This is a genomic window from Mycobacterium sp. SA01 (genome assembly GCF_041287105.1).
GTDB lineage: Bacteria > Actinomycetota > Actinomycetes > Mycobacteriales > Mycobacteriaceae > Mycobacterium.
This window is the reverse complement of record NZ_JBGGNO010000018.1, coordinates 513,692-570,071: the sequence shown is the minus strand read 5'-3', so window position 1 is coordinate 570,071 and position 56,380 is coordinate 513,692. Positions and strand designations below refer to the sequence as shown.

General features: G+C 67.0%; 51 protein-coding genes, 2 tRNA genes and 2 pseudogenes (2 of these 55 cut by a window edge). 39 read left to right on the top strand and 16 right to left on the bottom strand.

Annotated features, from left to right (window positions below; genetic code table 11):
- From gatA to gatB, 3 genes are all read left to right on the top strand, one after another.
- Window positions 1–313: the end of an Asp-tRNA(Asn)/Glu-tRNA(Gln) amidotransferase subunit GatA gene (gene gatA, locus AB4879_RS15730; protein ID WP_370508288.1), read on the top strand. The gene continues 1,172 nt to the left of window position 1, outside the view; 313 of the gene's 1,485 nt are visible here — the last part of the coding sequence; the start codon falls outside the window, past its left edge; its stop codon occupies window positions 311–313.
- 18 nt (window positions 314–331) lie between these two features.
- Entirely contained in the window at window positions 332–1,363 is a 1,032-nt protein-coding gene (locus tag AB4879_RS15725) for an ATP-dependent 6-phosphofructokinase (protein WP_036339260.1), read from the top strand.
- 101 nt (window positions 1,364–1,464) lie between these two features.
- Window positions 1,465–2,976, top strand: a complete 1,512-nt coding sequence (gene gatB / locus AB4879_RS15720) for an Asp-tRNA(Asn)/Glu-tRNA(Gln) amidotransferase subunit GatB (protein ID WP_102806940.1) — start codon at window positions 1,465–1,467, stop codon at window positions 2,974–2,976.
- Here gatB and AB4879_RS15715 read toward each other — a convergent pair whose 3' ends face one another.
- A complete protein-coding gene (locus AB4879_RS15715; RefSeq protein ID WP_370508341.1) occupies window positions 2,977–3,546 on the bottom strand; it encodes an HAD family hydrolase in 570 nt (189 codons plus the stop codon).
- Window positions 3,547–3,767: 221 nt separating this feature from the next.
- On the opposite strand from AB4879_RS15715, the gene AB4879_RS15710 reads away from it, so the two are divergent.
- Entirely contained in the window at window positions 3,768–4,418 is a 651-nt protein-coding gene (locus AB4879_RS15710) for a response regulator transcription factor (RefSeq protein ID WP_115321020.1), read from the top strand.
- Window positions 4,415–5,623: a GAF domain-containing protein gene (locus tag AB4879_RS15705; RefSeq protein ID WP_370508287.1), complete on the top strand. Its 1,209-nt coding sequence runs from the start codon at window positions 4,415–4,417 to the stop codon at window positions 5,621–5,623. Before AB4879_RS15710 ends, AB4879_RS15705 begins: the two co-directional genes overlap by 4 nt.
- A 2-nt stretch (window positions 5,624–5,625) precedes the next feature.
- On the opposite strand, the gene AB4879_RS15700 is transcribed toward AB4879_RS15705, so the two are convergent.
- The gene (locus tag AB4879_RS15700) at window positions 5,626–6,684 is read right to left on the bottom strand and encodes an AraC family transcriptional regulator (protein WP_370508286.1); all 1,059 of its coding nucleotides are present in this window, start codon (window positions 6,682–6,684) and stop codon (window positions 5,626–5,628) included.
- Between the two features lie 201 nt (window positions 6,685–6,885).
- Between AB4879_RS15700 and AB4879_RS15695 the strand changes: the two genes are divergently transcribed.
- From AB4879_RS15695 to AB4879_RS15655, 9 genes are all read left to right on the top strand, one after another.
- Window positions 6,886–7,422, top strand: coding sequence for a DUF1641 domain-containing protein (locus tag AB4879_RS15695; RefSeq protein WP_370508285.1), 537 nt, complete (start codon window positions 6,886–6,888; stop codon window positions 7,420–7,422).
- A gap of 84 nt (window positions 7,423–7,506) precedes the next feature.
- The gene (locus AB4879_RS15690) at window positions 7,507–8,478 is read left to right on the top strand and encodes a hydrogenase (protein ID WP_036339240.1); all 972 of its coding nucleotides are present in this window, start codon (window positions 7,507–7,509) and stop codon (window positions 8,476–8,478) included.
- A 54-nt stretch (window positions 8,479–8,532) separates the two neighbouring features.
- Entirely contained in the window at window positions 8,533–10,140 is a 1,608-nt protein-coding gene (locus tag AB4879_RS15685; protein WP_370508284.1) for a nickel-dependent hydrogenase large subunit, read from the top strand.
- A gap of 104 nt (window positions 10,141–10,244) precedes the next feature.
- Window positions 10,245–11,006 (top strand): hydrogenase maturation protease, encoded by a 762-nt coding sequence (locus tag AB4879_RS15680; RefSeq protein ID WP_370508283.1) that lies wholly within the window; start codon window positions 10,245–10,247, stop codon window positions 11,004–11,006.
- Between the two features lie 5 nt (window positions 11,007–11,011).
- Window positions 11,012–11,257, top strand: coding sequence for a hypothetical protein (locus AB4879_RS15675; protein ID WP_370508281.1), 246 nt, complete (start codon window positions 11,012–11,014; stop codon window positions 11,255–11,257).
- A gap of 106 nt (window positions 11,258–11,363) precedes the next feature.
- Window positions 11,364–12,536 (top strand): hypothetical protein, encoded by a 1,173-nt coding sequence (locus AB4879_RS15670; RefSeq protein WP_370508340.1) that lies wholly within the window; start codon window positions 11,364–11,366, stop codon window positions 12,534–12,536.
- A complete protein-coding gene (locus tag AB4879_RS15665) occupies window positions 12,520–13,410 on the top strand; it encodes a NifU family protein (RefSeq protein ID WP_370508280.1) in 891 nt (296 codons plus the stop codon). The genes AB4879_RS15670 and AB4879_RS15665 overlap by 17 nt, the downstream gene beginning before the upstream one ends.
- The gene (locus tag AB4879_RS15660) at window positions 13,407–14,618 is read left to right on the top strand and encodes an NHL repeat-containing protein (protein WP_370508278.1); all 1,212 of its coding nucleotides are present in this window, start codon (window positions 13,407–13,409) and stop codon (window positions 14,616–14,618) included. The genes AB4879_RS15665 and AB4879_RS15660 overlap by 4 nt, the downstream gene beginning before the upstream one ends.
- Window positions 14,615–15,451: a hypothetical protein gene (locus tag AB4879_RS15655; protein ID WP_370508276.1), complete on the top strand. Its 837-nt coding sequence runs from the start codon at window positions 14,615–14,617 to the stop codon at window positions 15,449–15,451. Before AB4879_RS15660 ends, AB4879_RS15655 begins: the two co-directional genes overlap by 4 nt.
- A 12-nt stretch (window positions 15,452–15,463) precedes the next feature.
- On the opposite strand, the gene hypB is transcribed toward AB4879_RS15655, so the two are convergent.
- The gene (hypB, locus tag AB4879_RS15650; protein ID WP_370508275.1) at window positions 15,464–16,249 is read right to left on the bottom strand and encodes a hydrogenase nickel incorporation protein HypB; all 786 of its coding nucleotides are present in this window, start codon (window positions 16,247–16,249) and stop codon (window positions 15,464–15,466) included.
- A gap of 24 nt (window positions 16,250–16,273) precedes the next feature.
- On the bottom strand, window positions 16,274–16,609 hold the full coding sequence (locus tag AB4879_RS15645; RefSeq protein WP_370508274.1) for a hydrogenase maturation nickel metallochaperone HypA: 336 nt from the start codon (window positions 16,607–16,609) through the stop codon (window positions 16,274–16,276).
- Between the two features lie 258 nt (window positions 16,610–16,867).
- Here AB4879_RS15645 and hypF point away from each other — a divergent pair, with 258 nt between their 5' ends.
- From hypF to hypE, 4 genes are read left to right on the top strand one after another with little or no spacing between them, the layout of a single operon-like run.
- Entirely contained in the window at window positions 16,868–19,198 is a 2,331-nt protein-coding gene (gene hypF / locus AB4879_RS15640; protein ID WP_370508273.1) for a carbamoyltransferase HypF, read from the top strand.
- Window positions 19,171–19,446: a HypC/HybG/HupF family hydrogenase formation chaperone gene (locus AB4879_RS15635; protein ID WP_036339226.1), complete on the top strand. Its 276-nt coding sequence runs from the start codon at window positions 19,171–19,173 to the stop codon at window positions 19,444–19,446. Before hypF ends, AB4879_RS15635 begins: the two co-directional genes overlap by 28 nt.
- Window positions 19,443–20,543, top strand: coding sequence for a hydrogenase formation protein HypD (gene hypD, locus AB4879_RS15630; RefSeq protein WP_370508272.1), 1,101 nt, complete (start codon window positions 19,443–19,445; stop codon window positions 20,541–20,543). The genes AB4879_RS15635 and hypD overlap by 4 nt, the downstream gene beginning before the upstream one ends.
- Complete coding sequence (hypE, locus tag AB4879_RS15625) at window positions 20,536–21,606, top strand: hydrogenase expression/formation protein HypE (protein WP_370508271.1); 1,071 nt, start codon at window positions 20,536–20,538, stop codon at window positions 21,604–21,606. The genes hypD and hypE overlap by 8 nt, the downstream gene beginning before the upstream one ends.
- Before the next feature lie 51 nt (window positions 21,607–21,657).
- Here hypE and AB4879_RS15620 read toward each other — a convergent pair whose 3' ends face one another.
- A complete protein-coding gene (locus AB4879_RS15620) occupies window positions 21,658–22,644 on the bottom strand; it encodes an SDR family NAD(P)-dependent oxidoreductase (protein ID WP_370508270.1) in 987 nt (328 codons plus the stop codon).
- 183 nt (window positions 22,645–22,827) lie between these two features.
- Here AB4879_RS15620 and AB4879_RS15615 point away from each other — a divergent pair, with 183 nt between their 5' ends.
- The 5 genes from AB4879_RS15615 (at window position 22,828) to AB4879_RS15595 (ending at window position 28,895) form a co-directional block, all read left to right on the top strand.
- Window positions 22,828–24,483 carry a nitric oxide reductase activation protein NorD gene (locus AB4879_RS15615; protein ID WP_370508339.1) on the top strand — a complete coding sequence of 552 codons (1,656 nt, stop codon included), beginning with the start codon at window positions 22,828–22,830 and terminating at the stop codon, window positions 24,481–24,483.
- A gap of 63 nt (window positions 24,484–24,546) precedes the next feature.
- Entirely contained in the window at window positions 24,547–25,389 is an 843-nt protein-coding gene (locus tag AB4879_RS15610; RefSeq protein WP_370508269.1) for a CbbQ/NirQ/NorQ/GpvN family protein, read from the top strand.
- Window positions 25,390–25,402: 13 nt separating this feature from the next.
- A complete protein-coding gene (locus AB4879_RS15605; protein ID WP_370508268.1) occupies window positions 25,403–26,521 on the top strand; it encodes an ABC transporter substrate-binding protein in 1,119 nt (372 codons plus the stop codon).
- 4 nt (window positions 26,522–26,525) lie between these two features.
- Window positions 26,526–27,653 (top strand): spirocyclase AveC family protein, encoded by a 1,128-nt coding sequence (locus tag AB4879_RS15600; protein WP_370508267.1) that lies wholly within the window; start codon window positions 26,526–26,528, stop codon window positions 27,651–27,653.
- 27 nt (window positions 27,654–27,680) lie between these two features.
- Complete coding sequence (locus tag AB4879_RS15595) at window positions 27,681–28,895, top strand: cytochrome P450 (RefSeq protein WP_102806920.1); 1,215 nt, start codon at window positions 27,681–27,683, stop codon at window positions 28,893–28,895.
- Window positions 28,896–28,974: 79 nt separating this feature from the next.
- Here the strand turns inward: AB4879_RS15595 and AB4879_RS15590 are convergent, their stop codons facing one another.
- Together AB4879_RS15590 and AB4879_RS15585 are read right to left on the bottom strand one after the other, a co-directional pair.
- Entirely contained in the window at window positions 28,975–30,264 is a 1,290-nt protein-coding gene (locus AB4879_RS15590) for a TetR/AcrR family transcriptional regulator (RefSeq protein ID WP_370508266.1), read from the bottom strand.
- Between the two features lie 126 nt (window positions 30,265–30,390).
- Window positions 30,391–31,521 carry a sorbosone dehydrogenase family protein gene (locus AB4879_RS15585; protein WP_370508265.1) on the bottom strand — a complete coding sequence of 377 codons (1,131 nt, stop codon included), beginning with the start codon at window positions 31,519–31,521 and terminating at the stop codon, window positions 30,391–30,393.
- A gap of 136 nt (window positions 31,522–31,657) precedes the next feature.
- Between AB4879_RS15585 and AB4879_RS15580 the strand changes: the two genes are divergently transcribed.
- Window positions 31,658–32,491, top strand: coding sequence for a DoxX family protein (locus tag AB4879_RS15580; RefSeq protein WP_233209260.1), 834 nt, complete (start codon window positions 31,658–31,660; stop codon window positions 32,489–32,491).
- A 17-nt stretch (window positions 32,492–32,508) separates the two neighbouring features.
- Here AB4879_RS15580 and AB4879_RS15575 read toward each other — a convergent pair whose 3' ends face one another.
- Window positions 32,509–32,931, bottom strand: coding sequence for a PH domain-containing protein (locus AB4879_RS15575; RefSeq protein WP_370508264.1), 423 nt, complete (start codon window positions 32,929–32,931; stop codon window positions 32,509–32,511).
- A 250-nt stretch (window positions 32,932–33,181) separates the two neighbouring features.
- Here AB4879_RS15575 and AB4879_RS15570 point away from each other — a divergent pair, with 250 nt between their 5' ends.
- From AB4879_RS15570 to ilvC, 3 genes are read left to right on the top strand one after another with little or no spacing between them, the layout of a single operon-like run.
- Window positions 33,182–35,041, top strand: coding sequence for an acetolactate synthase large subunit (locus AB4879_RS15570; RefSeq protein WP_370508263.1), 1,860 nt, complete (start codon window positions 33,182–33,184; stop codon window positions 35,039–35,041).
- On the top strand, window positions 35,041–35,553 hold the full coding sequence (ilvN, locus tag AB4879_RS15565; protein WP_036339188.1) for an acetolactate synthase small subunit: 513 nt from the start codon (window positions 35,041–35,043) through the stop codon (window positions 35,551–35,553). Before AB4879_RS15570 ends, ilvN begins: the two co-directional genes overlap by 1 nt.
- Window positions 35,554–35,604: 51 nt before the next feature.
- A complete protein-coding gene (gene ilvC, locus AB4879_RS15560; RefSeq protein ID WP_174714175.1) occupies window positions 35,605–36,606 on the top strand; it encodes a ketol-acid reductoisomerase in 1,002 nt (333 codons plus the stop codon).
- Between the two features lie 60 nt (window positions 36,607–36,666).
- Here the strand turns inward: ilvC and AB4879_RS15555 are convergent, their stop codons facing one another.
- Both AB4879_RS15555 and AB4879_RS15550 read right to left on the bottom strand, forming a co-directional pair.
- Entirely contained in the window at window positions 36,667–37,233 is a 567-nt protein-coding gene (locus tag AB4879_RS15555) for an emopamil-binding family protein (protein WP_370508262.1), read from the bottom strand.
- An 82-nt stretch (window positions 37,234–37,315) separates the two neighbouring features.
- Window positions 37,316–38,743 carry a phytoene desaturase family protein gene (locus AB4879_RS15550; protein ID WP_370508261.1) on the bottom strand — a complete coding sequence of 476 codons (1,428 nt, stop codon included), beginning with the start codon at window positions 38,741–38,743 and terminating at the stop codon, window positions 37,316–37,318.
- A gap of 65 nt (window positions 38,744–38,808) precedes the next feature.
- Here AB4879_RS15550 and serA point away from each other — a divergent pair, with 65 nt between their 5' ends.
- Both serA and AB4879_RS15540 read left to right on the top strand, forming a co-directional pair.
- Entirely contained in the window at window positions 38,809–40,395 is a 1,587-nt protein-coding gene (gene serA, locus AB4879_RS15545; RefSeq protein ID WP_102806913.1) for a phosphoglycerate dehydrogenase, read from the top strand.
- Window positions 40,392–41,402 (top strand): 3-isopropylmalate dehydrogenase, encoded by a 1,011-nt coding sequence (locus tag AB4879_RS15540; RefSeq protein ID WP_370508260.1) that lies wholly within the window; start codon window positions 40,392–40,394, stop codon window positions 41,400–41,402. Before serA ends, AB4879_RS15540 begins: the two co-directional genes overlap by 4 nt.
- On the opposite strand, the gene AB4879_RS15535 is transcribed toward AB4879_RS15540, so the two are convergent.
- Window positions 41,399–42,586, bottom strand: a complete 1,188-nt coding sequence (locus AB4879_RS15535; protein ID WP_370508259.1) for an MFS transporter — start codon at window positions 42,584–42,586, stop codon at window positions 41,399–41,401. The genes AB4879_RS15540 and AB4879_RS15535 overlap by 4 nt on opposite strands.
- Before the next feature lie 105 nt (window positions 42,587–42,691).
- Between AB4879_RS15535 and AB4879_RS15530 the strand changes: the two genes are divergently transcribed.
- From AB4879_RS15530 to AB4879_RS15515, 4 genes are all read left to right on the top strand, one after another.
- The gene (locus AB4879_RS15530; RefSeq protein WP_370508258.1) at window positions 42,692–43,468 is read left to right on the top strand and encodes a fumarylacetoacetate hydrolase family protein; all 777 of its coding nucleotides are present in this window, start codon (window positions 42,692–42,694) and stop codon (window positions 43,466–43,468) included.
- Complete coding sequence (gltX, locus tag AB4879_RS15525) at window positions 43,468–44,958, top strand: glutamate--tRNA ligase (RefSeq protein ID WP_370508257.1); 1,491 nt, start codon at window positions 43,468–43,470, stop codon at window positions 44,956–44,958. The genes AB4879_RS15530 and gltX overlap by 1 nt, the downstream gene beginning before the upstream one ends.
- 103 nt (window positions 44,959–45,061) lie before the next feature.
- Window positions 45,062–45,133 (top strand) — tRNA-Gln (locus AB4879_RS15520).
- A 75-nt stretch (window positions 45,134–45,208) separates the two neighbouring features.
- Window positions 45,209–45,284 (top strand) — tRNA-Glu (locus AB4879_RS15515).
- A gap of 48 nt (window positions 45,285–45,332) precedes the next feature.
- Here the strand turns inward: AB4879_RS15515 and AB4879_RS15510 are convergent.
- Together AB4879_RS15510 and AB4879_RS15505 are read right to left on the bottom strand one after the other, a co-directional pair.
- Window positions 45,333–45,830 (bottom strand): PPOX class F420-dependent oxidoreductase, encoded by a 498-nt coding sequence (locus AB4879_RS15510; RefSeq protein WP_036339164.1) that lies wholly within the window; start codon window positions 45,828–45,830, stop codon window positions 45,333–45,335.
- A 42-nt stretch (window positions 45,831–45,872) separates the two neighbouring features.
- Window positions 45,873–46,574 carry an IclR family transcriptional regulator gene (locus AB4879_RS15505; RefSeq protein ID WP_102806908.1) on the bottom strand — a complete coding sequence of 234 codons (702 nt, stop codon included), beginning with the start codon at window positions 46,572–46,574 and terminating at the stop codon, window positions 45,873–45,875.
- A gap of 75 nt (window positions 46,575–46,649) precedes the next feature.
- On the opposite strand from AB4879_RS15505, the gene leuC reads away from it, so the two are divergent.
- The 3 genes and pseudogenes from leuC to AB4879_RS15490 form a co-directional block, all read left to right on the top strand.
- Window positions 46,650–48,083: a 3-isopropylmalate dehydratase large subunit gene (gene leuC, locus AB4879_RS15500; protein ID WP_370508256.1), complete on the top strand. Its 1,434-nt coding sequence runs from the start codon at window positions 46,650–46,652 to the stop codon at window positions 48,081–48,083.
- Window positions 48,084–48,102: 19 nt separating this feature from the next.
- Window positions 48,103–48,699 carry a 3-isopropylmalate dehydratase small subunit gene (gene leuD, locus AB4879_RS15495; protein ID WP_370508255.1) on the top strand — a complete coding sequence of 199 codons (597 nt, stop codon included), beginning with the start codon at window positions 48,103–48,105 and terminating at the stop codon, window positions 48,697–48,699.
- Window positions 48,700–48,898: 199 nt separating this feature from the next.
- Window positions 48,899–49,375 (top strand): annotated as a pseudogene (locus tag AB4879_RS15490) (HU family DNA-binding protein); the annotation flags it as partial.
- Window positions 49,376–49,454: 79 nt separating this feature from the next.
- On the opposite strand, the gene AB4879_RS15485 reads toward AB4879_RS15490, so the two are convergent.
- The 3 genes and pseudogenes from AB4879_RS15485 to cofC all read right to left on the bottom strand — a co-directional run bounded on the left by AB4879_RS15485 (window position 49,455) and on the right by cofC (window position 53,368).
- The gene (locus AB4879_RS15485) at window positions 49,455–50,420 is read right to left on the bottom strand and encodes a bifunctional NUDIX hydrolase/histidine phosphatase family protein (protein ID WP_036339150.1); all 966 of its coding nucleotides are present in this window, start codon (window positions 50,418–50,420) and stop codon (window positions 49,455–49,457) included.
- Window positions 50,421–50,490: 70 nt separating this feature from the next.
- Window positions 50,491–52,669 (bottom strand): annotated as a pseudogene (locus AB4879_RS15480) (RNA degradosome polyphosphate kinase).
- Window positions 52,670–52,729: 60 nt separating this feature from the next.
- The gene (gene cofC, locus AB4879_RS15475; RefSeq protein ID WP_370508254.1) at window positions 52,730–53,368 is read right to left on the bottom strand and encodes a 2-phospho-L-lactate guanylyltransferase; all 639 of its coding nucleotides are present in this window, start codon (window positions 53,366–53,368) and stop codon (window positions 52,730–52,732) included.
- A 75-nt stretch (window positions 53,369–53,443) separates the two neighbouring features.
- On the opposite strand from cofC, the gene AB4879_RS15470 reads away from it, so the two are divergent.
- The 3 genes in view from AB4879_RS15470 to AB4879_RS15460 are tightly spaced (at most 58 nt apart) and all read left to right on the top strand, a layout consistent with a single transcriptional unit that may run on beyond the window.
- Window positions 53,444–54,454 carry an NAD(P)H-dependent glycerol-3-phosphate dehydrogenase gene (locus AB4879_RS15470; protein ID WP_199189847.1) on the top strand — a complete coding sequence of 337 codons (1,011 nt, stop codon included), beginning with the start codon at window positions 53,444–53,446 and terminating at the stop codon, window positions 54,452–54,454.
- On the top strand, window positions 54,451–55,560 hold the full coding sequence (locus AB4879_RS15465) for a cystathionine gamma-lyase (RefSeq protein WP_036339138.1): 1,110 nt from the start codon (window positions 54,451–54,453) through the stop codon (window positions 55,558–55,560). The genes AB4879_RS15470 and AB4879_RS15465 overlap by 4 nt, the downstream gene beginning before the upstream one ends.
- A gap of 58 nt (window positions 55,561–55,618) precedes the next feature.
- Window positions 55,619–56,380, top strand: partial view of a D-alanine--D-alanine ligase family protein gene (locus AB4879_RS15460; RefSeq protein ID WP_370508253.1) — the 5' portion only. 342 nt of this gene lie beyond the right edge of the window; 762 of the gene's 1,104 nt are visible here — the first part of the coding sequence; its start codon is at window positions 55,619–55,621; its stop codon lies off the right edge, out of view.

The following is a 56,380-nucleotide window of genomic DNA, read 5'->3' as shown; positions in this document are numbered from 1 at the left end:
CACCCTGATCGCCGGTGACCTCGACGCCGCCTACGAGAAGGTGGACGTGCTGGTGTCCCCGGCCACCCCGACCACCGCGTTCAAGCTGGGGGAGAAGGTCGACGATCCGCTGGCGATGTATCTGTTCGACCTGTGCACGCTGCCGTTGAACCTGGCCGGGCACTGCGGAATGTCGGTGCCGTCGGGGCTGTCGACCGACGACAATCTGCCGGTCGGCCTGCAGATCATGGCGCCGGCGCTGGCCGACGACCGGCTGTACCGCATAGGTGCGGCCTATGAGTCTGCCCGCGGTTCGCTGCCAACAGCGATCTGACGGGGCAGGATAGGTCCCATGCGTATCGGAGTGCTGACCGGTGGGGGTGACTGTCCGGGCCTGAATGCGGTGATCCGGGCTGTGGTGCGGACCTGCGACGCCCGCTACGGGTCTTCGGTGGTCGGGTTTCTGGACGGCTGGCGGGGCCTGCTCGAGGACCGCCGGATCCAGCTGCACAACGACGACCGCAACAACCGGTTGCTGGCCAAGGGCGGCACCATGCTGGGCACCGCCCGCACAAATCCCGACAAGCTGCGTGCCGGTCTGGACGACATCAAGCAGACGTTGGAGGACAACGGGATCGACGTGCTGATCCCGATCGGCGGCGAGGGAACCCTGACCGCCGCGCACTGGCTGTCCGAGGAGGGTGTGCCCGTCGTCGGTGTGCCCAAGACCATCGACAACGACATCGACTGCACCGACGTCACATTCGGCCACGACACCGCGCTGCAGATCGCCACCGAGGCGATCGACCGGCTGCACAGCACCGCGGAGTCGCATCAGCGGGTGATGCTGGTCGAGGTGATGGGCCGGCACGCGGGCTGGATCGCGCTGAACGCCGGGCTGTCCTCGGGTGCGCACATGACGCTGATCCCCGAGCAGCCCTTCGACGTCGAAGAAGTGTGCCGGCTGGTCAAGAAACGCTTCCAGCGCGGGGAGTCCAGCTTCATCATCGTGGTGGCCGAAGGGGCCAAGCCGGCCGAGGGGTCGATGCAGCTGCGCCAGGGCGGCACCGACGAATTCGGGCATGAACGCTTCACCGGGGTGGCTCAGCAACTGGCCATGGAGGTGGAGAAGCGGATCAAGAAGGAAGTCCGGGTCACCGTGCTCGGGCACGTGCAGCGCGGCGGCACCCCGACCGCCTATGACCGGGTGCTGGCCACCCGGTTCGGCGTCAACGCCGCCGACGCAGCGCATGCCGGTGAGTACGGGATGATGGTGTCGCTGCGCGGGCAGGACATCGGCCGGGTGCCGTTGGCGGACGCGGTGCGCCAACTCAAGTTGGTGCCGCAGAGCCGCTACGACGACGCGGCCGCCTTCTTCGGCTGAGCGCTCCATCCGCGAGCAGACAGAAACTCGGCCTTTTTCGGCTTCCGAAGCCCGAGTTTGTGTCTGCTCGGCGGGGAAAAGCGACCCACTAGGATCGACTCATGACTGCTGCTGCGCAGGCTGACCTGCTCGACTACGACGACGTCATCGCCCGCTTCGACCCGGTGCTCGGGCTCGAGGTGCACGTCGAGCTGTCGACGGCCACCAAGATGTTCTGCCCCTGCGCGACGACCTTCGGCGCCGAGCCCAACACCCAGGTGTGCCCGGTCTGCTTGGGTATGCCGGGCGCGTTGCCGGTCCTCAACGAGGCGGCCGTCGAATCGGCCATCCGGATCGGCCTCGCGCTGAACTGCTCGATTGCCCCCTGGTCGCGCTTCGCGCGGAAGAACTACTTCTATCCCGACCAGCCGAAGAACTATCAGATCTCGCAGTACGACGAGCCGATCGCCTTCGACGGTTACCTCGACGTCCCGCTCGACGACGGCAGCACCTTCCGCGTCGCCATCGAGCGGGCGCACATGGAAGAGGACACCGGCAAGCTCACCCACGTCGGCGGCGACACCGGCCGCATCCACGGTGCCACCACCTCGCTGCTGGACGTCAACCGCGCCGGGGTTCCGTTGATAGAGATCGTCACCAAGCCGATCGAGGGCACCGGCGAGCGGGCACCCGAGGTGGCTCGCGCCTACGTGACGGCGTTGCGGGACCTGCTGCGTGGGCTGGGTGTCTCCGATGTGCGGATGGATCAGGGCTCGCTGCGCTGCGACGCCAACGTGTCGCTGCGCCCGATCGGACAGCAGGAGTTCGGCACCCGCACCGAGACCAAGAACGTCAACTCCCTCAAGAGCGTCGAGGTGGCGGTCCGCTACGAGATGCGTCGCCAGGCAGCGATTCTCGTCGAGGGCGGCAAGATCCATCAGGAGACCCGGCACTTCGACGAGGGCGGCTTCACCTCACCGGGCCGCGACAAGGAGACCGCCGAGGACTACCGGTACTTCCCGGAGCCCGATCTGGAGCCGGTGGCCCCGAGCGAGGAACTGGTGGCTCGGCTGCGTGCCACGATCCCGGAGCTTCCGTGGTTGTCGCGCAAGCGAATTCAGGACGACTGGGGCATTTCCGACGAGGTGATGCGCGACCTGGTGAACGCGGGCGCGATCGAGTTGGTCGCCGCGACGGTCGAGGCGGGCGCCGGCAGTGAGCAGGCTCGGGCCTGGTGGGGAAACTTCTTGGTGCAGAAAGCCAACGAATCCGGCGTTGAGCTGGCAGCACTGCCGATCACGCCGGCTCAGGTGGCGAAGGTTGTCGCGCTGGTCGACGAGGGCAAGCTGTCGAACAAGCTGGCACGCCAGGTCATCGAAGGTGTGCTCGCGGGTGAGGGTGAGCCCGAGCAGGTGATGACCGACCGGGGTTTGGCGCTGGTCCGCGACGACTCGCTGATTCAGACCGCTATCAATGAAGCGCTGGCCGCCAATCCCGATATCGCCGAGAAGATCCGCGGCGGCAAGGTGCAGGCGGCGGGTGCGATTGTCGGCGCGGTGATGAAAGCCACCAAGGGGCAGGCCGACGCGGCGCGAGTACGCGAATTGGTCATGGCCGCGTGCGGCCAGAGCTAGCTAGGCGCTGAGTCGGCTGCGGTTGATCCACCACTGCTCGTGCAGTCGCCGACATCGGCCGGCTGAGAGCGGTTCGTCACCGTCGTAGCGGTCCAAGACGGCGGCCGCCCCGGCGAAGTCCCGGTTGCGGATGCCCAGGGTGGTGACGACGATCGTCGCGAGACCCGCCGAACGCGCGGTGTGGAACCCGGCGGGGGAATGCTCGACGGCCATCGCGGACTCGGGACCGACCCCGAGTTCGCACAGCGCCCGGTGATACACCTCGGGGTCGGGCTTGGGTCGGATGACGTCGTCGCCGGTGATCAGCACCTCGACCACACCGTCGCCGATGAGTTCGCGGACCAGTGGTTCGACCCAGTCGCGGGGACCTGCCGACGTGACGCCGACCCGGATATCGCCGCAGTGCAGGCTCCAGATCAGCTCACGGAACATGTGCGCATCGCGTTCGGTGGCCGCCCGCGGCGCGTCGAAGTCGAAAATGACCGCTTCGAGTTCGGGGGCGTCGTCATGCGCGCACCGCGCCCGATCCCACCAGAAGGATCGATTCCGGCTGATCGTGTCCAAAAGCATCGTGGCCACGGGGGAAGTATCGCGCGCAGCGTGAGGCGCAGCATCCCCCGTTCAGGGGAGAGGCGGGTGAGCCCCTCACCCGCCTCACGGTGGTGACACAGCTGACCTGTACGGCGAATTTCCAGCGAAATCACCTGTGGCAGTGCGTCTTCTGGGTAGTTGACAGGTGTCGAGTGGCATTGCGGTCCGGCAGGCGTGGTTGCGGCACTACGGTGTTGTCCATGACGGTGCGGGTGGTGCTGGTCGACGACCACGAAATGGTCATCGAGGGCCTCAAGGCGATGCTCGCGCCGTTCGGTGACCGAGTCGAGGTGGTGGGCGAAGCGGTGGGGGCCGAGAAGGCCATGGCCGTCATCTTCGACCTCCAACCCGACATCGTGTTGTGCGACGTACGGATGCAGGGTGCCAGCGGTCTGGACCTGTGCCGGGAGATCCGCAAGCGCGATCCCCAGCGCAAAGTCATCCTGCTCTCGGTCTACGACGACGAGCAGTACCTGTTCCAGGCCATGCGTGTCGGCGCATCGGGCTACCTACTCAAGGGCATCAGCAGCGACGAGCTGGTACGCCAGCTGGAAGGTGTGCACGCAGGCTCGACGGCGATCGACGCCGGGCTGGCAGCGCGGGCGGCCGAGACTGCCGCGCGGCTGCAGAGTGACCAATTCTGGCCCGGCGCCCGGCACGGCCTCACCCAGCGCGAGAGCGAGATCCTGTCGCTGGTGGTGACCGGGCTGTCGAATCGGGGAATCGCGGGCAAGCTGGTGATCGGTGAGGAGACCGTCAAGACCCACCTCAGTTCCATCTATCGCAAGCTGGGAGTCAGTGACCGCACCAGCGCCGCGGCAACGGCCTTGCGGGAAGGCATTTTTCGATGAGCAGTCGCTCCGGCGGCGTCAGCCCGCACGCCGTGCACGGGCTGGTCGACGCCGACCGGGAAGTCGCTCTGCTGCTCGACATCATCGCCGCGACCTCAAGCGGGCCCGAGGTGGAACCGATGGCCGCAGCGGTGGCTCGGATGATCACCGCGGCAACGGCATCCGACGTCTGCTTCGTCCACGTCCTGGACGACACCGATCAATCGCTGACGCTGGCCGGCGCCACACCGCCGTTCGACGAGCAGGTCGGCCGTATCCGGATGCCGCTGGGGTCGGGCGTTTCGGGGTGGGTAGCCAGCCATCGCGAACCCGTGGTGATCGTCAGCGACAAGGAAGCCGATCCGCGTTACGTCCCGATCGCGGCGTTGCGCGGCAAGGACTTTGCCTCAATGGCGTCGGTGCCGATGGAAACCGAGCCCGGCGGTCTGGTGGGGGTGCTCAACGTGCACACCATCGAGCGGCGCGATTTCACCCCGCGCGACATCGAGCTGCTCCTCGTCATCGGCCGGCTGATCGCCGGTGCCCTGCACCAGGCCCGGCTGCACCGGCAGCTGTCGGCACGTGAACGCGCGCACGAGAATTTCGCCGAACAGGTGATCGCCGCTCAGGAAAGCGAACGCCGCAGGCTGGCCGGTGACATTCACGACGGCATCTCGCAGCGTCTGGTCGGGCTGACCTACCGGCTGGATGCGGCGGCCCGGGCCGTCGACGACCTGGATCAACCGGCGGCCGCCGAGCAGCTGGAAAAGGCAAGGGATCTGGTCGATCTCACGCTGGCCGAAGCCCGGTCGGCGATCGGCGGGCTGCGGCCGCCGGTCCTCGACGACCTCGGTCTGTTGGGCGGCCTGGCCAGCCTTGCCACCTCGATCCCCGAGGTCGACCTGGAACTGCACCTGGCCGACGAGCGGTTGCCCGAGCACATCGAGGTTGCGCTGTATCGCATTGCACAGGAGTGCTTTCAGAACGTCGTCAAGCATTCTCGTGCGTTGGTCGCCACCGTGACGTTCACCGTGCGGGACGGGGTCGCCAGGCTCGAGGTGGTCGACAACGGGGTCGGATTCGAGACCGGACCGCTCTCGTCGTCGGGTGGGTACGGCATGCTCTCGATGGCTGAACGTGCCGAGCTGGTCGGCGGCACCCTGACCGTCAGGTCGCGCCCCGGGGCGGGGACCACCGTCACGGTGAGCATCCCCGTCGAGGGCTGAACTCAGCGGCGAAGCGTGCCCGAAGGGGCTTCACCCCAACGCTTTCGGTATTCGACGGCGAAACTGCCGAGGTGGTTGAAGCCCCACCGCTCGGCCACCTGCGTCACTGTCACGCCGTCGGCGGGGATGGCGTCGGTCAGTTCCTCGTGCACCCGTTCCAGGCGGCGCTCCCGCACGTAGGTCATCGGCGTCATCCCCAGCTCCTCGCGGAACCCCTGCTGAATCGACCGGACGCTCATGTGCACGGCCTTGGCCACCGACTCCATGGTGATCCGCTCGGCGAGGTGGTCCTCGATATAGCTCATGGCGTTCTGCACGACGGCGCGGCGCTGGTCGGGCTGGGCCGGCGCCAAGAACTCCGCGTGATAGTTCGACGGTTGCAGATGCAACAGGCTGCTGATCACGAAGTCCTCCACCGCGCCGATGCCCTGGCCGCGCTGGATGAGTGATCCCTCGTGGAAGACCTCGGTGTGAATCAGCTGCACGGCGGCGTGCCAGCGCATGGCGGCCTCGGTGGCCATGTCGAACTCCGGGTCGAACACCAGCGGGCGGTCCAGTGCCCGGCCCAGCAATCGGGTCAGATGGGCGTCCAGTGCCCGCTCCTCGATCCGGATGATCAACTGTGGGGAGTCGTGGTCGAACGCCATCCGCAGCGACGCCCCCGGGCTGCTCACCACGGAGCGGATGGTGTTGGCCTCGAAGGAGTGGCCGCGGTGTTCGGCCATCGCCCGGCCGTTCATCGGCATGTGAACCGCGTAGTGCGGTCCGACCATCGGAATCTCGACAGCCGCTGCGACGTGCAGGTCGAGGTAGAGCAGGCTGACGTTGCGCAGCCGGACGCCGTGCATGGTCGCCGCGAAGCCGGTCGCGTCGCCTGCGACGGTGAGTCGAAGGGGCCCCAGGGTTTTGGCGATCAGCCTGGAGGCGGTTTTGACGTCCTCGGTATAGAAGATCTCGTTGTCGGCCAGCGCCGGGGGGACGCCGCGGGAGCGCACCTTGCGCCGGACCGGATTGCTGGTGCGCCGTACGTCGATGTAGCCGAGCCTGGTGAGCCGGGACATCAGCGCCTACCCGGGTGAACTCGCTGCGGAAGACCGGCCGCCGCTAGTGTCCGTCGCAATCGATCCGCCAGCCTCTCAAACATCGGTCGCGCTTGAGCGCGGGTAACTGTTCGTAATTCTGACAGTCATTGCGCGAAAGCGATAGGCAGCCAAGCTCCGGACGGCTACCTTCGGTTCAGGCCATACTGCCGGGAGGTGCGCATGACAGCTAACGGGCAGGCGGTTTCCGTCACCCCAGCGGACACCCTCCGCGATCGACTCGACGACCCCCATGTCGCGGCCGCACTCAACACCCTGCTCGACCACGCCGACGTGCTGGCCGTCCTGCTCAGCGGCCTCGACGGCTTGCTCAGCCGTGGCGACACCATCACCGACTCGGTGTCCGCCGCGGTCGTCGAGCTTCGGGGCGCCTCGTCGGCGGCGGTGGTGCCCGGCGCTGACGCGCTCAAGGGTGTCGACCTGCAGAGCCTCGCCACCAGTCTGGCCTCGTTGTCGGGCTCCGTCGTCACCGCCGCGCCCGCGCTGAACACCGTGCTGTCCTCGGGCCTCACCAAGCCGGAGACCGCCGCGGTGCTGGCCTCCATCGGCGACGCCCTCGGCGACGGCAAGGCCGGTGCGGCGAATCCACCCAAGGGCATCTACGGACTGTGGAAGGCCACCAAAGACCCTGACTTCGCGCGCGGTCTCGGCTTCCTCGTCGCCGTCGCCACATCCTTCGGCCGCCGGGTGAACCGGTAGTGCCCGCCCGTATGTCGCTCATGCGGTTGACCTTTGGTCGTCAATTCCGACCTGGCCCAAGGTCGCTCTCTGAGAGGAGTTCGAATGGCTTCTGTTCTGTGGTTCCAAGGAGGGGCGTGTAGTGGCAACACCATGTCTTTCCTCAACGCGGAGGAACCCAACGTCGTCGACCTGATCGTCGACTTCGGCCTGGATCTGATCTGGCACCCGTCGCTCGGGCTGGAACTCGGCAAGAACGCCCAGAAGGTGTTCTGGGACTGCGCCAAAGGCGAACGCCCGCTGGACATCTTCGTCTTCGAGGGCACCGTCATCGAAGCGCCCAACGGAACCGGGCGGATGGACATGTTCGCCGACCGGCCGATGAAGGACTGGGTCACCGACCTGGCCGGCGCCGCTCAGATCGTCGTGGCGATCGGAGACTGCGCCTGCTGGGGCGGCATCCCCGCGATGGAGCCCAACCCGTCGGCCTCAACCGGTCTGCAGTTCCACAAGCGGGACAAGGGCGGTTTCCTCGGGCCTGACTTCCGCTCCAAGATGGGACTTCCCGTCATCAACATTCCGGGCTGTCCCGCGCACCCCGACTGGATCACCCAGATCATCGTGGCGCTCGCCACCGGGCGCGCCGGTGACATCGCCCTCGACGAACTGCACCGGCCCGAGACGTTCTTCAAGACATTCACCCAAACCGGCTGCACCCGTGTGCAATTCTTCGAATACAAGCAGTCGACGATGTCGTTCGGCGAAGGCACCCGAACGGGCTGCCTGTTCTACGAGTTCGGCTGCCGCGGGCCGATGACGCACTCGCCGTGCAATCGCATCCTGTGGAACCGGCAGTCGTCCAAGACCCGCGCCGGCATGCCGTGCCTGGGCTGCACAGAGCCGGAATTCCCGCATTTCGACCTGGCGCCCGGAACGCTGTTCAAGACCCAGAAGGTCGGCGGTGTGATCCCCAAGGAAGTGCCGGAGGGATCCGATCACCTGACGTACATGGCGCATGCGGCGGCCGCCCGTATCGCCGCGCCGCAGTGGTCCAAAGAAGACATGTTCGTCGTCTAGACCCAGCGAAACCGCCAGCCCTGGTTCAGCTCTCACCTCTTGGAGGACTATCTCATGACCGCGCTCGACCTTTACGTCAGCCCACTGGGCCGTGTCGAGGGTGACCTCGACGTCCGGGTCACCATTGACGACGGCGTCGTGACGTCGGCATGGACGGAGGCCGCGATGTTCCGCGGCTTCGAGATCATCCTGCGGGGCAAGGACCCGCAGTCCGGTCTCGTCGTGTGCCCCCGCATCTGCGGGATCTGCGGCGGCAGCCATCTGTACAAGTCGGCCTACGCCCTGGACACCGCGTGGCGCACTCACATGCCGGCGAACGCGACGCTGATCCGCAACATCGCCCAGGCATGCGAAACGCTGCAGTCGATTCCCCGTTACTTCTATGCGCTGTTCGCCATCGACCTGACCAACAAGAACTACGCCAAGTCCAAGATGTATGACGAGGCGGTTCGCCGCTTCGCGCCCTACGTCGGCACCAGTTACCAACCGGGAGTGGTGCTTTCGAACAAGCCGGTCGAGGTGTATGCGATCTTCGGCGGGCAGTGGCCGCATTCGAGCTTCATGGTGCCCGGCGGCGTCATGTGTGCGCCCACGCTGTCGGACGTGACGCGCTCGATCGCGATCCTGGAGCACTGGAAGGACAACTGGCTCGAAGGCCAGTGGCTGGGCTGCAGCATCGACCGCTGGCTGGAGAACAAGACCTGGGACGACGTTCTGGCCTGGGTCGACGAGAACGAGTCCCAGTACAACAGCGACTGCGGCTTTTTCATCCGCTACGCCCTCGACATCGGCCTGGACAAGTACGGTCAGGGCGTAGGCAACTACATCGCCACCGGTACCTACTTCGACCCGACTCTGTACGAGAACCCCACCATCGACGGTCGCAACGCCGCGCTGATCGGCCGGGGCGGGATCTACGCCAAAGGCCAGTGGTACGAGTTCGATCAGGCCAACGTTCGCGAGGACGTCGCCCACTCGTTCTACGAGGGCAGCACGCCGCTGCACCCGTTCGACGGCGAGACCATCCCGGTGGACCCCGAAGAGGGCAGGAAGCAGGGCAAGTACAGCTGGGCCAAGTCGCCGCGCTATGCCGTCGGAGACCTGGGCACGATTCCGCTCGAGGCGGGTCCGCTGGCCCGGCGGATGGCCGCGGCCGGCCCGAACGCCGGAGCGCATCAGGACAACGATCCGCTCTTCGGTGACATCTACGCCAAGATCGGCCCGAGTGTGTTGGTGCGCCAGCTGGCCCGGATGCATGAGGCGCCCAAGTACTACAAGTGGGTGAGGTCCTGGCTCGACCAGCTGGACCTGAAGGAGAGCTTCTACACCAAGCCCGTCGAATATGCCGAGGGCAAGGGATTCGGCTCCACCGAGGCGGCCCGCGGCTCGCTCAGTGACTGGATCGTGCTGGAAGACAACAAGATCAAGAACTACCAGGTCGTCACCCCGACAGCGTGGAACATCGGGCCACGGGACGGCAACGAGGTTCTGGGCCCCATCGAGAAGGCGTTGGTGGGTTCACCGATCGTCGATCCCGACGATCCGGTCGAGCTCGGACATGTGGCACGCAGCTTCGACTCCTGCCTGGTGTGCACCGTGCACGCCTACGACGGCAAGACAGGCAAGGAGCTCTCGAAGTTCGTCATCAACGGAATGGTGTGATCCCGGCGGTCGAGCCTGGGGCACACGACTCCCACAGCAACCCAGGCGGTTCCGATATCAGCAACCCCTCGCTCGATATCGGGCCGCCTGGGTGTGCGGTTCTGGTGGTGGGCTGCGGCAACCTGCTGCGCGGTGACGACGGTGTCGGACCGGTTCTGGTCCGGCACCTCTGGGAGCGGGGCGTGCCGGCCGGCGCTCGTCTGGTCGACGGCGGCACCGCGGGCATGGACGTCGCGTTCCAGATGCGCGGCGCCGAGCGCGTCGTCATTGTCGATGCCTCGGCTACGGGTGCGACGCCGGGGACCATCTACCGCGTCCCCGGCGAGGAGCTGGCCGACCTGCCGCCCCTGCAGGGCTTGCACACCCACTCGTTCCGGTGGGATCACGCGATCGCGTTCGCGCACTGGGCGCTGGCCGATGCCTGCCCCAGCGATATCACGGTGTTCCTGATCGAGGCGGGCGGCGTCGAGCTGGGCGCCGACCTCTCTGAGCCGGTGCAGGCGGCGATGGAACAGGTGATCGATGTTCTCGAGCGGGACTTTTTTGGGCCGCTGCGACCTCCGCTCGGCGACGACGTCTCGGTACAGTTCACCGACGACGGATATCTGCGCCTCGATGCGGCATTGGCGGCCAACCGATTCCCCTCGGATGCCGTCGCGGCGATGGTGCGCGGCGACGACCTCTGGTTGTTCCCGCTGCGCGGGCCTCGCAGCGGGGGGCTGTTGCTCAAACAGCGCAACCCCGCGGGCGATCGGTCCCTGCTGATCCGTGAAGTGCTGGCGGATCGCCTCGTCACCGGCGTTCATCAGGCATCCTGGGACGATGCCCAACAGGCGTTGCGGATTCCGCTGGAGTCGGCGCGGTGATCGTGATGTGTGACGAGCCACGGCCGAAGACCACCGTCCGCATCGACAGCTCCTCCGACGAGGCCGTGGATGTGCAGACCGTCGTCGTGGAAGAACGGGGCCGGTGGGCGGTCGACATCGTCGTGGTCTTCGCCGACGGGGTGGTGCGCAAGCGCATCGACACCCACCACACCAAAGCCCGCGCCGAACTGTCGGCCCGACTGATCAAGCGCGCCGCCGAGCGCGATATCCGCGGACCCATCCACGGATGACGGGAGACGAGCAGTGACCGCCCTTGCCAACACCGAACCGGTGGACACCGACATCATCGCGGTGCGACCGCAACCGCTCGGAGCCTTCCCACTCCCGCTGGGATACATGCTGATTCCGGCATCGGCCGACACCGAGGACGCCCGCACCGCGCTGCTCGCAGGCAACGTACCGCAGTGGCCCGATGCGCTGCGAGCACACGAGCTGGCGCTGGCCGGTGATCGGGACGGCGCCCTGGCTGTTCTGGATGGCGACGACCCGGTCAGCCGATACAACCGTTTCGTGATGGACCCCGACGCCGACGACCCCGCGGAATTGCGGTCACTGCTGGGCGACTTCGGAGTTCTCGTCGACGTCGTGCTGTTCGCCGTCGGCCGTTCGGACGTCGCGCCGGAGCTGGGTTCAGCAGGCGCCGAACTTGCGGCCCTGGTGCTGTCGACCCAGGCCAGTAGCGCGTTCAACGACGGTGACGCGGCCCGGGCCACCGCGCTGCTCGACCAGGCGGCCGACGAGGCGGCCGCGGTGTCCACGCCGCTGTACGGGGTGCTGCTCGGTGCGGCGGCGTCGATCGCCGCCCACGGCGGCCATCCCGATGCCGTTCGGCGTTTCGAGACGGCGCTCAAGGGCCTCGAGGGTGCGGACGGTCTGCGCGTCGCTCGGGCCGAACTGCACCTGAACCTGGCGGGACTGTTACACGAACAGGCGCCGGAGCGGCCCGAGCTGCTGGCGGCTGTTGTGCCGCATTACCATTCGGCGCTTCAGTTGGTGCTGCGCGAGGAGGCCCCGTTGTTGTGGGCGTCGGCGCACGCCAACCTGGCGACCGCTTACCTCACCATGCCGATGACGGAGGCGTCCGGCCAGCTGCGGTTGGGGATCGCGGCGCAGTCGCTGCGATCCGCGCTCAAGGTGTACACCCGCGAGGACTACCCCGAGCAGTGGGCCAGCGTGCAGCTGAATCTGGCGAATTCGCTGGTGTACACCCCGTCGAAGCACCAGGCCGACAACCTGGTCGAGGCCGTCGAACTGTACGAAGCGGTCCTCGACGCGCGCAGCCGGGACAGCGATCCGATGGGCCGGGCACGCGTGCTGGCCAATCAGGGCAACGTGTTGGCGCACCTCGGTTCCTTCGATCAGGCGAAAGCCAAACTGTACGAAGCCCGGTTCCTGTTCGAGGAGCTCGGCGACGGCGATTCGGTTCGGGCGGTTCGCGGCGTCCTCGACGAGATAGCCCGGCAGGTCGCGCTGGGCAGGACGGACGGCAGCGATGTCGACAACCACTGAACGGCCGCTCGCCGAGCCGACTTTCGAAGAACTCGCCAAGCGTGTGGACGACGCGGTCGCCGCACTGGGTGACCTGGATCCATCGGCGCGCGCGGTTGCCGAAGAGCTCAAGGCGGCGATCGAGCAGATCCACCGGGCCGGGCTGGTGACCATGGTGCGCCGGATGCGGTCCGACGACGCCGCACGGGACGTGTTGTTCGAATTGGTCGACGATCCCACCGTGCATCTGTTGCTGTCTCTGCACGGGATCGTGCGGCCCGATCCGCTCACCCACGCCAACCAGGTCCTGGCCTCGGTGCGTCCGCAACTGCACAGCCACGGCGGGGACGTCACCCTGGTGCGGGTCGACGATGGCACGGCGTACGTCCGCCTGGAGGGAGCGTGCAACGGCTGTTCCATGTCTGCGGTGACGTTGCGCAACCTGGTGGAAGAGGCTCTGGTGCAGGGTGTTCCGGCGATCTCCGCAGTGGAGGTGCTGCCGAACGAGCCGACACCGACACTGATTCCCATCGAGGCGCTACGCATCGGGCGTGACCCGGCCGGTGAGGGCTGGGTCGAGGTGGGCCCGGCCGCTGGTCTGGCCGTCGACGAACTGTCGCCGCTGAGCGTGACGACAGCCGACGGCGAGCGCGCCGAGGTGATCGTGGTCAATGCGGGCCGGCGACTGTCGGCCTACCGCAACGAGTGTGCGCACGAAGCGCTTCCGCTGGACAACGCGATCCTCGATCTGGAGACCAACACGCTGACCTGTCCGTGGCACGGCTTCTGCTATGACGCGACATCGGGGGAGTGTCTCAGCGCGCCCGGCGCCCAGCTCGAACAGCTGCCGTTGCGTGTCGACGACGGTGTCGTCTGGGTTCGCGTCGGCGGATGAGCCGCTACACCGTCCGGCACAACGTGAGCGGACTGGGCACCCGCGTCGACGTGATACCCGATGTCGATCGCACCGGCGGCTGGTCACCCGCGCTGTGGCTGGGCGCGCCGGCACCTGGCGGCCTGGCACTTCCGCCGGCGAAACCGTCCCTGTCCTGGATGTATTCGCCGCGCGGCGTGTTTCTCGGCGACCGGCACCTGGTGGTGGCCGACTCGGGAAACCATCGCGTCCTGATCTGGCACGGCATACCCGACGACGACGAGCAGCCCGCCGATGTCGTGCTCGGACAACCGGATGGTGAGTCGGAGGGCCGAGCGGCCGGCGGCCGCGGTCCGGAACGCGGAATGAACCTGCCGACCGGGGTTCTGGTGCACGACGGCCGGCTCGTCGTCGCCGATGCCTGGCATCACCGGATCCTGGTGTGGAACACCGTGCCGCAGACGAGTGACGTGGCGCCCGACCTCGTGCTCGGCCAGCCCGATGCTGCCTCGGTGGTGGAGAACCGCGGAGGTGAATGCTCGGCGTCGACCCTGTATTGGCCGTTCGGAATCGGTATGGTCGGCCGGGCGTTCTGGGTTGCCGACACCGGCAATCGCCGGGTTCTCGGGTGGCGCAACGGGATACCCGACGCTGATCAGCCGGCAGATGTCGTGCTGGGTCAGCCCGACGCGGCGACGCGGGAGGAGAACCGGGGCGGTGCCGTCGGTCCGGCCACGTTCCGCTGGCCCCACGACATCACCGGTCGCGACGACCTGCTGCTGGTCGCCGACGCCGGCGATCACCGGCTGCTGGGGTGGTCACCCCCGCCGGAGGCCGACCGGGACGCCGATTCCGTGCTCGGCCAGCCGGATTTCACCAGCGCGCTCGAATGGCCCTATGGACCGCACACCGCGGACCGGTTGCGCTTCCCCTATGCGGCGTGCCTGGATCGCGACCGGCTGGCCGTGGCTGATACCGCCAACAACCGGATTCTGCTGTGGGACGGCATGCCTGACGATGGCCGCGGCGCCGATCACGTGCTGGCCCAACCGGATTTCGGCTCCAACGGCGAGAATCGGTGGACCTCGGTGCAGCGCGACACGCTCTGCTGGCCGTACGGCCTGTCGCTGCGCGGGGACACGCTGGCGGTCGCCGACTCCGGCAACAACCGGGTGATGATCTGGCGGCAGACGATGAGCGCTTGCGCGAAGAGCGTCGAGCCGACGTGAGACCGCGAATCATCCAGGGAGACGACCAGATCGGGTTCTACTGGTCGACACCGACCGGCAGCCCGACGTCGCTGCAGGCCCTGGTCGCCGTCGACGACGAACCAGACCGGCTGATGGCCACCCACCTCGAAGCGCTCGACGATGCGCTCATCATCGCCGCAGGCCGCTTCGGTGAGGTCTTGGGGGGTGGGCGGCCACCCGCCGATGCCGACGAACGTGACGGCCTTGTCGAGCTGTACCGAACCGTCGACCGGTTGTGCCTCGAATTCGCGACGGCACAGGAGTTGACCGGATTCGGTGTTGACCTGCGGGCCGGAAAGATCGTCGGCACGGCCGCCTTGTTCTCGATCCGGGCACGCCTTCCGCTGGACCTCCTCGGACCCGCGCCGTTCGACGGTGAACTCGACGATCCGTCCATCGGCGTCATCGGTGGCTTCGGCGAATTCCACCACGTCGATCCGGACACGCCATGGAAGGGCGGCCGCTGGGTGGTCCGTACCGAAGCGGGCCAACGCTTTCCGCTCACTTTGGCGATGCTGTTCTTCGACAGCTCCGGGGTCAACAAGGATGCCGCGCGCAAGGAACATCGCGACGCGTTACAGGCGGTGGTCACGGCGGCACGTTCCCCGGCTGCCGATCCGTTGACAGTGAGCTGTGCGGTGGACTGGCTGCTGTACGACTGGCTGATGGCACACCGCGAAGACCCGGATAGCGCGGAGATCGTCTTCCCCAAGGGATACGAGGACGACGCCGCTTTGGTGGTTTCGGCTGCAGCGACGTCCGTTTCCGCGCGGGCAACGTTCGATCCCGGCCTGCTGGGGCTGATCGCGTGATCGCGTGTCCGCTCAGGGCGCGGTGGCCGCCCCGGACGCAAAGCGGCGAAGCCACTCGAACCAGGCCTTCATGCCCTCGCCGGTGCGTGCACTCACCGGCAGGATCGTCGCCGTCGGATTGACCTCCCGGACCCGCGAAATGTAGGTGCCGACATCGGCATCCAGGTGGGGCACCAGGTCGATCTTGTTCAGCAGCACGATGTCGACGGAGCGGAACATCACCGGGTATTTCAGCGGTTTGTCCTCGCCCTCGGTCACCGAGTACACCATCGCTTTGGCGTGCTCGCCGACGTCGAACTCTGCGGGGCACACCAGATTGCCGACGTTCTCGATGATCACCAGATCCAGCTGCGGCAGCTCCAGGCCCTGCAGCGCGCGGTTGACCATCGGGGCGTCCAGGTGGCACTCGCCGCCGAAACCGTTGTTGGTGTTGAGCAGGGAGATCTGTGCGCCGCGACCGCCGAGCTTGGCGGCGTCGAGGTCGGTCGCGATATCGCCCTCGATCACGCCGACGGCGAGATCGTCGGCCAGCTCGTCGAGGGTGGCGGCCAGCACCGTCGTCTTCCCTGAACCCGGCGAGCTCATCAAGTTGAGCGCGCGGATTCCGTTGCTCTCGAAGGCCGCCCGGTTGATGTCGGCCCGGGTGTCGTTCTCGGCGAAGATGTGTTCGAGCACCTCGATCCGCTGCGAGCCGGTGACATAACCGCTGTGGTCGCCGTGGTCGTGGTCGCCGTGGTCGTGGTCATCGTGCTCGTGGCTGTGCACGGTGCCGTCGTCGTGACGATGAAACCTACCCATGCTGACCACCTTTCGCTTCGTAGGTCATGTCACGTCCAGTGAGGTGACCAGGAACTCGTTGCCCCGAACGATTTCCACGTCGGCGCTCTCACACTGCGGGCAGGACACCGTCCAGCGGGAGGCGATCTCCGAATGCTGCCCACAGCTGTGGCAGGCCACCTCCGCGGCGACGAACTCGAGCTCCAACTCGGCCTCGGGCATGCTCTCGTGATCGCGGACCAGCGTCCAGCAGAACGACAATGAGTCGGGCACCACCTGCCGCAGGGCGCCGATCTGGACCCGCACCACATCGACACGGCGGCCGGCCGCGTAGGGTCGCACCACCCCGGCAATTGCATGGCACAGCGACAATTCGTGCACTGTCGATCTTTCCGTTTTCCGAGTCGGGCAGGCCTGCACCCTACAGCGCCCCGGTGCCGCAGCCGAGGGCCTTTTGGACGGAAAAACGCAGACTTTCGCTGCGAGATTGTGATTGTGGACCCAGCATCGCGGGATTAGCGTGGTGGTGATCCACCCGCGTGGACAGCCCATCGGCGCGAGTGGCCTTCATCTGCTCAGGAGGTTCATGAGCATCGACTACTACCGGCGTTGTCCGGGGCCCGAGCCGACGGCGATCCGATGACTGTGCGGGTGCGTCTGGACATCGCCGGGGTGGTGCAGGGCGTGGGTTTCCGCCCGTCGGTGGCGCGGATCGCGGCCGAATACCGGCTCGGCGGCTTCGTGTACAACGACGCGGGGTCGGTGCACTGCGAGCTGGAGGGCCCGGCCGCCGACGTCGAGGCGGCGATCGAGGCGATCCGGTACCGAACACCGCCGATGGCGCGCATCGACGACCTGTCCCATCGGCACCTGGAACCGCACGGCGACAACGGCTTTGAGATCATCGGTAGCCAATGCGGCGACGAGTCGCGCACCCTGGTTCCGCCCGACATCGCGGTGTGCGCGGACTGTCTGCGCGAAATGCGGGACACGGCCGACCGCCGCTACGGGCACCCGTTCATCACCTGCACCAACTGCGGACCGCGCTACACCGTGATCACCGATCTGCCCTACGACCGGCCCGCGACCACGATGGCCGGTTTCCCGATGTGCCCGGCATGCGACGCCGAGTACCACGATCCGCTGGATCGCCGCTATCACGCGCAGACAATCGCCTGCCCGGAGTGCGGGCCTCGGCTGACGTGGCGGCCCGCCGGCGGTTCGCCGAACACCGATGATCCGATCGGTGCGGCGGTGGCCGCGCTGCGGGCCGGGCTGATCGTCGCGGTCAAGGGGATCGGCGGCTTCCATCTGGCCTGCCGAGCCGACGATCCCGCCGCCGTCGCCGAACTGCGCCGCCGCAAGAACCGGCCGGCCAAGCCGTTCGCGGTGATGGTCGCCGACCTGGCCGGCGCCGGCGAGATCGCCATGCTCGACGACGCGGTGTCCACCGCCCTGACCGCGCCGTCGGCACCCATCGTGCTGGTCGGCAGCCGGCCGGGAAGGGTGGCTGACGGTGTAGCTCCGGGCTTGACCGAGGTGGGTGTGATGCTCGCCTACTCACCGGTGCACCACCAGTTGTTCGATCGGCTGGGCCGTGTCCCGCTGGTGATGACGTCGGCGAACCGGGGGGGCTCGCCCATCGTGTTCCGCGATGACGATCTCGGCTGGATCGATGGGCTCGCCGACGCCGTGCTCACCCATGACCGTCCCATCCACGTGCCGTGCGAGGACTCGGTGGTGATGATCGACGACCGCGGTGCGCACGTGCCGCTGCGACGCTCGCGCGGATACGCCCCGCTGCCGGTGTCGGTGCCCGGCCCACTGCCGGAACGGGTCATCCTCGCCACCGGCGGCGACCTGAAAACCACTTTCTGTCTGGTGGGCGCGGACGGCCACGCCCACATGTCCGCCCATCTGGGCGATATGGCCGACCCGCGGACCCAGGGCTGCTTCGAGGCGGCGCTGGAGCATCTGGCGTTCATGACCGATCGCACCCCGGACGTGATCGCCTGTGACCTGCACCCGGGGTACGCCACCACCGCGTGGGCGCGGCGCTACGCCGAGGGCCGGCCCGTCCTCGCCGTCCAGCACCATCACGCCCACGCCGTCTCGCTGCTCGCCGAACACCGCCGGCTGGGTACGCCGGTCATCGCGGTCGCCTATGACGGCACGGGCTACGGCACCGACGGCACCATCTGGGGCGGCGAACTGCTGGCGATCACCGACGCCGCCCGCTTCACCAGGGTGGGTCACCTTCGACCGTTCGCGCTGCCCGGCGGTGACGGTGCCGTGCGCAATCCCGCCCGGATCGCTCTGGACCTGCTGCACCGGGCCGGTATCGAGTGGGCGGGCGACCTGCCGTCGGTGGCGGCGCTCGACGAGAGGTCGCTGCACATCCTGCGCCAGCAGATCCCGCGCGGCCTCGGCTGCGTCCCCACCACCAGCATGGGTCGGCTCTTCGACGCGGTGTCCAGCCTGCTCGGCGTCTGCCAGCAGGTCAGCTATGAAGGCCAGGCGGCGGTGGAGCTCGAGCACCTGGCTCGCCGGGGCGACGCGAGTCCGTTGGACTTCCGCGTCGCCGATGGTGTGCTGGACCCCGCACCGCTGATCACGGGGATCGTCGAGGGGCTGCGGCGCGGTACACCGGCTGCTGACCTGGCCGCCGGCTTCCACGACGCGGTGATCCGCGCGACCGCGATGGCAACCGCCGAATGCGCTCGTGCGGTGGGGATTTCGGTCATCGGACTGACTGGCGGCGTGTTCGCCAATCGCCTTGTGCTGCAGGGCCTGCGGCAGGTGCTCACCGCGGGCGGCTTCGAGGTGCTCAGTCACCGGGTCGTGCCGTGCAATGACGGTGGGCTGGCGCTGGGCCAGGCCACCATCGCCGCCGCGACGCTCGCCGATGGGCGCGCCTCGGCTGTATCGGAAAGGAACGGCGTATGTGCCTCGGAATCCCCGGCAAGGTGATCGAAATCTGGGAGGAGGCCGGCACTCGGATGTCGACCGTCGACTTCGGCGGAACCACCAAAACCGTGTGCCTGGCATATCTGCCCGACATGGAGATCGGCGAATACACCATCGTCCATGCGGGTTTCGCGATCACCCGACTCGATGAGGACTCGGCCAACGAAACGTTGCGGATGTTCCGAGAACTCGGCGTGCTCGACGAGGAACTCGGTGGCGCCGAGGGGCAGGGCAGGCGGGAGCCGGCATGAAGTATCTCGACGAGTTCCGCGATCCGGCCGCCGCCAGGACTCTGGTCGACGCTATCCGGCGCCAGGCCAGTCGCCCCTGGACGATCATGGAAGTGTGTGGCGGGCAGACGCATTCGATCATCCGGAACGGCATCGATCAGCTGCTCGACGGTGCGGTCGAGTTCATTCACGGTCCGGGGTGCCCGGTGTGCGTCACCCCGCTGGAGATGATCGATCGGGCCTTGGAGGTAGCCGCCCGCGACGACGTCATCTTCTGTTCGTTCGGCGACATGCTGCGGGTGCCCGGTAGCCGCCACGACCTGTTCAGTGTGCGCGCCCGCGGTGGTGATGTCCGGATCGTCTACTCGCCCTTGGACGCCACCCGAATCGCCGCCGACAACCCTGACAAGCAGGTGGTGTTCTTCGGCGTCGGGTTCGAGACCACCGCCCCCGCCAACGCCATGGCGGTGCTGCACGCCCAACGGCTTGGCCTGACCAACTTTTCGGTGCTCATCTCACACGTTCTGGTACCTCCCGCGATGACGGCGATCCTCAGTTCGCCCACCAACCGGGTGCAGGGGTTCCTGGCCGCCGGCCATGTCTGCACCGTGATGGGCACCGCGGAGTACGGGCCGCTCGTGGAGAAGTTCGGCGTACCCATCGTGGTAACCGGGTTCGAGCCGCTGGACCTGCTCGAAGGCGTGCGGCAGGTGGTCGATCAGCTCGAATCGGGCAAGGCCGAACTGCGCAACGCCTATCCGCGGGCGGTCAGCGACGCCGGCAACACGGTGGCGCAACAGACGCTTGCCGAGGTGTTCACCGTGGTCGATCGGCAGTGGCGCGGGATCGGCATGATCCCGAAGTCAGGGTGGGCGCTCTCGCCGCGCTACGCCGAATTCGATGCCGAACTCACGTTCGGCGTGGGGCACCTGCAGGTACAGGAGTCCGCCGAGTGTCACGCCGGGGAGGTGCTGCAGGGCTTGCTCAAGCCCAACGAGTGCCCGGCATTCGGCACCAGCTGTACGCCCCGTACCCCGCTGGGCGCCACGATGGTGTCCAGTGAGGGAGCGTGCGCAGCGTATTACCAATTCCGGCGGTTGGGGGCCGCTCATGTCTAATTCGGTGGGTATCGATCCGTCGGATTGGGTGTGTCCGTTGCCATTACGGGAGACCAAACGCATTGTGCTCGGCCACGGCGGCGGCGGGATCCTGTCCGAGGAGCTGATCGAGAATCTGTTCCTGCCTGCCTTCGGCTCTGATGGTGGCCCGGCTCGTGACTCCGCGGTGCTGGCCGTTGCCGGTGGGCGGATTGCCCTGACCACCGATTCTTATGTGGTCAACCCGCTGTTCTTTCCGGGCGGCAACATCGGGGACTTGGCGATCAATGGAACGATCAACGACCTCGCGATGAGCGGTGCTCAGCCGCTGGGGTTGACCGCCGGCTTCATCATCGAGGAGGGTTTGGAGCTCGAGGTGCTCGGGTCCGTCGCTCAGACGATGGGCAAGGCGGCCGCTGATGCGGGCGTCGGCATCGTGACCGGCGATACCAAGGTCGTCGGAAGAGGCAGTGCGGACGGCCTTTTCGTCAATACCGCCGGTGTCGGTGTGATACCCGACGGCGTCCGCATCGGGCCTGAGCAAGCCCGTCCCGGTGACCACGTGATCGTGTCCGGCAATCTCGGTGAGCATGGCGTGGCGATCATGAGTGTGCGCGAAGGAATCGACTTCGGGACGACGGTGGTCACCGACAGTGCGCCGCTACATCTATTGGTGGCGGCGATGCTGGCGGCGGTGCCCGACCCGAACGTCGTACACACCCTGCGTGATCCGACCCGCGGGGGGCTGGTCGCCTCGACCGTCGAGATAGCCCGCGCCGCCGGTGTCGGCGTCGAACTCGACGAGCACCGGATTCCGATTCCCGATGCGGTGTCGTCGGCCTGCAGCTTCCTCGGGCTCGATCCGCTTCAGGTTGCCAACGAGGGCAAGTTGGTGGCTTTCGTCGACCCGGCGCACAGCGATGCGGTGTTGGCGGCAATGCGTTCCCGGCCCGAAGGTGCGGGAGCGGTTGTCATCGGCCGGGTGGTTGCCGACCATCCGGGCATGGTGGTCGGGCGCACCGCGTTCGGCACCACCCGGGTGATCGAACGTGAACTGGGCGAACAACTTCCGCGGATCTGCTGAGCCGTCAGCCCACAGCGGCGGGCGTGCGGCCGGCACGACGCGGTCGTGGAATCAGTTTCGGGACATCGTCTTCGGAGGTTCCGGAAACTCGACGTCGGCGCCGCCCGGCATCGGACTGATGCCGCGGCGATCACAGACCTCGAGGACCTCGTCGACGATCGACTCCGGCACGATGAACTTCTCGGTGGCCGATATCTGGTCGAGATGGCCCGAGATGTCTTCGGCTGACGGCACGGTGCCGACATCGGCCAGCCACCCTTCACTGAGCCCGATGAACGCCCGCGCGTAGCGTCCCGCGCATGCCGAATAGTTGCGATGGGTGAACGTGCACGCCGTACTCGCCAGGAACACCACCAGCGGGACCACCAGTTCCGGTCTGATGGCGCGCATGAAGCCGGATTCGGCGAGAAACTTCTCGTCGCCGACGGTCTCGGTCACCATCCGGGAGAACCCCGTGGGGAGCACGGAGTTGGCGCGAATTCCGTGCGCTTGCCCCTCGATCGCAATGACATTCGCCAGACCGATGAGGCCCGCCTTGGCTGCCGCATAGTGCGCCTCCATCGGCTGGCCGAAGACGCCCGCCGAGGACGAGATGAACACGAAGCGGCCACCGCCGGCCGCCCTCATCACCCGGTAGGCAGGCTGTGACAGGTGAAAGCCGCCATCGAGATGGACCCGCAGCATTCGCGTCCAATCGTCCTGCGAGAGCTCGTCGAAGGCGACGCTGCCGAAGATGCCCGCGTTGCTGATGACGGCATCGAGGCGGCCGAACGACGTGATGGCCGCGTCGACGATCGCCGCCCCACCCGCCGCGGTGTCGACCGAGTCGTATGACGCGACCGCGCGTCCTCCGGAACTGGTGATCTCCTCGACCACCGAATCGGCGACCGACGAGTCCACTCCGTCCCCGTGCATGGTCGAACCGAGGTCATTGACGACGACGGCCGCACCCCGCCTGGCCACGTCGAGCGCGTACAACCGGCCGAGCCCACGACCGGCTCCGGTCACGATGACTGATTGGCCCGTGAAGTCGATCATGTCGTCACCCTTGTCAATTCGGTTCGGATAACCGCGACCCCGACACCGCGTAACCAGGCAGTTGACTGCTGTTCGATCGAACTCTACGGTGGAACAGATATTTGGTCAACGAGGCCGAGGGCCGGTCCGGACGGGCGGAGGTGCTCGGTGGTGGACAACGAGCGACTCGCCCGGCTGGCCGTCATGGCATCGGCTCTGGCGGGCCACACCGTGGTGGTGGCGCCCGCTGAGCCCGGCTCGCCGTCGTGGACCGACGGCCAGCGCATCTTCGTCGATCCCGGCGGCGACCGGCGCGCGATCATCGACGCCATCGCCGTGCAAGCATCGCTCATCGCGGCGGGCAGTCTCGATGCGGAGATCGTCCGAGCGCTGGGTCGCAAGACCCAGCTGGTAGCTCGGTACCTGGCCGTCGAGGGGCGCCGCGCGGTGCTGGCGAACGCCGACGTACTGCCGGGCGCGCTGGCGTCGCCGGCTACACCTGCAGTCGCGGGCGGCAGCCAATCGGCCTCGGAGTCACTGGCGATCGCGAGAGGTTCGGCGCCGATTGTCGAAGCGCCTCCGTATTTCGGGGAGATCCGGCCGAAGCAGGTACTCGAGACGATCAGGCGTGGGGCCAAGGCAACCGACCATGACTCGGTCGGCCACATCCCGAGACGGGATGGCGCGGCGGAGATCGAGGCACTCGACGACGGTGAATTGATCACGGCGGCAGACGGTCCCGACCTCTTTTCCAGTCCGGTCGGTGGTGGCGGGTTCATCGGGAAGTGGTTGAAGAAGATGCTGTCGTCCACCCGTGCCGGCAGTTCTGGCGGTGGGCCCCCGGGCGCGGACTCACCGACGCATCGCGCCAACGTGTCCACGCGAGGCGCCCACGCGGTGTCCTCGACCGCGTCAGCGGCGACCGAAGACGGGGCGGACGCTGATGCGAGCGGAATGACCTATCCGGAGTGGGACGTCAACCACATGCGGTACCGCCCGAACTGGTGCACGGTCCGCGAGGTCGAACCCCGGGTGGAGCCCGATGCTTCGGCGGCCATCGCCGATGCCGTCGCGCTCCGCCGCCCGCTCGCGCGCCTCGGCATGGGTCTGCATCGCCGGCACCGGCAGCCCCAAGGCGATGAGATCGACATCGATGCCGCTGTATCCGCACGTGTGGAGGTGCGGGCCGGATCGGTGCCCGATGAATCGGTGTATCTGGACAGCCTGCGCCGCCGCCGCGACCTGTCGGTGCTGGTGTTGCTCGACGTATCGGGTTCGTCGGCGGAGGCCGGGACGCTGGGCAAGACAGTCCATGAACAGCAACGCCGCGCCGCCGCCGATCTGGTCGCGGCGCTGAACGACCTAGGTGATCGTGTTGCGTTGTACGCCTACAACTCTCAGGGCCGCAATGCAGTGAACGTGATGCCGATCAAACGCATGGACGACCATCTGGACACCCGAGTGCTGCGCACGCTCAACAGCGTTGAACCGGTGGCGTATTCGCGCCTCGGGGCCGCCATCCGGCACGGCACAAGGGTGCTCGAGGAGCGGGGCGGAACGCCGCGACGCCTACTCGTCGTGTTGTCGGACGGCCTTGCCTACGACCACGGTTACGAGCGCGGCTACGGCGCCGCAGACGCGCGCCGGGCACTGACCGAGGCGCGTCGCAGCGGTACGGGGTGTGTGTGTCTGACGGTGGGTGCGAGCGTCGATTCAGCCGAGCTTCGTCGCGTCTTCGGCAGCGCTGCCCATGCGGTGGTGAGCCGTCCGGAACAGCTTCACGGTGTGGTCGGACCGCTGTTCCGGTCAGCCGTCCGCGCAGCTGAGGCCCGGCGACGGGTGCCGGCGGGACGCGCTTGAAACAAACATCTGTTCCGCGATAGGCTGCCTACACCGCAGAACGGCGGGGAAGGAAAGAACGTCATGCCACAGCTCCCGGGCGAGCTCGAGCACCACAACGGTGCCACCTGTCTTCCCGGCGGCGAGCGTCCGTACTACCAGGCGCTCGGCAACGAGGAGGCCGTCTTCAAAGCGGCCTACCGGCAGGGGCTTTCGCTGCTGCTGAAAGGTCCCACGGGCTGTGGCAAGACCCGGTTCGTCGAGGCGATGGCCCACGACCTCGGCCGCCCGCTGATCACCGTGGCGTGCCACGACGACCTGACCACCGCCGATCTGGTCGGCCGCTATCTGCTGCGCGGTGACGAGACGGTATGGGTCGACGGGCCGCTGACCCGCGCGGTGCGCGAGGGGGCGATCTGCTACCTCGACGAGGTGGTCGAGGCCCGCCAGGACACGACGGTGGTCCTGCACCCACTCGCCGATCACCGCCGCCAGCTCCCTATCGAACGGCTCGGCGTGACGCTCGACGCGGCGCCCGGCTTCGGGCTGGTCGTCTCCTACAACCCGGGCTATCAGAGTGTGCTGAAGGATCTGAAGGACTCAACTCGTCAGCGCATGGTTGCCATCGACTTCAGTTTCCCCGCAGCCGAAGTCGAGGAGGAGATCGTGACCCGGGAGGCCGGCGTCGGCCGTTCGGTGGCAGCTGAACTGGTGCGGTTCGGCCACGCGGTACGCCGCCTGGAGACCGGCGGACTCCGCGAGGTGGCATCGACGCGGGTGCTGATCGCGGCGGGACGGCTGGTCGCCGAAGGGTTACCGATGCGCGATGCGGCGCTCGCCGCGATCGCGGGACCGCTGACCGACGATGCGGTCGTCAGTCGCGGGCTTGCCGAAATGATCGACATCTACCTCGCCGCTCCGGCCTGACCAGGAGACGTCAATGTCCTACGAGAGCACCGCCGAGCCGATCAAGGTCGGCTACCTGATGGACTTCACGTTGCCGCCGGGCTTCCCGGACGAACTCCTGTCGTCCTTCACCCGGTGCTTCGAGCTGGTCTTCGAGGAAGCCATCGCCGACGGTGTCATCGATCGGCCCGTGCAGATGATCTACAGAGAAGTCGAGGGCCTGCCCAAAGGCAGTGTGAAGGCAGTGATCGACGCCTATGCCGAGCTCGTCGACGACGGCGCCCTGGTGGTGTTCGGGCCCAACATCACCGACAACTGTGTGCCACTGCGCGAGGCGATCGAAGACCGCTTCAAGGTTCCCGCTATCAGCGTCACCGGCACCGACGATTGGCTGGGGGAGTGGACGTTCGCGTTTCCGCAGGGCTCGATGACCGACGAACCGATCTTCATCGCTGATCTCGTCGCCAAGCGCGGTCTGACCCAGATCGGTGTACTGGTCGAACAAAGCCTGATCGGCGAAAGTTATCTGAAGAACCTTCGAAGTGCATGTCGCCGCAAGGGTATTCGCATCGCCGCCGAAGCTGCCATCGCTCAGACGGCGCAGGATGTCGACGAGGCGGTCCGCTCGCTGCACGAGGCGAAGGCGGAAGCCATCGTGCACCTGGGGTTCGGGTTCGGGATCGTCTTTGTCAACCCGGCGCTGGAGGCGCTCGGTTGGGATCCGCCGCGGTTCACCACGACCGCCTTTCAGAACGCCTGGGTCAACCCGATCATGTGGAACGCCTTCATGGGTTGGATCGGAGTCGACCAGTACGACGAGGGCAACCCGATCGGGCAGGCGTGGCTGGACCGCTACGCCGGGCGCTACGACGGCAGCCGGCCCGAGTATTGCGTCACGGTGGTCAACCATGACGTGGCCGCGACGCTGGTGCGTGCGTTCGCGGACTCGCACCCGCTCAGCCCCCGGGGTGTGAAGGAGGCACTCGAGCGGGTCAAGATGTTGCCGGCCGCCTCCGGTGCGCCGGGAACCCGGGTGTCGCTGGGCAAATGGACGCGTCGCGCGTGGATGGGAGCCGGCTACCTGGTGGCGCGCACGCTCGATGCCGACGGCATCAACTCGCACCTGGTGGATCGCTTCGGTGCGGAGGACTGATCCGATGACAGCCCAGGAATTCGTGCCGACACCCACGGAAACCGTTCGCACCGGGCCGAACTGGGGCCGAGTGATCTCGTTGGTCGCCTGGCTCGGCTTTCTCGGCGTGTTCGCGGCAGTCGGGCGTACCCACGTCGACCCGCGGGTGGCCAACCCCAACGTCGAGGGCCGGCCCCGCCCCGTCGAGTTCCTCAACGGCTGGGACCACTGGCAGCTGGTGCCGCAGATCGGTGCCGCGCTGATGGTCGCGGCGCTCACCGTCGTCTTCATCCGCGGCTGGCGCAAGAACCCGGGCAGCCCCGTGCTGCTGATGGTGCTGTGCACGACGCTCATCGTGTGGCAGGACCCGATCATGAACTGGTCGCCGTACGCGGTGTACAACCCGGCCTTGGTGCACTGGCCGGAATCCTGGTACCTGATCATGATGTCGCCGACCGTGGAGCCCTTCATCGTGTTCGGCTACGTCACGTTCTATTTCGGGCCGTACTTTCCGGCGATCTGGATCTTGCGCAAGCTGCAGGCCAAGTACGGACCCGCGGCGTACGTCAGCCGGCACCCGCTGATCAGCCTCGGCGCCCTGGTGCTGGTGATCGGGTTCGTCTTCGACGCGATGCTGGAGATCAGCCTGGTCCGGACCGGGTTGTACATCTACTCGCAGGCGATCCCGTTCGGAACCTTATTCCCCGGCAGCACATTCCAATTCCCGCTGCTCTGGGAGTCGTTGTCGGTGACCTTCGTGATGATCCCGGCGGCCATCCTGGTCTACCGCGACGACACCGGGAAGTCGGTCGCGGAGAAGCTCGCGGCCAGGGCCCGCATCTTCCCGGCCCGGCCGGTCCTGGGCACCTTCCTGGTGATGTTCGCGATCATCAACGTCTCGTACTTCGCGTACGGCAGCTGGTTCTGGGTGATCAAGGCCAGCGGCGCCGCCACCTCCGTCGCGTGCCCGTGGCCCTACCCCGAGGCCGAGGTTTACGACCCGCAGGGCAACTACGAGAAGGCGGGGGCGCAGGGTCCGTTCTCGGTGGGCAAGTGGTCCACCTGGCAGCAGGGCCTGCCCGACGGTCGCCCCGATGTGACGCCCCCACCGCCCGGTGACGGCGCCTGCGCCCCGGCGAATCCCGCCGGCTGACCACGAATCCCAATCTAGGAGCCCGGTATGGAACAACTCTTCGACGACCTCGACGACTTCGGTTCGTTCGACGATGTCGTGTCCGGCAACGTGCGCGATCCGTTTCCGGAGCTGGCCCGGCTGCGTCGAGAAGAGCCGGTTCAGCGCATCGAAGGGTCGTCGATGCCCGGGGAAGCCGGTTTACCCGTGTTCATCGTGTACCGCTTCGAGGAGGCGCAGCAGATGCTGCGCGACAACGAGACGTTCTCGTCGGCCGGGGTGATCGCGGCCTTCGGCCCGGTACTGGGCGAGGGGGTGATGCTTGGCATGGATGAACCCGTGCACGGCCGGTTGCGGGCGCTGATCTCGAAGGCCTTCTCCCAGAAGTCGCTGGCGCGCTTCCAAGACGAACTGGTCGCGCGGGTGGGTGACGAGCTTATCGACGCCTTCGCCGCGAATGGCAAGGCGGATCTGGTGAAAGAATTCACCTTCACGTATCCGAGCCGGATCATCGCCGGACTGCTGGGGCTGCCCGAGGAGGACTACCCCCAGTTTCAGCGCTGGTCGATCTCACTGCTGAGTTGGATCATGAATCCCGAACGGGGACTGGCGGCGTCGGCGGCGTTGGTGGAGTATTACCGGCCAATCCTCGAGGCACGCCGTGCCGAGCCGCGCGACGATCTGATCAGCTTGCTGGCCGCCGCCGAGATCGACGGGGCGAAGCTGGCGGACGAGGAGATCTTCTCGTTTCTGCGACTGCTGCTGCCTGCCGGCGTCGAGACGACGTACCGATCGCTCGGCAATCTGTTGTTCGCCTTGCTGTCCGACCCCGCTCAGCTCGACGCGGTGCGCACTGATCGGTCGCTGCTGCCTCAGGCCATCGAGGAGGGGGTGCGGTGGAATCCGCCGCTGCTCACCATCACTCGGGTCGCCACCCGCGACACCGAACTGGGTGGGGTGCCGATTCCGGCGGGTGCGTCGGTGATGCCGATGTTGGGGGCGGCGAACCGGCAGGAGGACCGTTGGCCGGATCCCGATAGGTTCGACATCTTCCGTGAGCAGCGCAGTAGCCTCGGCTGGGGATACGGCGTGCACGTATGCCTGGGCATGCACCTCGCTCGGCTCGAAATGCGCACCGCCGTAAACCTTCTGCTGGACCGCCTGCCGAATCTGCGGATGGACCCGGACGGGGACGACCCGCACATTCGCGGACAGATCTTCCGGTCGCCGACGTCGTTGCCGGTGCTCTTCGATCCGCAGTAGCGAGGCGTGCCCTGTTCGGGCTGTAGTTATCGACACCGTTACTCGCAACTTCGCGCGATAACGACAGTGTCGAGCGAACCTACGACCGCGTGACGACGACGCCGCGAAGTGATGTGTCGCGCACACACAACAGTGCGGCCCGCGTGCCGACCTCGCGAAGGATGCTCTCGGGAATCCAGCCGACGCAGATCACCGAGCGAGCCAGCAGATCGTTGGACGGGCTGTCGATGCTGATCTCGCCGGACTTGATGCCTTCGGAGAGCAAGGCTTTCATTTGACGCACCCGCTTGGTGAACAGCCATCCCGGGTTGGGCGTGTCCGGAGGAGACTGCCGCATCCACGCCAGCTGAATCCGGAACTCGTCGGCGAAGCGGTCCATCGCATTGGTATTGATCCAGCTCAGGGCGTCCAACTTCTCGACGCTCGAGGAGTCCGACGCCAAGACCTCCGACCACCCCATGGCGACCTTCTCGCCGAACGACTGCATGATCGCCGCCAGCAGCTGGTCTTTGGACCCGATCAATCGGTACACCGTCCCGGTGCCCATGCCGGCCGCCGATGCGATGTCGCGGACGGTCGTGACCTCGTAGCCCTTCTTGCCGAATTCGGTTCTGGCGATGGCGCGTACGTGGGCCGCCTTGTCGTCGGCCTCAGCGTCGGCGCCATCGGCCCAGGACCGGACGACCGCGTCGGCGGCCAGGAACGCCGCGGACGCATCCAGTTGTTCGTCGGTCGGTGAGCCGGCGGCCAGCCCCTCGAGGAGGATTCGGCACAGCAGCGCCGCCGACTTGTCGGAGCTTGCGTTGCCGCGTATGACATCGAGCCCGATCTGCAGCATCGTCTGCACGATCCGCTCGGCCAGCACGGCCAGGTCCACATCGGATCTCAGATAGCCGCTCCAGCGCGCTGCCCGAAGGGTTTCCAGCATCGACTGCAGCAGAGCGGCAGGGCGGCGCGCCGCCAGGACGGTCAGCTCGTGATTCGAACTGGGGCCCTCGTAGAACGACATCTGCAGAGCCGCGCGATGGGTGACCGAGCACTGCGCGATCGCCTTGCAGAGGTCGGCGATCTGGTCGAAGGCCGGGTGGAAGTCGGGATCGTTGAGACGGCTCTGCGCCTCGTCGGCGATCCGGTCCAGGTCTTCGTGATAGCGGTGCAGCAACTCGACAAGGATCGCTTCTTTGGAATCGAAGTGGTGGTACAGGCTGCCGGGAAGAATGCCTGCCGCGTCAGCGATCTCCTGCAAGGACGTGCGCAGGCCGGACGTCGCGATGATCGAGGCCGCGGTCTGCAAGATCTCGGTTCGCCGCGTGCCGTCGTCGTAGGCATGGCTCGTCCCCACGTTCGGTGTCATGCGCGAGCGACCCACGACTCCTCCATTGGCTGGAACCCGATATTTGGTAGACGCTACCAGAGCCGGGTTCGCTGACAGGGCCGCCACCTGCGGATGTGGATCGAAAACGACCAGCTACGGGAGACCCGTTTGGTTTGGATGTCAGGTGTTGTCAGCGTTGCTGCGGGGGAAGCCGCCGCCCTGCGGGAAGAGTGGGAAAACCACGTCGTCGAGCTTCTCGGCGTCTCCGGCGGTCCGGTTGACCGTTGCGCCCCAGATGTTTCCGTCCGGGGCGACCTGCAGCGCCCAGGCGTGACCGTGGGTGTCCTGGCGCACCACCTCGGGCTCACCGGTCACTGACCCGGTGCTCTTCGCCAGTCGCACCGCGACGGTCTGCTTGGCGTTCACCAGGTTCACCAGCACCGTGCCATCCAGCGCGGCACAGCCCGCGACGCCGGGCCGGTCCGGCCACGTCCACACCGTGGATGTCTTGGCGTCCGGCGTGATGCGCTGCAGGCGGTCACCGGCCGTGGAGCGATCGGTGATGTAGAGCGACTTGTCGGTGGGATCGATGCACATGCCACCGGCCGGACCCATCCCGGACAGTGCGGTGGTGGGCGGCGCGGGTTGCACGGTGGTCGGCTGTTCGAGGCGGATGACCTTGCCTGCCAACGAGTTCGGATCCGCGGCCAGGGCCGGATTGCCCGCGTCGCCGGTCTGCACGACGAGCGTCGTCGGGCTGGTGAAGATCAACGATCCGCTATTGCCGGTGGCGCCCTTCGGGATCCCGGTCAGGATGTCCTTGGGTATGTCGCCGTCGGCAACCCGGATCACCCGGTTGTCGGTCGGCGTGCTGATGTAGGCGTACATCAGCCCGTCCTGCGAGTAGGTGGGGGACAGCACGATGTCCATCAGCCCGCCGTCACCGCTGGGGTCGACCGGGATGATGGTGTGGATCTTCGGCTCGGCGCTCACCGACACGTCTTTGACGGCACCGGTGGTGCGTTCGGCCACCAGTGCGGTCTTGCTGTCCGGGCCCATGATCAACCCGCTGGTGCTCTCCAGGCAGCCTTGCATGACTCCGGGCGCGGGGCAGGCCTTGGGGAAGGGCTTGGGCGGCAGCGGCGGTGGTGGCGGCGGCGTCGACGGCTGGCCCGGGGCCAGCTGCGGGGCCGTGGTGAAGGGCTGCGAAATGTCGTTGTTGAACTTCGCGCAGCCCGCCGTCGACCCGGCCACGACCGTCACTGCACAGAGTCCAGCCAGCACTCCGCGAACCGACCGGCGTACCTGCATGCCCGCCAGGTTACGGATATCGCGCCGATGTTCGCCACGACGGCCCGACCGCGACGCGAAATCCAGGCAATATTGGCCGCTAGAAGCGCCGCTCAAATCCCCGGTTTGCACCCCGGGTGGCCTTACTCTGACTCCCGTGACGAGTCAAGGCCCCGATCCGCACTGGCAGCGCCCCGACGATTCCTCGGCCCGGCCGACGTCGGCCAAGCTGGTCGACCCCGAGGACGATCTCCCCTCGGCCACCTACGGTGGCGACTTCGAGACCACGACCATTCCGCACTACACGTCGGGACTGCCGGGTTCGGCGCCGTCAACCGGCTACGGCCTGCTGCACGACCCCGAGCCGCTGCCCTACGTGCAGCCGCACCTGGACCCGACCCCCTCGCAGGCCACGCCGATGGAGATCGAACCCTTCGACGCCGAAGAACGGGCGAAGGCCGCGGGACGCCGCGGCACCCAGGACCTCGGCATGTTCCTGTTGCGGGTGATCATCGGTGCGGCGTTCATCGGACACGGACTGCAGAAGGCCTTCGGGTGGTGGGGCGGCCAGGGGCTGGACGGTTTCAAGACCGCGCTCGCCGACGCCGGATACCAGCACGCGAGCGTGCTCACCTATGCCGGTGCCGGCGCCCAGATCCTGGTGGGTGTGCTGCTGGTGCTCGGGCTGTTCACCCCGATCGCGGCCGCCGGCGGGATCGCCTACCTGGTGAACAGCTTGCTCACGATCATCTCGGCACAGCGCCAGGACGGCTACCTGGCGGTCTTCGGACCGGACGGCATCGAGTACCTGCTGGTGCTGATCGTCGCGACGTCGGCCGTCATTCTGGTCGGCCCCGGCCGCTACGGATTCGACGGCGGGCGCGGCTGGGCCCGGCGCCCGTTCGTCGGGTCGTTCATCGCGTTGCTGCTCGGCATCGGTGGCGGCATCGCGGCGTGGGTGTTCCTGCACGGCAACAACCCACTGGCCTGATCACTCGTAGCGCCGGATTACTCGTAAGGATTGGGCACCCGCCCGCCGCTGGCCTCGGCCAGCAGCGGCAGCGTCGTGAACGTCACCGCGGGCAGCAGCAACCGCGAGCCGTCCTTCAGGTGCGCCCGCGCCCATGACGTGCGCTCGAACCCGAGACCGTCGACCTCATCCCAGCCGACCGTGCGGCTGCCGAACAGCGTGCGTGCCGTCAGGGTGTTGCGGTCAGCCACGGTGCGCAGCCGCACGATCGCCACCGACGCCAGGATCGGCAGCACCATGAACACCGCACCCCAGGTGGGGAACACGGTGATCATCACCAGCAGGCCCAGGGCCAGGAAGCCCGAGGCGAAATGCGCCATCGGCGACATCCGGATCACCACGGGTTCGGCGGGTCTGGTCGTCGATTCATCGGGTGCACGACGGGAGGCCATGGCTGTCATCATCCCACCTACCGGCGGCGCGACCCGGGGCCCGCGTCGGGATTTGACGCTTGACCAGTGCGGAGGCTACCGTCGCAGGTTATGAAGACCGGCGGAATGCTCGTAGTAATTGGCCAGCGCGTTGGTGCCGCGCTTGCCCCGACACGGGCATAGCCACACGCACCAGCGCGCAACCCTCGTACAGCCGCCGAAGCTGACGGGGGTTTTTTCTTGCCCGAAGAAATGAATCAGGACCGAAAAGGACGACATCGTGAGCGCACCCACGCGACCACCCGAGCCGTCGGCCACCGCCGACAGCCCAGGCGCAGCACATTCCGCCGGTAAGAACGGCACGACCGCCGCCAAGCGCGTCGCCCCGGAGCAGCTCACGGGCGCCCAGGCGGTAGTCCGCTCGCTGGAAGAGATCGGCGTCGAGACCATCTTCGGAATCCCGGGCGGCGCGGTGCTGCCGGTCTACGACCCGCTCTACGACTCCCAGAAACTGCGCCACGTGCTGGTCCGCCACGAACAGGGCGCCGGGCACGCCGCCAGCGGTTACGCCCACGCCACCGGCAAGGTCGGGGTCATGATGGCCACCTCGGGTCCGGGTGCCACCAACCTGGTCACCCCGTTGGCCGACGCGCAGATGGACTCCATCCCGGTGGTCGCCATCACCGGGCAGGTCGGTCGCAGCCTGATCGGGACCGACGCCTTCCAGGAAGCCGACATTTCCGGCATCACGATGCCGATCACCAAGCACAATTTCCTGGTGCGCAACGGCGATGACATCCCGCGGGTGATCGCCGAGGCATTCCACATCGCCTCGTCCGGCCGCCCCGGTGCCGTGCTGGTGGACATCCCCAAGGACATCCTGCAGGGGCAGTGCACCTTCTCGTGGCCGCCGCAGATCGATCTGCCCGGCTACAAGCCCAACACCAAGCCGCACAGCCGGCAGATCCGCGAGGCCGCCAAGCTGATCGCCGCGGCGCGTAAGCCGGTGCTCTATGTCGGCGGCGGCGTGATCCGCGGTGATGCCACCGAGGAGTTGCGGACGCTGGCCGAGCTGACCGGTATCCCGGTGGTCACCACCCTGATGGCGCGCGGCGCGTTTCCGGACAGCCACCAGCAGAACCTCGGTATGCCGGGCATGCACGGCACCGTCGCCGCGGTCGCAGCCTTGCAGAAGAGCGACCTGCTGATCGCGTTGGGCGCCCGGTTCGACGACCGGGTGACCGGCAAGCTGGAGTCCTTTGCCCCCGAGGCGAAGGTGATCCACGTCGACATCGACCCCGCCGAGATCGGTAAGAACCGCAACGCCGACGTGCCGATCGTGGGCGACGTGAAGCTGGCGATCAGCGAGCTGATCGAGGCGCTGCGCAAGATCGGCTCGGATCCCCAGGCGAACCAGGGCGACTGGTGGGAGTACCTGAACGGGATCCAGGCGACCTACCCGCTGAGCTACGACCCGCAGCACGACGGCAGCCTCAGCCCGGAATACGTGATCTCCCAGTTGGGCAAGATCGCCGGGCCGGACGCGATCTACGTCGCCGGCGTCGGCCAGCACCAGATGTGGGCGGCACAGTTCATCTCCTACGAAAACCCGCGCACCTGGCTGAATTCCGGCGGTCTGGGAACCATGGGCTACGCCGTCCCGGCGGCGATGGGCGCCAAGATGGCCCGGCCCGAGGCCGAGGTGTGGGCGATCGACGGTGACGGCTGCTTCCAGATGACCAATCAGGAGCTGGCCACCTGCGCGGTCGAAGGGGTGCCGATCAAGGTCGCCCTGATCAACAACGGCAACCTGGGCATGGTGCGCCAGTGGCAGACCCTGTTCTACGAAGAGCGGTACAGCCAAACCGATCTGGCCACCCACAGCCATCGCATCCCGGACTTCGTCAAGCTGGCCGAGGCGTACGGATGTGTCGGGCTGCGTTGCGAGCGTGAAGAAGACGTGATCGACGTGATCAACCAGGCCCGGGCCATCAACGATCGGCCGGTGGTGATCGACTTCATCGTCGGCGCCGACGCCCAGGTCTGGCCGATGGTCGCCGCGGGATGCGGCAACGACGAGATCATGGCGGCGCGCAATATCCGGCCGCTGTTCGACGACAACGAGGAGGGACGGGCCTGATGGCGGGAAACACTGTCACCCACACCCTGTCGGTGTTGGTCGAAGACAAGCCCGGTGTGCTGGCCCGAGTGGCCGCGCTGTTCTCCCGGCGCGGCTTCAACATCGAGTCGCTGGCGGTCGGAGCCACCGAGCAGAAGAACATGTCGCGGATGACGATCGTCGTCACCGCGGAGGAGACGCCCCTCGAGCAGATCACCAAGCAGCTCAACAAGCTGATCAACGTGATCAAGATCGTCGAGCAGGACGTCGAGAATTCGGTGCACCGCGAACTCGCGTTGATCAAGGTCCGCGCTGACGCAGGCACCCGCGGTCAGGTCATCGAGGCGGTGAACCTGTTCCGCGCCAAGGTGATCGACGTGTCCACCGAGTCGCTGACCATCGAGGCGACCGGCACCCAGGAGAAGATCGAGGCGTTCCTGCGGGTGCTCGAACCCTATGGTGTCCGCGAGATCGTGCAGTCCGGCGTGGTGTCACTGTCGCGCGGACCGCGCGGCATGACGAACGCCAAGTAAAGCCCCCACCGAAGAAAACAACAGAAGGAAAGTTCAATCGTGTCAGTTGAGATGTTCTACGACGATGACGCCGACCTGTCGATCATTCAGGGCCGCAAGGTCGGTGTGATCGGTTACGGCAGCCAGGGCCACGCGCACTCGCTGAGCCTGCGTGACTCGGGTGTGCAGGTCAAGGTCGGCCTCAAGGAGGGCTCCAAGTCTCGCGAGAAGGTCACCGAGCAGGGCCTCGAGGTCGACACTCCCGCCGAGGTCGCCAAGTGGGCCGACGTCATCATGTTGCTGGCCCCCGACACCGCGCAGGCCGAGATCTTCAAGAACGACATCGAGCCGAACCTCGAGGACGGCAACGCGCTGTTCTTCGGCCACGGCCTGAACATCCACTTCGGTCTGATCAAGCCGCCGGCCAACGTCACCATCGGCATGGTCGCCCCGAAGGGCCCCGGCCACCTGGTGCGCCGCCAGTTCGTCGACGGCAAGGGCGTGCCCTGCCTGATCGCCGTCGACCAGGACCCGAAGGGTGAGGGCCAGGCGCTGGCGCTGTCCTACGCCAAGGGCATCGGCGGTACCCGCGCGGGCGTCATCAAGACCGACTTCAAGGAAGAGACCGAGACCGACCTCTTCGGTGAGCAGGCCGTGTTGTGCGGTGGCACCGAGGAACTCGTCAAGGCCGGCTTCGAGGTCATGGTCGAGGCGGGCTACGCCCCCGAGATGGCCTACTTCGAGGTGCTGCACGAGCTCAAGCTGATCGTCGACCTGATGTACGAGGGCGGCATCGCCCGGATGAACTACTCGGTGTCCGACACCGCGGAGTTCGGTGGCTACATCTCCGGTCCGCGCGTCATCGATGCCGACACCAAGGAGCGGATGCGCGGCATCCTCAAGGACATCCAGGACGGCAGCTTCGTCAAGCGCCTGGTCGCCAACGTCGAGGGCGGCAACAAGGAGCTCGAAGCACTGCGCAAGAAGAACGCCGAGCACCCGATCGAGGTCACCGGCAAGAAGCTGCGCGACCTGATGAGCTGGGTCGACCGGCCCATCACCGAAACGGCTTAGTTTCGTTAAATTTCGGCGCGCTAACCGGTGTTCAGCACCGGTTAGCGCGCCGAACTGCGTTCAGGGCCGGCTGAACGGATGCGCCCGCCACATCCGGGCGGTCAGCAGGATCGGCACGATGATGTACGGCAGGTTGTAGGCCAGCGCCTTCGGCGCGTTGGTGAACGTGTAGTCGTAGGCCGTGTTGCAGACCGCCTGGAAAAGGCTTGCGTCCCCGGCGAATCCGACCATCACCACGATGAACGTGGTCTGCACGACCATCCCGGTGTAGATGAACGACGGCTTGCGGATCCACTCCCGCCCGCGGATGAAGCAGTAGACCAGCAGTACGTAGAAGGTCCCGAAGACGACGGCCGACACGCTCGCGCCGACTTGAAGGAACCTCGGGTTGGCGATGAGTAACGGGTCGGTGCCGCCCGCGTACACCTGGTAGACGACCCGGGCGAGGAAGAAGTCGGAGTCCGGGTCGGGGCGGCTCACCATGTTCACAATGTCGCCGGTGAACGAGGAGCCGATGAACACCGTGAACACGACGATGAAGAACCAGTCGTAGCGACGTTCGCGCAGGGGGATGGGACTGCGTTCGGCAGCAACGGCATTGGTGATCGCAACCGGCGGAGTGGTCATGTCCGCTGATGGTAGGTCGTTACGACGGCACCGGTGACCGAATTACTGAAGTTACAACAGTAAGTGCATCTGTATAGCTGATTTACGGGGCGAGCGACGGCAGCGGCAGGCCGAATTCGCGCTTGAGCACCGTGCGCGCGGCGTAGTAGCCGCACATCCCGTGCACGCCGGTGCCCGGCGGAGTCGCCGACGAACTCAGGTACGCCTTGGGGATCGGGGTGGTCCACGGATTCCAGCGCAGCGTCGGCCCGACCATCGCCGCGAACAGCGTCGCCCCGCCGACGATGATGTCGCCGCCGACGTAGTTCGCGTTGTGCGCAGGCATCTGCGCCGCGGTCACACATCGTGAGGCCAGCACCAGGTCCCGGAATCCGGGTGCGGCGTTCTCGAACATTCTGATGACCGTCTCGGTGACGTCCTCGGTCGAGTTCGACGGAACGTGTGCATACGTCCACAGCGGTCTGCGTCCCGCGGAGTCGATGCGCGACGGGTCGGACAGGTGCGGCAGCGCCGCCAACGTCATCGGCCACTCGGCGTGGCGCCCCGCGGCGATCTCCTTCTCGCCGTACGCCATCTGCGCGCGGGTCCCGCCCATGTGGACGGTGGGCGAGTTCGCCATCCGCTCGTCACGCCAGGGGATGTCGCCGGAGAGCACGAAGTCCACCTTGCAGACACCCGGCCCGAACTTATAGCGCCGCAGGGACTTTGCGTAAGAATCCGGTACCGCTGAGCCGTAGATGTCCAGCAGCGCGGTGGGCGCGGTGTCGTAGATCACCACACCCGACGGTGGGGAGGTCACCGGCTCGCCGACCACCAGCTCGCCGCCGTGAGCCTGCAGATCCGCGAGCATCGCGTCGACGATCACCTGGCTGCCGCCGACCGGCACCGGCCAGCCCGCGGTGTGCGCCACCGTGCCGAGCATGATCCCGGCGCCACTGTTGACCGGCGACGGCATCGTCGAGATCGCATGGGTGCCAACGCCGGTGAACAGCGCGCGGGCGTCCTCGCCGCGCAGCACGCCCCACGCCGGGCTGCCCTGGGCGAGCACCCGCAGTCCCGATCGCACGGTGGTGAGGAGATCGGGTGGCAGCGAGCGCTTGTCGCCGAGGAAGAATCCGAGCACGCCGTCGGGATGAGAGGCCAGCGGACCGAACAGCCGCCGCCACGAGCTGCCCTCGTCCAGTTCGGCGCAGGTGCGCTGCAGCGAGTGGTAGGCGATCGCGGCGGGCCGGTTCGGCAGCGGGTTCGCGTAGGAGATCTCCGGCACGACCAACTCGACGCCCCGCGCCGGGAGATCGAACTCGGCGAAGAAGGGCGAGGCCAGTGCCAGCGGGTGCACCGCCGAGCAGACGTCATGGCGGATGTCGGGATACTCCGGGTCCGCCGCGGTGCGGGCACCGCCGCCGAACGTCGGCTGGCCTTCGATGACGCGCACCGACAGGCCGGCTCGCGCGCAGATGACGGCGGCCGCCAACCCATTGGGACCACTACCGACGACGGTCACGTCCACCGCCTAAGTAGACCGCACCACGGCCGATGATCGTCCACCGGGCGACAACCACTAGGCTGACCGGCGTGAATCTGCCCGTTGTGTTGATCGCAGACAAACTCGCCGAGTCGACCGTCGCAGCCCTGGGTGACCAGGTCGAGGTGCGTTGGGTCGACGGCCCGGACCGGCCGAAACTGCTGGCCGCCGTCGCCGATGCCGACGCGCTGCTGGTGCGTTCGGCCACCACGGTGGACGCCGAGGTCATCGCCGCCGCGCCCAAGCTGAAGATCGTCGCCCGGGCCGGCGTCGGCCTGGACAACGTCGACGTGGACGCCGCCACCGCCGCCGGGGTGCTGGTCGTCAACGCGCCGACGTCGAACATCCACAGCGCCGCCGAGCACGCGCTGGCCCTGATGTTGTCGGCCGCGCGGCAGATCCCCGCCGCCGATGCGACGCTGCGGGAGCACACCTGGAAGCGGTCGTCGTTCTCCGGCACCGAGATCTACGGCAAGACCGTCGGCGTGGTGGGTCTTGGCCGGATCGGACAGCTGGTGGCCCAGCGCCTGGCCGCCTTCGGCACCCACGTCATCGCCTACGACCCGTACGTGCCGGCCGCCCGTGCCGCCCAGCTGGGCATCGAGCTGATGTCGCTCGACGAGCTGCTGGCCCGCGCGGACTTCATCTCCGTGCACCTGCCCAAGACCCCGGAGACCGCCGGTCTGCTGGGCAAGGAGGCGCTGGCGAAGACCAAGAAGGGCGTGGTCATCGTCAACGCGGCCCGTGGTGGTCTGATCGACGAGCACGCCCTCGCCGATGCGATCACCAGTGGTCATGTGTTCGCGGCGGGCCTCGACGTCTTCAGCACCGAACCGTGCACCGACAGCCCGCTGTTCGAACTGCCGCAGGTCGTCGTCACCCCGCACCTGGGTGCCTCCACCGCCGAGGCTCAGGACCGGGCCGGCACCGATGTTGCGGCGAGCGTGAAGCTGGCGCTGGCCGGCGAGTTCGTGCCGGACGCGGTGAACGTCGGTGGCGGCGCGGTCAGCGAAGAGGTGGCGCCCTGGCTGGATCTGGCCCGCAAGCTCGGCCTGCTCGTCGGGGTGCTCTCGACCGGTGCCGCGTCGAACCTGTCGGTTCGGGTCTCCGGTGAGATCGCCTCCGAAGATGTTGAGGTACTGAAACTTTCGGCGCTGCGCGGATTCTTCTCGACGGTGACCGATCAGCAGGTGACGTTCGTCAACGCGCCCAACCTGGCCGCCGAACGCGGCCTGCAGAGCGAACTGACGACGGCGAGCGAGAGCCCGAACCATCGCAGCCTGATCGACGTCCGGGTGGTCGGTCCCGACGGCACCGCCACCAACGTGTCCGGAACGTTGTCCGGCCCGCAACAGGTCGAGAAGGTCGTCCAGATCAACGGGCGCAACTTCGATCTGCGTGCCGAGGGGGTGAACCTGGTGCTGCACTACTCGGATCAGCCCGGTGCGCTGGGCAAGATCGGCACCGTCCTCGGCAACGCCGACGTGAACATCCTGGCGGCTCAGCTGAGCCAGGACACCAGCGGCGAGGCCGCGACCCTGATGCTGCGGCTGGATCGCGATGTGTCCGATGATGTCCGGTCGGCGATCCGCACGGCCGTCGGCGCGACGACCCTGGAAGTGGTGGACCTGTCATGAAACTGGCGGTGATCGCGGGCGACGGTATCGGCCCGGAGGTGATCAGCGAAGCGCTGCAGGTGCTCGATGTGGTGCTGCCCGGTGTGGAGAAGACCGAGTACGACCTCGGTGCGCGCCGCTATCACGCCAGCGGTGAGCTGCTCACCGAAGACACCATCGAGGAATTGCGCGGCTACGACGCCATCCTGCTCGGCGCCATCGGCGACCCGTCGGTCCCCAGCGGTGTGCTGGAGCGTGGGCTGCTGCTGGAACTGCGGTTCGCCCTGGATCATCACGTCAACCTGCGACCGGGTCGGCTGTATCCGGGTGTGGACAGTCCGCTGTCCGGGGTGACCGGTATCGATTTCGTTGTGGTGCGTGAAGGCACCGAGGGTCCGTACACCGGCAACGGCGGCGCGCTGCGCGTCGGGACGCCGCACGAGGTGGCCACCGAAGTCAGCGTGAACACCGCGTTCGGTGTCGAGCGCGTGGTGCGTGATGCGTTCGCCCGCGCGCAGTCCCGGCGCAAACACCTGACATTGGTGCACAAGACGAACGTGCTGACGTTCGCGGGCAGCCTGTGGTCGCGGGTCGTCGCCGAGGTCGGAGCCGAATTCCCCGACGTCGAGGTCGCCTATCAGCACATCGACGCCGCCACGATCCACATGGTCACCGATCCGGGGCGGTTCGACGTCATCGTCACCGACAACCTGTTCGGCGACATCATCACCGATCTGTCCGCGGCGGTCTGCGGCGGAATCGGCTTGGCCGCAAGCGGCAATATCGATGCGACGCGGACGAATCCGTCGATGTTCGAACCGGTTCACGGCAGTGCGCCCGACATCGCGGGTCAGGGCATCGCGGATCCGACGGCTGCGGTGATGTCGGTGGCGCTGCTGCTCGGCCACGTCGGCGAGGACGCCGCGGCGGCCCGGGTCGACAAGGCCGTCGCCCATCATCTGGCCACCCGCGGCGATGCCACGATGTCCACCCGCGAGGTCGGCGAGCGGATCCGCGCGGCGCTCTAGTCCCGTCGCGGCGGGTCCGTCGGGACCAAGGGGAACGCGACGAGCGGGAACAGTGCGCATACGGCAAAGGCCACCGGGTAACCGAGCACACCGATCAGCGCGCCGAACAGCGGCGGAACGATACCGGTGGTCAGCAGTTGGCTGGTGTTCTGCGCGCCCAACGCCCGGCCGCTCCAGAACGGCCCGGTGATCTCGGCGATCGCGGTGAACGCCAACCCGTTGTCGCTCACCGTGATCACCGACGCCGCGACCATCACCGCGATGCTCAGCGGTGAGTGCAGCGCGTCGGTCAGAGCCAACAGGAACATCGACGCCGCCGCGGCCAATGCGATCGTGCGAATCGGCCGTAGCCGCAGACCCAACCGGTCCGACCAGCGCCCGGCGGCGATGCGCCCCAGCGCTCCCAGGATCTGCGCGAACATCACCATCAGGCCGGCGGCTTCCGCGGACCAGCCGCGGTCGGTGATCAGCCACACCAGGGTGAATGTCCACACCACGCACTGCGGCACCACCAGTAGCACCGACACGGCATGGATGCGCCACAGCAGCGCCGAGCCACGATACGGGTTGGCCAGGTGCTCGGCCGGCGCCTCGGCGCGCGGTGGCCGTGGCGGATCGGTCACGGCGACGGCGCACACCACCGCTGCCACACCGCACACGATCGCCGGGAACAGCAGCGCGCCACCAACGCCGTGAGATTGGGCGAGCCGGGGAATCACCAACGCACCGAACGCCACTCCCAGCGGCTGGGCGGTCTGGCGGATGCCCATCACCAGCCCACGTTGATGTGGCGGAAACCACCCCACCACCAGCCGCCCGCTGGCCGAATTGCTGCTCGCGGCCGCCATTCCGCCCAAGAACAGGAAGACGCCCACCACGAACAAGGAGGGGGCTGCGGCCGCTGCGAGCGCCGCGGCGGCGGTCAGCGCGGAGCCGACCGCCAACACGAAACGCTCACCGACCCGGTCCACCACATAGCCCCAGGCAATCAGGGTGACGACCATGCCGAAGCTCGGCATCGCCGACACCAGACCGGATTTCGCCAGGTCGAGGCCCATCGTGGTGTGCAGGGTGGGAATGAGGAATGCGGCCCCGTTGATGAAGACGTTGGCGGACAGCGTTGCGAACAGCGCGATCACGAGCATCATCCATCGCCGCACGGTGCTGATCGCGTCGACGGCCATGCGCCCATGATTCCACCTGCGTCCCACAATGCTGAATCAGATTCTCGAAATGTGAGACACCCGGGTCGTAGCGGGAGCCGATGGCCCGAGCACTAGGCTATTGACATGCGCCTGGGTCGAATTGCCAGCCCCGATGGGGTCGCCTTCGTCAGTATCGAAGGAGACAGTGGGAGCGAAATCGTTCGTGAAATCGCCGAACATCCGTTCGGTACGCCGACGTTCACCGGCCGCACCTGGCCGCTCGCCGATGTGCGCCTGCTGGCACCGATCCTTGCCAGCAAGGTGGTCTGCATGGGCAAGAACTACGCGGCGCACATCGCGGAGATGGGTGGTGAAGCGCCGGAGGACCCGGTGATCTTCCTCAAGCCCAACACCGCGATCATCGGCCCCGGTGTGCCAATTCAGTTGCCTGCCAATGCTTCACCGGTACACCATGAGGGCGAACTCGCCGTGGTGATCGGCAGGCCCTGCAAGGACGTCCCCGCCGGCCGTGCCGCGGAGAACATCCTCGGCTACACCATCGCCAATGATGTGTCCGCCCGCGATCAGCAGAAAGCGGACGGCCAGTGGATGCGCGCCAAAGGCCACGACACGTTCTGTCCCGTCGGCCCGTGGATCGTCACCGACCTGGACCCCTCCGATCTGGAGATCCGCACCGAGGTCAACGGCGAGGTCCGCCAACTGAGCCGAACCTCGATGATGATCCACGACATCGGCGCGATCATCGAGTGGATCTCGGCGGTGATGACGTTGCTGCCCGGTGATCTCATTCTCACCGGCACCCCCGAAGGCGTCGGGCCGATCGAGAACGGCGACACCGTCAGCATCAGCGTCGAGGGCATCGGAACGTTGTCCAATCCCGTGATTCGAAAGGGCAATTGATGACCGCCGCCGCCAACGACACGGTGCGCGTGCGGTTTTGCCCGTCGCCGACCGGAATTCCGCACGTCGGGATGGTGCGCACCGCACTGTTCAACTGGGCCTACGCCCGGCATACCGGTGGCACATTCGTGTTCCGGATCGAGGACACCGACGCCGCGCGCGATTCCGAGGAAAGCTATGCCGCATTGCTCGAAGCATTGCGGTGGCTGGGTCTGGACTGGGACGAGGGGCCGGAGGTCGGCGGGCCGCACGAGCCGTACCGGCAATCGCAACGCACCGACCTGTACCGCGATGTGCTGGCGCGCCTGCTCGACTCCGGGGAGGCGTACCTGGCCTACTCCACACCGGAGGAGGTCGAGGCCCGGCATGTGGCCGCGGGCCGCAATCCCAAACTGGGCTATGACAATTACGACCGCGACCTGACCGACGAGCAGCGCGCCGCCTTCGCTGCCGAGGGGCGCAACGCGGTCATGCGGCTGCGGATGCCCGACGAGGACATCACCTGGCACGACCTGGTCCGCGGCACCACGACGTTCGCCGCAGGCACGGTTCCCGACTTCGCCTTGACCCGGGCGACGGGAGAACCGTTGTACACCTTGGTCAATCCGGTCGACGACGCACTGATGAAGATCACCCACGTGCTGCGCGGTGAGGACCTGCTGCCCTCGACGCCGCGTCAGATCGCGCTGTATCAGGCGCTCATTCGGATCGGGGTGGCCGAGCGCGTGCCCGAATTCGCGCACCTGCCACCAGTGTTGGGGGAGGGCACCAAGAAGCTGTCCAAGCGCGACCCGGAGTCCAACCTGTTCCTGCACCGCGATCGGGGATTCCTGCCCGAGGGGCTGCTGAATTATCTGGCGCTGCTGGGCTGGGGGATCGCCCAGGACCGGGACATCTTCACCCTCGACGAGATGGTCGCGGCGTTCGACGTCGTCGACGTCAACTCCAACCCGGCCCGCTTCGACCAGAAGAAGGCCGACGCGATCAACGCCGAACACATTCGCCGTCTGGACGGGGCAGAGTTCGCCGCGCGGTTACGGGCCTACTTCGAGGCGCACGGCCACGACACCGGGCTGGACGATGCGGGTTTCGCCACCGCCGCGCAGCTGGTGCAGACCCGCATCGTGGTGCTCTCCGACGCGTGGTCGCTGCTGAAGTTCTTCGACGACGCCGCTTACGAGCTGGACCCCAAGGCTGCCGCCAAGGAGCTCGGCCCCGATGCCGCGCCGGTGCTGGCCGCGGCGATCACTGCGCTCGACGCGGTGGCCGAGTGGACGACGCCTGCCATCGAGGAGGCGCTGAAGGCGGCACTGCTGGAGAACCTCGAACTCAAGCCGCGCAAGGCGTTCGGCCCGATCCGGGTGGCGGTGACCGGATCCACGATCAGCCCGCCGCTGTTCGAGTCGCTGGAGCTGCTCGGTCGCGACCGCAGCCTGCAGCGACTGCGCGGAGCGCACGAGCGGGCCGGGGGGCCGGAAAAAGACGGGTAAAATCTTTGATAGTCTGCTCGTCGGCCCGCAACCACGGCGGAGCGGCCCTCACCCCCTGGGAAACCAGGAAAAGGCCGCTTGACCAGCGGTTATAGGCCGTTGATGGGGTATGGTGTAATTGGCAACACTAGGGATTCTGATTCCCTCATTCTAGGTTCGAGTCCTGGTACCCCAGCAATTATGTCGGCAACGCCCTCTGGGCTATGCTGGCAACCCGGTGCGCCACGCGGTGCGCCACGGATTTGGTTCTGGCCCCGTCGTCTAGCGGCCTAGGACGCCGCCCTCTCACGGCGGTAGCGTGGGTTCGAATCCCATCGGGGCTACCAAATCAAATCGCCCGGTCATCGACCGGGCGATTCGTCGTTTCGAGCCTCTTATTCGGTTGGTGCGGTGGAGCCGGCCAGCGGCATCGGGGGCAAGCCGAGCTTGCCGTGATCCCAGGAGCGGGTGCGCTTGGCCACAATGCGCACCGCCACACGCTTGTTCATCATCATGTCGACGGCCGGCTTGAGATCGTCGGTGTAGGGCCCGTTGTAGCGCTCCCACACGCTGATGCCGACTTTGAAGATGGTGTCGGGGTCCTCGACGATCTCGGCGACACCTTCGAAGGAGACCCCGCGCAGGGTGTCGTAGGTGTCGCCGTCCTCGATGAGGAAGCTCACCCGCGGGTCGCGACGCAGGTTCACGGCCTTCTGTGACTTGGCTTTCGTCTCGACCCAGATCTCGCCGTCGAGGACGCCGTACCACATGGCCACAAGATGGGGCTGGCCGTCGGGGCCGATGGTCGCCATGGTGCCGGTGCGACTGCGTGCGACGAAGTCGGCGACCTCGGCGTCCGACATGACGATCTGGTTGCGCTGATTGGTTCCCATGGCGTCAGTTTGTCAGGCTCTGCCGCGCGGCTGTCGCGGGGATCACAGTCGGCGGGTGAGTGCGTCGGCGGCGGCCAATAGATCGGCCGCCCAACGCGCGCCGGGCCTGCGGCCCATCCGGTCGATCGGACCTGACACCGACACCGCTGCCACCACCGCCCCGGTGCGATCCCGTACCGGGGCCGAGACACTGGCCACCCCGGGCTCGCGTTCGGCCGCGCTCTGCGCCCAGCCGCGGCGGCGGACCTCGGCGAGGGTGCGCTCGGTGAATTTCGCCGTCGGGAGGACGGTCTGCTGGGTGGCGGTGTCGCTGAAGGCCAGCAGAACCTTCGCGCCCGATCCTGCCGTCATCGGCAGGCGCGCCCCGACCGGCACGGTATCGCGCAGCCCGGCAGGGGGTTCCAGCGCGGCGACACAGATTCGAGTGGTGCCCTCGCGGCGGTAGAGCTGCACGCTCTCGCCGGTGATCTCCCGCAGCCGCGGTAATACCGTGGCGCCCGCGGCAAGCAGCGGATCGTTGACGTGGGCGGCCAATTCGGAGATAGCCGGTCCGAGTCGCCACCGTCCCGCACTGTCGCGGGCCAGTAAGCGGTGGACTTCCAGGCCGGCGGCCAGGCGGTGTGCGGTCGCGCGGGGCAGGCCGGTGCGTTCACAGAGTTCGGCCAGCCCGCAGGGGGACTCGGCGATTGAGTGCAGTACGCCCACGGCTTTGTCGAGCACGCCGATGCCGCTATCCTGTCTCATAGAGAGATACTAGCGTCCCGAAATGTGAGATAGCCACTCTCGCGTTGCGGGAATCGAGAAGTGAAGTGAGAACCCATGGCTCAGTCCGACAAGCCCAGGACACTGCCCGAGAAGGTGTGGGACGACCACGTGGTGGTCGCCGGAACCGGCACCGGCTCATCACGTGAACCCGACCTGATCTACATCGATCTGCATCTCATCCACGAGGTGACCAGCCCGCAGGCCTTCGACGGGCTGCGGCTGGCGGGTCGTCCGGTGCACCGGCCGGATCTCACGATCGCCACCGAGGACCACAACGTTCCGACGGTCGACATCGACAAGCCGATCGCCGACCCGATCTCTCGGACCCAAGTCGAGACCCTGCGCCACAATTGCGCCGAATTCGGGGTCCGGCTGCATCCGATGGGCGACGCCGAACAGGGCATCGTTCACGTGATGGGGCCCCAACTGGGACTGACCCAGCCCGGCATGACGATCGTGTGCGGGGACAGCCACACCTCCACCCACGGTGCGTTCGGCGCGATCGCGATGGGCATCGGGACGTCCGAAGTCGAGCATGTGCTTGCCACCCAGACACTTCCGCTGCGTCCGTTCAAGACGATGGCGGTCAATGTCGACGGTGCCCTGCCACCGGGAGTGAGTGCCAAGGACATCATCCTGGCCGTGATCGCCAAGATCGGCACCGGCGGCGGTCAGGGTTACGTCATCGAATATCGGGGCAGCACCATCGAATCGCTGTCGATGGAAAGCCGGATGACGATCTGCAATATGAGTATCGAGGCCGGTGCCCGTGCCGGGTTGGTGGCACCGGATGAGACGACCTATGAGTTCCTGCGAGGCCGTCCTTACGCGCCGACCGGTGCGGACTGGGATGCCGCCGTCACCGCGTGGGAGGCGCTGAAGACCGACGAGGGTGCCGAATTCGACACCGAGGTCTACATCGACGCGACGACGCTGAGCCCCTTCGTCACGTGGGGCACGAACCCCGGCCAGGGTGTTCCGCTGGCCGACTCGGTACCCGATCCCGAGTTGATGACCAGCGATGGCGACCGGCAGGCCGCCGAGAAGGCGTTGGCATACATGGACCTTCGGGCGGGCATGCCGATGCGTGAGGTGGCCGTCGACGCCGTCTTCGTCGGGTCGTGCACGAACGGGCGCATCGAGGATCTGCGGGTGGTGGCCGACGTGCTGCGTGGCCGCAAGGTCGCCGACGGGGTGCGCATGCTGATCGTGCCGGGGTCGATGCGGGTGCGTGCACAGGCCGAAAGTGAAGGGCTGGGCGAGATCTTCACCGCCGCCGGTGCCGATTGGCGCCAGGCGGGCTGCTCGATGTGCCTGGGCATGAACCCCGATCAGCTGGCGCCGGGGGAGCGTTGTGCGTCGACGTCCAACCGGAATTTCGAAGGCCGGCAGGGCAAGGGCGGGCGGACACATCTCGTTTCGCCCGCGGTTGCGGCTGCGACCGCAGTGCGCGGAACGCTGTCCTCGCCTGCCGATCTCGAAAAATAGACCTGCTAAGGAGAACACGATGGATGCATTTCACACCCACACCGGCATCGGTGTTCCGCTGCGACGATCCAATGTCGACACCGACCAGATCATTCCGGCGGTGTATTTGAAGCGGGTAACCAGAACGGGTTTCGAGGATGGTTTGTTCGCCGCGTGGCGCAACGATCCCTCATTCGTGCTGAATCTGAGCCCCTTCGACCGGGGTTCGGTTCTGGTGGCCGGACCGGACTTCGGCACCGGCTCGTCGCGTGAGCATGCGGTCTGGGCGCTGATGGACTTCGGCTTCCGGGTCGTCATCTCATCCCGTTTCGCCGACATCTTTCGCGGCAACGCCGGCAAGGCCGGGCTGCTGGCGGCCGAAGTCGCTCAAGATGAGGTTGAACTTTTGTGGAAGCTCATCGAGCAGAATCCTGGGCTGGAACTGACTGTGAATCTTCAAGATCGAAATATCACCGCGGGAACAGCAGTGGTGCCGTTCACGATTGACGATTACACGGCGTGGAGGCTGCTGGAAGGTCTTGACGATATCGGCCTTACGCTGCGGAAACGCGATCAGATCGCAGCCTTCGAGGAGTCCCGTCCGAGTTGGAAGCCGCGCATTACGACACCGTCCTGAACGACGCGGAACGCCGAAATCCCGCGCCAAAAAGGGGGTTCGGACGACCTGAAATCACCGCCCTAGGGCGGCAAGCGGATTGCTGAAATCCTCCTAAGTAAAGCCTGAAATTGGGCGTGGCTCTTGGAAATCTGCAGCTCTTGGGTTTACCGTGTTCTGCAGTCGGTCCAAAGTGGACCACTGGCTTCGGAGGAATTGAATGAACAAAGCAGAGCTCATCGACGTACTCACGGAGAAATTGGGCTCAGATCGTCGGCAGGCAACCCTGGCGGTGGAGAACGTCGTCGACACCATTGTGCGCGCGGTGCACAAGGGCGACAGCGTGACCATCACGGGCTTCGGCGTTTTCGAGCAGCGGCGTCGTGCCGCTCGTGTGGCGCGTAACCCGCGCACCGGCGAAACCGTCAAAGTGAAGCCGACTTCCGTTCCCGCTTTCCGTCCCGGCGCTCAGTTCAAGGCCGTCGTCTCTGGTTCACAGAAGCTTCCTTCGGAGGGCCCCGCCGTCAAGCGCGGTGCCGTCGGCGGACCCGTCAAGAAGGCGGCGGCCAAGAAGGCCGTTCGCAAGGCGGTCGTGAAGAAGGCTGCTACCAAGGCTCCGGCCAAGAAGGCTGCTCCGGCCAAGAAGGCCGCGCCCGCCAAGAAGGCTGCACCGGCCAAGAAGGCTCCGGCCAAGAAGGCTCCGGCCAAAAAGGGCCGTCGCTAAATAGCTGAAGTTGAATACGCCGCGGGCTCAATGCCCGCGGCGTATTCGCGTGTCAGGGGCGTGTTGCCAGTGGACTGTCGATGTAGTCGGCGGCCACGACCTGGTCGCCGGTCAGTGACAGCACCCAGGTGCTGCCCTTGCGGTTACGCGATTTGTCCGGCTTGTCGGTACCGCGCCACCACGCCAGCAGGTAGGGAATCACCTTGCCCTGCGTGCAGATGACCGGTGTCCCGCCCTGCGCGGCGATCTTGATGATGCGATTGTGCGCGGCGTCGGGATCGGCGGCGTACGCCTCTTCGGTGAGGCTGGTCTCGGCGGAGATCGTCACGCCGAGTTCCTGCGCCAGCGGTTCGACTGTCTGGAAGCAGCGAGCCCGGTCGGCCGCGTAGACGTCGGTGGCCCCGAATGCCATCAGCTGGCCGGCCAACGATTCCGCTTGCGCCCGACCATTCTTGTCCAGTGGCCGGCTGCGGTCGTCGTCCTTATAGCGGGACTTGATGCCCGCGGTTCCGTGCCGGACGATCAAGACCGTCGTGGTGTCGGCGGGTTGTTTGGCGAACGCCTTCAGCACTTCCCGGTCGTGCGGGTAGGTGAGGCGCTGCGCCGCCTCGGCGACCGGCAGCCACTCCATCAGGTCGACTTCGGCGTTGGGCGTGAATTCGCCGCCCAGCGCCCGCGCCGTCCAGTAGTGAACGATCTTGGTCCCCTGCGGGATCGGGTAGTGCGTCTGGATCAGGCGCCGGCCCAGCTGAGACCGCTGACCGGTTTCCTCCCAGATCTCGCGTACTGCGGCGATGGGTTCGTTTTCGCCCGGATCCACTTTCCCTTTGGGGAGCGACCAGTCGTCGTAGCGCGGCCGATGAATTACTGCGACGTGCAGCTCGCCCGTCTCGGGATCGTGTCGCCACAGCGCCGCACCGGCGGCGATCACCCGACGCTTGAGTGTCTTGCTTTTCTTTGTCGCTGACTTGTTGGTCGATTTGGTCCTCGAGCTGTCACGTGACGTTCTCTTGGCCACGTCAACTCCCGCAAATCATTTCGGGGCCCTGTTCGGGACCGGATCTGGTGGGTCGCAACGGCGAAGGCACTCAGCGCTGCCGATGACGTTCCATCAGCCACACCTGATGGTCTCGGACTTGCCTGCCGTCTTGCGGCGCCGCGGTCCAGTGCCCCTCGGGTCCCAGCTCCCAGCATCGCGTCGACGGATCCATCGCCGATTCGAAGATCTCATCGAGATGCGCAGTGAGCCGGGGATCTTTCACCTGCGCCATCACCTCGACGCGCCGGTCGAGATTGCGATGCATCATGTCGGCGCTGCCGATGAAGAACTCGTTGATCGCATTGAAATGGAAGATCCGCGAATGCTCCAGAAACCGGCCGAGTATCGAACGCACGACGATGTTCTCGGAGAAACCCTGGGCACCCGGCTTGAGGGCGCAGATGCCGCGCACGACCACCTCGACGCGGACGCCGGCCTGCGATGCGCGGTACAGCGCGTCGATGACCTGTTCGTCGACAAGGGCGTTGGCCTTCAGCCGAATCCGGCCGCTCTCACCCTGGCGGTGCGCGTCGATCTCGCGCTCGATGCGCTCGATGATGCCCTTGCGCACCCCGTGCGGGGCGACCAGCAGGTTGCGGTAGCTGACCTTGCGGGAGTAGCCGGTCAGCGAGTTGAACAGATCCGTCAGGTCCGCGCCGATGTCGGGCGCGGCGGTGATCAAGCCGACGTCCTCATACAGCCGCGCGGTTTTCGGGTTGTAGTTCCCGGTGCCGATATGGCAGTAGCGACGGATCGTCGAGCCCTCGCGGCGCACCACCAGGCAGGTCTTGCAGTGGGTCTTCAACCCGATCAGCCCGTAAACGACATGCACGCCCGCATCTTCCAGCGTGCGGGCCCACTTGATGTTGGCCTGCTCGTCGAAGCGCGCCTTCAGTTCCACCAGGGCGACCACCTGCTTGCCCGCCTGGGCCGCGTCGATGAGCGCGTTGACGATGGGGGAGTCACCGGAGGTCCGGTACAGCGTCTGCTTGATGGCCAACACATTCGGGTCGGCGGCGGCCTGCTCGATGAAGCGCTGCACGCTCGTCGAGAACGAGTCGTACGGATGGTGCACCAGCACGTCACCGTCGCGCAGCGTGGAGAAGATGCTCTTGGGTGTCTCCCGCTCGGCGAACGCGGGATGGGTGGCCGGCACGAACGGGCGATCCTTGAGCGCCGGCCGGTCGACGTCGTACACCTGCCACAGCGACGAAAGATCCAGCAGCCCCGGCACCTGCACCACATCGCCGGGGTGGACGTCGAGCTCGCGGAGCAGCAGTTCGAGCATGTGCTCGGTCATGTCGTCGGCGACTTCGAGGCGCACCGGAGAACCGAAGCGCCGTCGCGCCAGTTCACGTTCGAGCGCCTGAAGCAGATCTTCGTCGCGGTCTTCCTCGACCTGCATATCGGCGTTGCGGGTGATGCGGAAGACGTGATGCTCGACGATCTCCATGCCGGGGAACAACACCGGAAGGAATGCCGCGATGAGTTCCTCGGTGGGCAGGAACCGGACGACGTCGTTATCTCCGTTGGTGCCCTTGAGAACAACGAAACGGTCGACGTTGTCGGGAACCTTGATGCGGGCGAAGTGTTCGCCACCGTCGTCGGGCGACTTCACGGTGATCGCCAAGTTGAGGCTCAGCCCGCTGACGAACGGGAACGGATGCGCGGGGTCGACGGCGAGCGGGGTGAGAACCGGGAACACCTGCTCGTGGAAGTACGTCGAGAGCTCACTGCGTTCGGCGTCGGTCAGGTCCGCCCACGTGACGATGTGGATTCCCTCGTCGGCCAACGCCGGCCGCACCGATTGGATGAAGACCTCGGCTTGGCGCAACGAGATCTGGCGCGTGCGTTCGCCGATCCGGCGCAGCTGTTCGCGCGGCGACAGCCCGTCGGCCGAACGCACGGACAACCCCATCTCGTCGCGGCGCTTGAGCCCGGCCACCCGGACCATGTAGAACTCGTCGAGATTGGACGCGAAGATCGCCAGGAACTTCGCCCGCTCCAGCAGAGCCAGCGAGGTGTCGGCCGCCAGCGCCAGCACGCGGGCGTTGAAATCCAGCCAGCTCAGCTCGCGGTTGAGGTACCGGTCCTCGGGCAGTGCATTTTCGACGGCGGCAGCCGTGGCCGCCGGCGGGGCCTCCGGCGCTGCGTCGCCGGGCTGCCAGCCGTCGTCCGTCGATCGCGCATCGGTTTCCATGTCCGTCACGCTTCCGATCATCCCCCATCCGCGAAGCGCGCGGACCGAGGCAGGCAGAAGTTGCTGCCCGTTCAAGCGTTGTTAACCGTCAGTGGTGGCTGATTGCCCTGGTCGTCGCCGCCCCGACACCCAGCAGTCGCGCCGCCTCGAGGTCCTCGATGGTGTCGATGTCACAGCGCAGTCCCGGCCATGCGCCGGTCAGTTCGACGGCGCCGGAGTCGCGGTGCAGACGGGCCGAATCGCGGCCGAGCAGTGGGTCCAGCGGGGCCCCGAACGCGAACAGGGCCGCGGTACCTGTGCCGGGACGGTCGGGGACGAAACTGCGCCGGTGCGCCCGGGCGTGCGCCACCGCGTCGGTGAGTTCGTGCGTCTGCAGTGCGGGTAAATCCCCTTGCAGCACAACAGTATTGGCCGTTCTTCTGCTGACCTCTGCCCAGGCGAATCGCACTGCGGTGTTCAACGGGTCGGGCTCGGTCGGCGGCGTCGCGTCGAACAGCACGTCCGCGCCGAGCTCACGGGCGGCGGTGGCCGCCGTGTCGTCGGGGGTGACCACGGTGATCGACGCGACGGCGCTGGCCGCACGGGCCGCGGTGATGGTGTCGATCAGCATCGCGAGCACCACCTGCTCGCGGATATTCGCCGAGAACACCGGACTGAGTCTGGTCTTGGCGGCCGTGAGGCGTTTCACCGCAATGATGACGCCGAGGTCCGCGCTCATGTTCACCATCCTTCCAGCGTCGTTCGGGTCTCTCGCATTCCTGGCCGGCGAGCAGTCGCGGCGGCGTGGGCTACGTTAATGACCATGACCAGCACGGTGGGCACCGCCGCGGTGATGGGCGCCGGCGCCTGGGGAACCGCACTGGCCAAGGTTCTGGCCGATGCCGGCTCCGAGGTCCGGTTGTGGTCTCGTCGCGCGGAAGTCGCCGAGGCGATCAACACCACACACGCCAACCCCGGATACCTGCCCGACATCGCGCTGCCGACCACGATCCGCGCCACCACCGATGCCGCCGAGGCCCTCGACGGGCTGACCACAGTGCTGCTCGCCGTGCCCGCGCAGACCTTGCGCACCAACCTCGAACAGTGGCGTGGCCTGATCGCCGACGGCGCCACCTTGGTCAGCCTGGCCAAGGGCATCGAATTGGGCAGCCTGATGCGAATGAGCCAGGTCATTGTTCAGGTCACAGGCGTCGACCCCAGCCAGGTGGCCGTCGTCTCGGGCCCGAATCTGGCTGACGAGATCGCGCAAGGCCAGCCCGCCGCGACGGTGGTGGCCGCCACCGACTCCGGCCGCGCGATCACCTTGCAGCGCTCACTGAGCACGGGCTACTTCCGCCCGTACACGAACGCCGACGTCATCGGCACCGAGATCGGCGGTGCGTGCAAGAACGTCATCGCGCTGGCCTGCGGCATGGCCGCCGGAGTGGGACTCGGGGAGAACACCGCTGCGGCGATCATCACCCGCGGTCTGGCCGAGATCATGCGACTGGGCATCGCCGTGGGCGCCAAGACCGCGACGCTGGCCGGCCTTGCCGGCGTGGGCGACCTGGTCGCCACCTGCACGTCGCCGCACTCGCGCAACCGCAGTTTCGGTGAGCGCCTCGGGCGGGGCGGCACCATGGAGGCCGCCCAACTGGCCGCCGGCGGGCACGTTGCCGAAGGCGTCACCTCATGCGAATCGATCCTGGCGCTGGCGTCGAGCTATGACGTCGAGATGCCGCTGACCGATGCGGTCCACCAGGTGTGCCACAAGGGATTGTCCGTCGACCAGGCGGTGGCGCTGTTGTTGGGCCGCAGCACCAAACCGGAATGACCGACCGCTACGGCGACTCGACCCGCGCCGTCAAAGCTGTGAGTTCCCTGCCGATTCCGGGAGATCCGATTCAGCCGGGTCCGGTTCCGGCGTCGGCGTACCACCTCTCCGACGACGAGGGCAGCGAACAGAACACCTACGGTCGCGCCACCAACCCCACCTGGCGGCAGCTCGAGTCGGCACTGGCCGAGCTCGAAGGGGCCGCGGCGGCCTTGACTTTCGGCTCCGGGATGGCGGCGATCACCGCCGCGCTGCGTGTGATGGCCAAACCCGGATCAGTACTGGTCGTCCCGGCCGACGGCTACTACCAGGTGCGCCGCTACGCCGCGGAATATCTTGCTCCGCAAGGGATCACCGTTCACGAGGCCGATGCCGAGCAGATCTACCAGGCCGCCGGAAGCGCCGACGTGGTGCTGGCGGAGACCCCGACCAATCCGGCGCTGGATGTTGTGGACCTGCGCCGGCTTGCCCAGATCTGCCGGCAGCGCGGTGCGCGGCTGCTGGTGGATAACACCACCGCGACGCCGCTGGGTCAGCAACCGCTGGCGCTGGGCGCCGATCTGGTGGTGGCCAGCGCCACCAAAGCCCTGTCGGGCCACAGCGATCTGCTGGCCGGGTACATCGCCGGCACCGATCCCGACCTGATGGCCGCACTGGAGCGCGAGCGGCTGCTGTCCGGGGCGATCCTGGGGTCGTTCGAAGCGTGGCTGGTGCTGCGCAGCCTCGGCAGCCTCGGCCTGCGCTTCGACCGGCAATGCCGCAACGCCCTCGCGCTGGCCGGCGCGCTGGCCAGCCACCCGCGCGTCCGCTCGGTGCGCCACCCGGGATTGCCCGACGACCCGTCCCACCCGGTGGCCGCCGCGCAGATGCGGCGTTTCGGGGGATTGGTGTCGTTCGAACTCGCCGACGCGCGCGCCGTCCACGCCCTGGTGCAGCGCAGCGACCTGCTGGTGGCCGCGACCAGCTTCGGCGGGATCCACACCTGCGTCGACCGTCGGGCCCGGTGGGGCGACCCCGTGGCCGGCGGCTTCGCCCGGATCTCAGCAGGCATCGAGGACACCGACGACCTGGTCGCCGACGTCCTCGCAGCCCTCGGCGCCGGATAGTCACTGCTCACAGCGCCAGATCGTGCTCATACCGGCTGGGCTGTAGCCTCTCTAGTTTGTGACTTCTCGTATCCGCGTCGCCGTCGTCTACGGGGGCCGCAGCTCCGAGCACGCGATCTCCTGCGTATCGGCCGGAAGCATCCTGCGGAACCTCGACCCGGAGCGGTTCGAAGTCGTCGCCGTGGGCATCACCCCGGAGGGCTCCTGGGTGCTGACCGACGGCAAGCCGGAAACCCTGGCCATCACCGACCGGCGGCTGCCGGAGGTCAGGGGTGACTCCGGCACGGCGCTGGCGTTGCCTGCCGACCCGCAGCGGCACGGTGAGCTGGTGTCGTTGGGTCAAGCCGCCGGTGAGGTGCTGACATCGGTCGACGTCGTCTTCCCGATCCTGCACGGGCCGTACGGCGAAGACGGCACCATCCAGGGTCTGCTCGAATTGGCGGGCGTGCCGTACGTGGGTGCCGGCGTGCTGGCCAGTGCGGCCGGCATGGACAAGGAGTTCACCAAGAAGCTGCTGGCCGCCGATGGTCTTCCGATCGGTGATCACGTGGTGCTGCGGCCGCAGGAGAAGGCGCCCACGCTCGATGACATCATGCGCCTTGGCTTTCCGATGTTCGTCAAACCCGCGCGCGGTGGGTCCTCGATCGGGGTGAACCGGGTGATGAGCCCCGACGAGCTGCCAGCGGCGATCGCCGATGCGCGCACACACGATCCCAAGGTCATCATCGAAGCCGCGATCGAAGGCCGTGAGCTCGAGTGTGGTGTCCTCGAATTCCCGGACGGCTCAGTGAAAGCCAGCGCGATCGGGGAGATCCGGGTC

Excerpts from the sequence above, each read along its gene's own strand:
- AB4879_RS15725 (WP_036339260.1), top strand. The coding sequence starts at position 332 with ATGCGTATCGGAGTGCTGACCGGTGGGGGTGACTGTCCGGGCCTGAAT.
- gatB (WP_102806940.1), top strand. The coding sequence starts at position 1,465 with ATGACTGCTGCTGCGCAGGCTGACCTGCTCGACTACGACGACGTCATC.
- AB4879_RS15715 (WP_370508341.1), bottom strand. The coding sequence starts at position 3,546 with ATGCTTTTGGACACGATCAGCCGGAATCGATCCTTCTGGTGGGATCGG.
- AB4879_RS15710 (WP_115321020.1), top strand. The coding sequence starts at position 3,768 with ATGACGGTGCGGGTGGTGCTGGTCGACGACCACGAAATGGTCATCGAG.
- AB4879_RS15705 (WP_370508287.1), top strand. The coding sequence starts at position 4,415 with ATGAGCAGTCGCTCCGGCGGCGTCAGCCCGCACGCCGTGCACGGGCTG.
- AB4879_RS15700 (WP_370508286.1), bottom strand. The coding sequence starts at position 6,684 with ATGTCCCGGCTCACCAGGCTCGGCTACATCGACGTACGGCGCACCAGC.
- AB4879_RS15695 (WP_370508285.1), top strand. The coding sequence starts at position 6,886 with ATGACAGCTAACGGGCAGGCGGTTTCCGTCACCCCAGCGGACACCCTC.
- AB4879_RS15690 (WP_036339240.1), top strand. The coding sequence starts at position 7,507 with ATGGCTTCTGTTCTGTGGTTCCAAGGAGGGGCGTGTAGTGGCAACACC.
- AB4879_RS15685 (WP_370508284.1), top strand. The coding sequence starts at position 8,533 with ATGACCGCGCTCGACCTTTACGTCAGCCCACTGGGCCGTGTCGAGGGT.
- AB4879_RS15675 (WP_370508281.1), top strand. The coding sequence starts at position 11,012 with ATGTGTGACGAGCCACGGCCGAAGACCACCGTCCGCATCGACAGCTCC.
- AB4879_RS15670 (WP_370508340.1), top strand. The coding sequence starts at position 11,364 with ATGCTGATTCCGGCATCGGCCGACACCGAGGACGCCCGCACCGCGCTG.
- AB4879_RS15665 (WP_370508280.1), top strand. The coding sequence starts at position 12,520 with ATGTCGACAACCACTGAACGGCCGCTCGCCGAGCCGACTTTCGAAGAA.
- AB4879_RS15660 (WP_370508278.1), top strand. The coding sequence starts at position 13,407 with ATGAGCCGCTACACCGTCCGGCACAACGTGAGCGGACTGGGCACCCGC.
- hypB (WP_370508275.1), bottom strand. The coding sequence starts at position 16,249 with ATGGGTAGGTTTCATCGTCACGACGACGGCACCGTGCACAGCCACGAG.
- hypF (WP_370508273.1), top strand. The coding sequence starts at position 16,868 with ATGACTGTGCGGGTGCGTCTGGACATCGCCGGGGTGGTGCAGGGCGTG.
- AB4879_RS15635 (WP_036339226.1), top strand. The coding sequence starts at position 19,171 with ATGTGCCTCGGAATCCCCGGCAAGGTGATCGAAATCTGGGAGGAGGCC.
- hypD (WP_370508272.1), top strand. The coding sequence starts at position 19,443 with ATGAAGTATCTCGACGAGTTCCGCGATCCGGCCGCCGCCAGGACTCTG.
- hypE (WP_370508271.1), top strand. The coding sequence starts at position 20,536 with ATGTCTAATTCGGTGGGTATCGATCCGTCGGATTGGGTGTGTCCGTTG.
- AB4879_RS15620 (WP_370508270.1), bottom strand. The coding sequence starts at position 22,644 with ATGATCGACTTCACGGGCCAATCAGTCATCGTGACCGGAGCCGGTCGT.
- AB4879_RS15615 (WP_370508339.1), top strand. The coding sequence starts at position 22,828 with ATGGCATCGGCTCTGGCGGGCCACACCGTGGTGGTGGCGCCCGCTGAG.
- AB4879_RS15610 (WP_370508269.1), top strand. The coding sequence starts at position 24,547 with ATGCCACAGCTCCCGGGCGAGCTCGAGCACCACAACGGTGCCACCTGT.
- AB4879_RS15605 (WP_370508268.1), top strand. The coding sequence starts at position 25,403 with ATGTCCTACGAGAGCACCGCCGAGCCGATCAAGGTCGGCTACCTGATG.
- AB4879_RS15600 (WP_370508267.1), top strand. The coding sequence starts at position 26,526 with ATGACAGCCCAGGAATTCGTGCCGACACCCACGGAAACCGTTCGCACC.
- AB4879_RS15595 (WP_102806920.1), top strand. The coding sequence starts at position 27,681 with ATGGAACAACTCTTCGACGACCTCGACGACTTCGGTTCGTTCGACGAT.
- AB4879_RS15585 (WP_370508265.1), bottom strand. The coding sequence starts at position 31,521 with ATGCAGGTACGCCGGTCGGTTCGCGGAGTGCTGGCTGGACTCTGTGCA.
- AB4879_RS15575 (WP_370508264.1), bottom strand. The coding sequence starts at position 32,931 with ATGACAGCCATGGCCTCCCGTCGTGCACCCGATGAATCGACGACCAGA.
- ilvN (WP_036339188.1), top strand. The coding sequence starts at position 35,041 with ATGGCGGGAAACACTGTCACCCACACCCTGTCGGTGTTGGTCGAAGAC.
- ilvC (WP_174714175.1), top strand. The coding sequence starts at position 35,605 with ATGTTCTACGACGATGACGCCGACCTGTCGATCATTCAGGGCCGCAAG.
- AB4879_RS15555 (WP_370508262.1), bottom strand. The coding sequence starts at position 37,233 with ATGACCACTCCGCCGGTTGCGATCACCAATGCCGTTGCTGCCGAACGC.
- AB4879_RS15540 (WP_370508260.1), top strand. The coding sequence starts at position 40,392 with ATGAAACTGGCGGTGATCGCGGGCGACGGTATCGGCCCGGAGGTGATC.
- AB4879_RS15535 (WP_370508259.1), bottom strand. The coding sequence starts at position 42,586 with ATGGCCGTCGACGCGATCAGCACCGTGCGGCGATGGATGATGCTCGTG.
- AB4879_RS15530 (WP_370508258.1), top strand. The coding sequence starts at position 42,692 with ATGCGCCTGGGTCGAATTGCCAGCCCCGATGGGGTCGCCTTCGTCAGT.
- gltX (WP_370508257.1), top strand. The coding sequence starts at position 43,468 with ATGACCGCCGCCGCCAACGACACGGTGCGCGTGCGGTTTTGCCCGTCG.
- AB4879_RS15510 (WP_036339164.1), bottom strand. The coding sequence starts at position 45,830 with ATGGGAACCAATCAGCGCAACCAGATCGTCATGTCGGACGCCGAGGTC.
- AB4879_RS15505 (WP_102806908.1), bottom strand. The coding sequence starts at position 46,574 with ATGAGACAGGATAGCGGCATCGGCGTGCTCGACAAAGCCGTGGGCGTA.
- leuC (WP_370508256.1), top strand. The coding sequence starts at position 46,650 with ATGGCTCAGTCCGACAAGCCCAGGACACTGCCCGAGAAGGTGTGGGAC.
- leuD (WP_370508255.1), top strand. The coding sequence starts at position 48,103 with ATGGATGCATTTCACACCCACACCGGCATCGGTGTTCCGCTGCGACGA.
- cofC (WP_370508254.1), bottom strand. The coding sequence starts at position 53,368 with ATGGTGAACATGAGCGCGGACCTCGGCGTCATCATTGCGGTGAAACGC.
- AB4879_RS15470 (WP_199189847.1), top strand. The coding sequence starts at position 53,444 with ATGACCAGCACGGTGGGCACCGCCGCGGTGATGGGCGCCGGCGCCTGG.
- AB4879_RS15465 (WP_036339138.1), top strand. The coding sequence starts at position 54,451 with ATGACCGACCGCTACGGCGACTCGACCCGCGCCGTCAAAGCTGTGAGT.